Origin of the sequence: Chelatococcus daeguensis (genome assembly GCF_001887265.1) — a bacterium.
GTDB lineage: Bacteria > Pseudomonadota > Alphaproteobacteria > Rhizobiales > Beijerinckiaceae > Chelatococcus_A > Chelatococcus_A sambhunathii.
In genome coordinates this window covers 2,465,774-2,520,056 of the sequence record NZ_CP018095.1, presented here as the reverse complement: position 1 = coordinate 2,520,056, position 54,283 = coordinate 2,465,774, and the positions used below count along the sequence as shown (strand labels likewise).

The window sequence follows — 54,283 nt, the reverse complement described above, 5'->3', positions numbered from 1 at the left end:
ACGTTGGTTGAGTCGTTCCTTCAGACGCGGGAACATGGTGCAGACCCGCTCCAGATCCTCGTCGAAATGGGTGAAGTCCTTGATGGACGCGCCCATTTGCAGGTTCTCGAACACCGTCATGCGCGGGAAGATGCGCCGGCCTTCGGGCGATTGCGCGATGCCCAGACGGGCGATCTCGTGCGTCGGCATCTGCGTGATATCGCGCCCGCCATACGTGATCGTGCCCTGGCGGCAGCGTGGGTTGCCGAAGATCGTCATCATCAGCGTGGATTTGCCGGCACCGTTGGCGCCGATCATCGTCACGATCTCGCCCTCGTGCACGTCGAGGTCCACGCCCTTGAGGGCGATGATGTTGCCGTAGTAGGTCTTGACCCCGCGCACCGAAAGAAGGGGTGTGCGCCCGGCCGTGGCCTGAGCCGGCGCGGGCATCGTCGCTGCGTCGCTCATAGGCCGACCTCCGCCTCCACATGCTCCACTTCTTCGTCTTCGACGCCGAGATAGGCGGCGATGACACTCTGGTCGTTACGGACCTCCTCGGGCGTCCCGTCGGCGATCTTGGTGCCGTAGTCGAGCACCACGACATGGTCGGAGATGCCCATCACCACCGACATGTCGTGCTCGATGAGCAGGATCGAGGTGCCGTGGTCCTGCCGGATCGACAGAAGCAACTCGTTGAGCTCGTGGCTCTCACGCGGGTTGAGGCCGGCGGCCGGCTCGTCGAGGCACAGGAGGATCGGGTCCGTGCACATGGCGCGGGCGATCTCCAGGCGGCGCTGGGCGCCGTAGGGCAGATCGCCGGCGGGATCGTCCGCCCGGTCGATGAGGTTGATCTTCTCCAGCCAGAATTTCGCCTGCTCGACCGCCTGCCGCTCCGCATCGCGGAAGCCGGGCAGGCCGAGGAGGCCGAAGACGGTGAAACCGGAGGCGAGCATCAACGGGTTGTGTCGGGCGACGAGGAGGTTCTCCAGCACCGTCATGCCCGTGAACAGGCGGATGTTCTGGAAAGTGCGGGCGACCTTCGCCTTCCAGGAGATGGAATGGCCCGGCAGCCGCTCCAGCAGGAGCGTGGTGCCGTCGTCGTGGCGCAGCGAGAGCATGCCCTCGCTCGGCCGGTAGAAGCCGGTGATGCAGTTGAACACCGTCGTCTTGCCGGCGCCGTTGGGGCCGATGAGGGCGGTAATGTCGCCGCGGCCGACACTGAAGGAGAGGTCGTTGACGGCGACGAGGCCGCCGAAGCGCATCTTCAGATGCTCGACCTCGAGTACGGGATCGTCTTGCCAGCGCATCAGCCGTGCCCTTCCTTGACGAGCGAGCCCGCGATGGCCTTGCGCTCGGTGAGTACGATCGACGGCTCGCGGTGGCCGACGAGCCCGCGCGGGCGCCAGACCATCATCGCCACCATGGCGAGCCCGAAGATCAGCAGGCGGTATTCATTGGGATCGAAGCCCGCGCCGAAGACCTGCTTGAGGAAATCGAGATTGCGCAGCAGCTCGGGCGCGCCGACCATGAGTACGGCCGCGATGGCGACGCCCACCTGCGAGCCCATGCCGCCCAGGACGACGATCGACAAGATGATCGCCGATTCGAGGAAGTTGAAGCTCTCGGGCGACACGAATCCCTGGCGCACGGCGAAGAACGACCCGGCGAAGCCGCCGAACATGGCGCCGATGGCGAAAGCGGTGAGCTTGGTGTTGCGGGTGTTGATGCCGAGCGAGCGGCAGGCGATCTCGTCCTCGCGCAGTGCCTCCCAGGCCCGGCCCACCGGCAGGCGGCGCAGGCGGATGGTGACGAGGTTCGTGATCAGCGCCAGCACCAGGATGAGATAGTAGAGAAACACCATCCGGTGCATGGGGCTGAAGGGAATGCCAAAGAGAGAGGCAAAGCCGTCTTCGCTCGAGTCGAACGGCACGCCGAAGAAGGTGACGCGCGGGATCGAGGAAATGCCCGCCCCGCCGTTGGTCAGGTCCACCCAGTTGATGAGCACGAGGCGGATGATCTCTCCGAAGGCGAGGGTGACGATGGCGAGATAGTCGCCGCGCAGGCGCAATACCGGAAAGCCGAGGATGATGCCCCAGAAGGCGGCGAGGATGCCGGCCAGTGGCAGGCACAGCCAGAACGACCAGCCGAACGTCGTCGACAGGAGCGCATAGGAATAGGCGCCGACCGCATAGAAGGCGACATAGCCGAGGTCCAGCAGTCCCGCGAGGCCGACGACGATGTTGAGACCCCAGCCGAGCATCACATAGGTGAGGATGAGGATGCCGAGATCGATCCAGTAGCGTGCGCCGCCGAGCCCGCCGGAGGCGAGGGTGGCGAGCATCGGATAGGTGACGGCGACGCCGAGGAAGAGCGGCACGGCGATGCCGAACAGCTTCTGAAGAGCGGGGCTCGCTGGCGCCTTGGGCCGGGCAGGGGCGGCGGCGCGGCGCGCGGCGCGCAGGCAGAGCGCGAATCGCAGGGCGAAGATGAGCGCGCAGGCCGCCGCGACCATGCCCCAGCGCGGCTGCAGGTAGAGGGCGTTCGCCTGATCCTGCTCGGTCTTGAAAGCGAGGATCGGGATGGAGAGCCCGAGCGTCAGCAGCGCGGCGATGCCCGCTTCGCGCAAGGCGGCAGCGATCTGCGCGCCCGTTGCGGGGGCGGTTACTTCGGCGGCCGTGATGGCGGGGGCATGCGGTGTGTTGAGGGCCATTGTCCGCGCCTTTCTCAGACCTTCTCGACTTCAGGCCGCCCGAGAATGCCGGACGGCATGAAGACGAGGACGATGGCAAGCAGCGAGAAAGCCGCGACATCCTTGTATTCGATGGAGAAATAGGCCGACCACAAGGTCTCCACCAGGCCGATGATGAGCCCGCCGAGCACGGCGCCCGGCAGCGAGCCGATGCCGCCGAGGACGGCGGCGGTGAAGGCCTTCACCCCCGGCACGAAGCCGTCGGCGAAGCTCACGACGCCATAGTAGAGGAGGTACATGGTGCCGGCGACGGCAGCGAGCGCGGCGCCCATCACGAAGGTGAGCGAGATCGTCCGGTCCACATTGATGCCCACGAGGGCGGCCATGCGCCGATCCTGCTCGCAGGCACGCTGGGCGCGCCCGAGCGACGTCTTCTGCACCACGTACCAGAAGATGGCGAGCAGAACAGCCGTCGTGACCATGATGATGATCTGCTTGTAGGACAGGGCCACGGCATAACCGTCACGCTCGAAGAGCACGATCACGTCGCGCACCATGGGCGGGATCGGCTTGTTGCGCGCGCCCTGCGAAACCTGGACGAAATTGGACAGGAAGATCGACACGCCGATGGCGGAGATGAGCGGCGCGAGGCGGAAGGAGCCGCGCAGCGGGCGATAGGCCATGCGCTCCAGTGTCCAGCCCCAGAGGGATGTCAGCAGCATGGCGCCGATCATGACGATGATCAGAGCAATGGCGATGGAGCCGATGCCGAGCCAGGCCGTGACGAAGAGAAAGAGCATGAGCGCGATGAACGCGCTGAGCATGAAGACGTCGCCGTGGGCGAAATTAATCATGCCGATGATGCCGAAAACCATCGTGTAGCCGATGGCAATGAGGCCATAAATAGACCCCAGCGTCAGCCCGTTGATGAGCTGCTGTACGAAAACTTCCATAATCGACCGTTCCCCTGATGGGTGGGCCCTTGTTTTTCTTGTCGCCCGCCTCGTGTCGGCGAAAACACGGGGCGGAAAGAGACCACCGGAACAACACTGTGCTTAGCAACGGTGATCGGTCAAGACAATTGCCAAGACTGCCCCGGCGGGCAAAAAAGCAACGGATGCTCCGTCCGCGCCCCGACATGCGACAAAAAATTGCGCTGCGCCGGCTGCGCTACGCTGCTCCGGCCCGTGGTTGTCGGCGGACCCCTTCGTCGCCGCCCGCATAAGCCCGCCGGTTGGTGTCTGCGCATTTCCATGCTGGCTCGCCCCAATTGATCATATTCATATATTATTCATATAGTAAAAAATATTTATTGATCATCATTTTATAAATACACTGTATTCTACAAATCTATTGTGGCGATGGCTTTATCTGCATTTCTTCCTGCAAAGGGAGGGCGAGCCAACGTAGGTTTGGGACGATGAGTTCTGTGGACAACGATGTAGACGTATCCTGCGGTGCAGAGGCCCAGTCGCTGGCCGAGCGGGCCTACCGTGCCATCGAGGACATGGTTGTGCGGCTCGATCTGCCGCCCGGTTCCCGCCTGACCGAGAATGACCTGTCACAGCGGGTCGGCTTCGGCCGCACCCCCGTACGCGAGGCGCTGCAGCGCCTCCATTACGACGGGCTCGTGCGTGTCTTTCCCCGCAAGGGCATTGCCGTGTCCGAGATCAACCCGCTCGAGGTGCTCGTGGCGCTCGATGTCTGCGTCGGAATCGAGCGGCTGGTCGCCGCGGGCGCCGCCCGCCGCATCGCGTGCGGGGCGCAGGCGGTGACGGAGCGGCTGGCGGGCATGCAGAGCAAGCAGGTCCATGCCGCCGGCGGACCGTTAGCCGTGACGGAGCAACTGGCCTCGGCAATGGCACGGGCGGCCGGGACGGGCGACGTCGTCGGCTTTGTCGAGGCCGACAAGGCGATCGACAGGACGCTCGCAGAGCTGTCGGGAAATCCCTATGCCGCCCGGGCCCTCATGCCGCTGCAGGCGATGGCCCGCCGGGCTTGGCTGTTCTTTCGCCGCGCGAGCGACCTCGTGCCCGCGGCGCGTCGGCACGAGGACCTGCTTCGGGCCGTCGGCACGGGCGACGTGCAGGCGGCCGAAGCGGCTGCGGACGCGCTCGTCGCCCATCTGCGCGAGAGCATCAAGGACGCCGTCAGCCGCCTCTAGCGCGACATGCCTCTGCTCCTCGATCCGGCCGCCGGTTGCTTCGCCGTTCGTGCCGCGCCATATGAAAAGGCCGCAGGAGGCCTTGATGCACCGGGTTTTCATCGACGACGCATTCGGCGATGCGCATGACGACCATGCCGCAACGCCTACCGAGCAGGCGTTTCGCGAGGCCATGAGCCGCGTGCCCGGTGCCGTGCATGTTGTCACGACTGCCGGTGCCGCGGGACGCATGGGCTTCACGGCGACTTCCGTCGCGGCGGTCTCCGATGCGCCACCGACGGTGCTCGTGTGCCTCAACCGGGCCAGCCAGGTCCTGCCGGTCCTCGAGGCCAACGGGGTCTTCTGCGTCAATACGCTGGCCGGTGGCGAGGGGGCGCTCGCCGATGTCTTCGCCGGCCGCACCGGCCTGTTCGGCACTGCGCGATTCCGGTCGGGCGGCTGGACGACGCTGGACACGGGTGCTCCGACGCTCGTCACCGCGCGGGCGGCCGTGGACTGCCGCCTCGTCAAGGCGGTCGATGCCGCGACGCACCGCATCCTCATCGGCGAGGTTCAGGCGCTCGCCGTCGGCGCCGAGGGGGACAGCCTCGTCTACAAGGGGCGCCGCTACCACGCCCTGTAAAGGCCTCAGCCGCGCAGGAAGTCGCCGGCCACCTGGTTGAACGCGGCCTCCGCCTCGACGTTGGAAATGTGCGCAGCCTCGAGGATCACTAGCGAGGAGCCGGCGATGGCCTCGTGGATCTGGCGGCCGGCGGCGAGCGGCGTGGCCGGATCATGCGCGCCGACGACGACCAGCACGGGGTTCTTCGCCGCCCGGATCTCCCAGCGCTGGTCCATGTCGCGGATGGCGGCACAGCATCCGGCATAGCCGTGGGCGGGTGTCGTCACGATCATCTCGCGCATGGCGGCGATCGTCTGCGGCGCCCGCTCACGAAAGCCTGTCGTGAACCAGCGCTCGACCGTCGCGTCGGCAAGCGCCGCCATGCCGGCGCGCCGGGCGGTGCGGATGCGGCCGTTCCAGAGCTCGGGCGGTCCCATGTGCGCGGAGGTGTTGGCCAGGACCACCCGCTCGAGCCGTTCCGGCGCATGCGTCATGAGCCACATGCCGACCATGCCGCCCTTGGAGACGCCGCACCAATGGGCCTTCGCGATGCCGAAATGGTCGAGGATCGCCACGGCATCGCGGCCGAGTTCGGCTATGGAATAGGGCCTGTCCGGCGCGACCGAGGCGCCGTGCCCGCGCGAATCATAGCGCAGGATGCAGAAGTGCGATTGCCAGGCGCGCACCTGCGCGTCCCACATCGACATGTTGGATGACAGCGAGTTGGACAGCATGAGAACCGGGGCGTCCTTCGGCCCGTCCATGCGCACGTTGAACGGCTCGCCAGCGATGTCGATGATCGTCATGTATCGCGCTCCTCCCTTGACCGCGAGCATCTCGCGCAGGTTATGCCGTCGGCGCAAGGGGGCCGAGGGGGCAACTGCAGCCCGTCATGCGTCCGAGGGGCTGGTCGCGCCTGCGTTCTTGCGTAGATTGGAGCGGATCGAACCGGCCCGCTCGCACCAGGCGGCAAAGACGACGAGGGAGGCAACCCATGGCCATGACGATGACGGGCGAGAACATCCTGCCGGCGGACCGGGCCACGGTCTGGGAAAAGCTCAACGACCCGGAGGTGCTCAAGGCCTGCATTCCAGGCTGCGAGGAACTGGAGCGGACGGAGGATAACGGCTTCCGCGCAGTGGCGAAGGTGAAGGTCGGGCCGGTGAAGGCGACCTTCAAGGGCAAGGTCGTGCTCTCGGACATCGACGCGCCGAACGGCTATACCATCACCGGCGAAGGCGAGGGGGGCGTCGCCGGCTTCGCCAAGGGCGGGGCCAAGGTGCAGCTCGCCGACGTGCCGGAGGGCACGAAGCTGACCTATGACGTCGAGGCGCAGATCGGCGGCAAGCTCGCCCAGCTCGGCGGCCGGCTGATCAACGGCGTCGCCAAGAAATACGCCGACGAGTTCTTCGCCAATTTCGCCAAGGTGGTGGGAGCGGAGGAGGCGGCCTGACAGGCCGTGCGAGCGACGCGCGGCGGGAGGCGAGCTCCGCCCGCCGCATCCAGCGACATCTCACGATTTCCTGCGGCACCGCGACCCGATCTGGCCCCGGGGGCGTCCTGTCCGGGAATCGGAACCGGCAAACCCTTCGAACTGTGAATTGACCGACTGCCCGCTGGCACCGCGAAACCGGATGCCGGACAAGGGCGGATTATTTTTTAGTCATTCATCCGAGGGTTTTCAGAATGGGCCGAGTCTCGGCGTTTCACCCGCCCGTTGCCGGCAAGACACGGGCAGAGGATTTCAACCAGCAACGGCGCGCCGTCGGGACGAGCGCACAATGGGTGGCTGAACACGGCCGACCCCAGCGGCACGGCAGGCCGCCGCTGCCCCCGTCGCCCCGCGCGCCGGGGATCGCTCTTGTCGCTGCGATCCTGCTGGCCGTCGACTACGGGGCCAATGCGGAAGCGGTGCTCCGCACGCGGGGCGAGCAGATGCCCCATGGCGGTCCCCGGCCGAACCCGCAATCGCAGCGGGATGGTCGCGGCAGCGGCGCGACACAGGCGGCCGGGAACGCCACCGCCCTTTCGCCGGCGCCGGCGCGACCTGCGGGCGGGCCTCGATCCGGTCCTGCCCCTGCCGGCGGCGAGCCGCCGCATCCCGTCGTTCCCGGTCTGCGGCCGAGTCCGGCGTCCCGCCATCCGAGGGCTGCCGGGCCGGCGCGCACGGCCGCGACGGCCTCGATGAAATGCAAGGACGACCACAGCATGCAGATCCACGACGCGATACAGGCTCCGCCCAGCCGACGCGGCGTCGGCGAGGAGGTGATCCGGCGGGAGGGGCACGACCCGCACGAGGAGGTGAGCGTCACCGACCATATGCCGCTCGGCGTCGGCGGCGCGAGCATCCCCGCCAAGATGAGCCGGATCGATGTCTACCTCGACGACCAGATATCGGTGTTTCCGTTCTTCCATCGGGACGTGCCCGACGAGGTCAAGAAACTTCCTGATCTGAACAAGCTCTTCGATCAGCGGTTTTCCGAATACATCGGCGAGGTCGCGGCTTCCTTTTCCGAGGCGGTGTCCGACAAACTGTCGCAGATGGGCATCGCGGCAGGCGACGACGCGTCCATCCTCACCGTGCACGGCCGGGTGATGGCCAGCAAGGGCGGGCATTTCGAGATGCTCTATCCCCAGGGGCAGCAGGGCTATCTCCTGAAGATCACCCAAGGCGGCGAGGCGCGTTACTTTGCATTGTCGAACAAGCTGTGCGGCCTCGTCACCCCGGTTCCCGCGGATGAGGCCGGCCGTAACGCCTGGCTCGCTCAACATGCCGATCTGTTCTTCGAGGCGGATGTGCAGAACACGATGCTGCCGGCCGCTTCGTATTCCGCACGCCCTCACAAGGAGGGGCTCGATGCCAACAGTGCCGTGCAGGAAAGCGCCCTCGACATCGTCTCACATGCCATCCTGCCCCTGAAAGACGAGGCGTTCGGCGAGACCGATCTCGAAGCCGCCATTCATCTGGCACGCAGCGCCATCCTGCCCTACTACGAAGCGGGCCGGGAGCTGAGCGACGGCGAGATCAAAGAGGCGCTGAAGGCCGCCGGACTCGAGACTCTGGTCCTCGCCGGAGGGCGCGTCATCAAGGGGGGAGCGCAAACCCTCACCAAGGGCGTGCGAAAGGCCTTCGGCAAGGGCAAGTCGGCGCTGAAGGGGGCCGCCGACGCCGTCGGGGATGCTCTTGCCGGCCGCGCAAAGCCCAGCGGCCGCGGCGTCAAGGCGACGCATGCGGGCCTGCCGATGGGCGCCGGATCGGGCCGTTCGGGCCGGTTGAAACACGCTGCCAGCGAAGTCGTGAGGACATTCAGCCCCGGCGCGCAGGATCTGCGCTCGCCGTCCGTCACGAATGACCTGAAGGAGATCGGGGCTCTGGTGAGGGGCGACCGGCAGATTCAGAAGTTTCTGTCCTGCCCGAAGGAGGGCTGCGAAGCGGCGCTCGAACCCGTCATCGCCGCGCTGAAGGGGGCGGGCTACGAAACGCGCGTCCGCGGCATGTATCTGTGGAGCAACGCCAATATCGACGCCCCCAAGAATCACTTCCTTGTCCTCGCAAAAAAGCACGGCGTCGACTATGCGGTCGACGTAACCGCCGGGCAGTTCAGCGAGTTCGGCTTCTCGGGCGCCCTCATCAACACGGAGGAGGCCTGGGCGAAGACGCTCCATGACGCAGCCAGGCGCACGCTGATCAAGTACAGGGATTTCAAGACGCCGCAGGCCGCTCGGTCGGCCTTCCATCCGCTCAAGGCCGTCGGGCCCACCGATGCGCTCGAGGGTTCGGTCATCCTGTCCAGCCCGCGCTGGTACGGCGTCGCCAAGAAGACCGTCGAGATCTACAAGTTCATCGACAGGAAGAGCGGCATCTACAGGAAGGCGAAGGTGACGCGCTACCACGTCACGCGGCAGGGCAGGGGCTGATGCCTTGACGCTACCGTAAGCGGGGGATCGAAGGGCGCGACGCGGGGTCACCGCGTCCGCCGCTTTCTCCGACGGAGGTATCGCCACGTTCGATATTCTACGGCGCAAAGCGCAAAAAACGACCGCCAGCCGGTTCTCACTCAACCCTTGACCCCCGATTCCGGCCGGTTCAGACTGGATTTCGACCAGTTCCAGGGTAGGGGTCTCGATCCTGGTATCCCGTGTCCGATGTCGCCGTAAGCGACCATCGCAACGAGCCGCACGCACGTGCGCGCCTAAGGGGAGGGTTCCGAATGACCACCGTGACGATGACGGTGAACGGCAAGACCGTCAGCGCGGATGTCGAGCCGCGCACGCTGCTCGTACAGTTCCTGCGTGAAAACCTGAAGCTCACCGGCACCCATGTGGGCTGCGACACCAGCCAATGCGGCGCCTGCGTCGTGCATCTCGACGGTGTCGCCGTCAAGAGCTGCACGACGCTCGCGGTCAGCTGCGAGGGCGCGTCGGTCACGACGATCGAGGGCCTTGCCGCCGGCGGCAAGCTGCATCCCATGCAGGAGGCCTTCCGTGACAACCACGGCCTGCAGTGCGGTTTCTGCACGCCGGGCATGATCATGGCTGCCATCGACATCGTGAACCGGTGCGGGCACGACCTTGCCGAGCACACCATCCGCGAAGAGCTTGAGGGCAACATCTGCCGCTGCACCGGCTATCACAACATCGTCAAGGCCGTTGCCGCCGGGGCCGAGGCCATGCGGGCCTCATCGCTCGCGCAGGCCGCCGAATAGCGTGCCGCTCGGTCCGGCGGAGCAAGGCTCCGTCCGCCGCCGGAACAACGGATCGCGCGTCGAGCCGGCCGTCCGAGAGCCTGTGCCGCGCGCTGCAGTTTCTGGGAGGAAACGATGTCCGTGACGCATATCGGCGCTGCCGTGCGCCGCAAGGAAGACCAGCGCTTCATCACTGGCCGCGGCCAATACACCGACGACCTGTCGCGCCCGGGCCAGGCTTACGCCTATTTCCTGCGCTCGCCCCATGCCCATGCGAAGATCCGCTCGATCGACACCGCCAAGGCCGTGGCCATGCCGGGCGTCGTCGCCGTGCTGACGGGCGAGGATCTCGCCAAGGACAACGTCGGCGGGCTGATCTGCGGCTGGATGATCCATTCCAAGGACGGCACGCCGATGAAGGCGGGGCCGCATCCGGCGCTGGCGCAGGGCAAGGTGCGCTATGTCGGCGACCATGTGGCCGTCGTGATCGCCGAAAGCCTCGCCGAGGCCAAGGATGCGGCCGAGGCCGTCGAGGTCGACTACGAGGTGCTCCCCGCCGTCGTCGATCCCGCGGCGGCGCAGAAGGCGATGAAGGGCGCCGAGCCGGTGCACGAGGTGGCGCCGGACAACACGGTCTTCGCCTGGCATCTCGGCGACAAGGCGGCCACCGACGCCGCCTTCAAGCGGGCCAAGCACGTCACGACGATCGATCTCGTCAACAACCGGCTCATCCCCAATGCGCTCGAGCCGCGGGCGGCGATCGGCGACTACGATCCGGGCACGGACGCCTATACGCTCTACACCACGAGCCAGAACCCGCATGTGGCGCGGCTTGTGCTGTCGGCCTTCGTCGGCATTGCGCCCGAACACAAGCTGCGCGTCATCGCGCCGGACGTCGGCGGCGGCTTCGGCTCCAAGATCTTCATCTATGCCGAGGAGACCGTATGCGTCTGGGCGGCGAAGAAGGTCGGGCGGCCGGTGAAATGGACGGCCGAACGTACCGAGGCCTTCCTCGCCGACGCCCACGGGCGTGACCACGTTTCCCATGCCGAACTCGCGACGGACGACAAGGGCAAAATCCTCGGCCTTCGGGTGAAGACCACCGCCAATCTCGGCGCCTATCTCTCCACCTTCGCTTCCTCGGTGCCGACCTATCTCTATGCGCCGCTCCTGTCCGGGCAGTACGACATTCCGGCGATCTATTGCGAGGTCGATGGCGTCTACACCAATACCGCGCCGGTCGATGCCTATCGCGGAGCCGGGCGGCCGGAGGCAACCTTCGTCGTCGAGCGCCTCATGGAGGTGGCGGCGCGGCAACTCGGCATCGACCCGGCACAGTTCCGCAAGCGCAACTACATCAGGAAGTTCCCGCATCAGACGCCGGTCATCATGAACTACGACGTCGGCGACTATCACGCCTCGCTGCAGAAGGCGCTGGAACTCGCCGATTACAGGAACTTCGGCAAGCGCAAGCGCGAAAGCGCGCGGCGCGGCAAGCTGCGCGGCATCGGGTTCTCGTCCTACATCGAGGCCTGCGGCATCGCCCCCTCGCGGGCCGTGGGCTCGCTTGGCGCGGGCGTCGGCCTGTGGGAATCGGCGGAGGTGCGCGTCAATCCGACCGGCTCGGTCGAGGTGCTGACCGGCTCGCACAGCCACGGTCAGGGTCACGAGACGACCTTTGCGCAACTCGTGTCGGACCGGCTCGGCATTCCCATCGACCAGGTGACCGTGGTGCATGGCGATACTGACAAGGTGCAGTTCGGCATGGGCACCTATGGCTCGCGCTCGGGTGCCGTCGGCATGTCGGCCATCGCCAAGGCGCTCGACAAGGTCATCGCCAAGGGCAAGAAGGTCGCCGCCCACGTCCTCGAGGCGGCGGAAGGGGACATCGAGTTCAAGGACGGCCGGTTCGCCGTCGCCGGCACGGACAAGGCGCTCGGCTTTGGCGAAGTGGCGCTGCAGGCCTATATCGCCCATAAGTTCTCGGGCCAGGAGCTGGAGCCAGGGCTCAAGGAAGGAGCGTTCTACGACCCGACCAACTTCACCTTCCCGGCGGGGGTGCACATCTGCGAGGTCGAGGTCGACCCGCAGACCGGTGTCACCCGCATCGAGCGCTGGACCGCTGTGGACGATTTCGGTGTCGTCATCAATCCGATGATCGTCGAGGGCCAGGTGCACGGCGGTATCGCACAGGGTGTCGGCCAGGCGCTGCTCGAGGGCGCGCGCTACGACAAGGACGGGCAGCTGGTGACGGCGAGCTTCATGGACTACTGCATGCCGCGCGCCGACGACCTGCCGTCATTCAACGTGGGCATGACGTCGACGCCGTGCCCCTCCAACCCCCTTGGCATCAAGGGCTGCGGCGAGGCGGGGGCCATCGCCGCGCCGGCCGCTGTCGTCAATGCCATCACGGATGCGCTCGGCCATGAGGACATCGCCATGCCGGCGACGCCGCAGGCCGTCTGGCGCGCCTGCCGCAAGGCGCCGATGCGCATGGCGGCAGAATAGGGCTCAGGATCGGGACAGGCCCCGCCGCGCCCCGCGGCGGGGATATCGGAACGGGGAGAAATCCATGTACGCCTTCGACTACCACCGGCCGACGAGCCTGAGGCAGGCGGCTAACATGCTGGCGAAGAACGGAGATGCCAAGCTGCTCGCCGGCGGCCACACGCTCCTCCCGACCATGAAGCAGCGGCTCGCCGCGCCTTCGGCCCTCATCGACCTCAACGCCGTCGCCGAACTGTCGGGCATCGAGCTCAAAGGCCGCTCGCTCGTCATCGGCGCCATGACGCGGCACGCGGCCGTCGCTACGTCGCCCGTGGTGCGCGAGGCGCTGCCGGCACTCGCCGAACTCGCCGAGGGCATCGGCGACCCGCATGTGCGCAACCGCGGCACCATCGGCGGCTCCATTGCCAACAACGACCCGGCGGCGGACTATCCGGCGGCGTGCCTTGCGCTTGGAGCGACCATCGTCACCAACAAGCGCAAGATCCCGGCCGAGGAGTTCTTCACGGGCCTGTTCGAGACGGCGCTCGAAGAGGGGGAGATCGTGACGAAGATCTCCTTCCCCCTCGTCGGCAAGGCGGCCTACGAGAAGTTCCCCAATCCCGCCTCGCGCTATGCGCTCGTCGGCGTCTTCGTCGCCAAGCGCGGCGGCGACATCCGCGTCGCGGTGACGGGCGCGGGCGGCGACGGCGTCTTCCGCGTGCCGGCCATGGAGGAGGCACTGAAGAAGCGCTTCTCGCCGAAATCCCTCGAAGGCGTGACGGTGCCGGCCGACGGGCTCAACAGCGACATCCATGCGGATGCGGAATACCGCGCCCACCTCATCGGCGTCATGGCCCGCCGCGCGGTGGCGAAGGCGGCGAACCGGGGGTGACCGGGCGGGCAGAACCGTCGCCTTTCTGAAAGGACGCGCCCTCCTCTTGTCACGCCCGGCCTCGTGCCGGGCATCCACGCCTCGACGTGCTGCTCGACGTTCAGGACGTGGATGGCCGGGACAAGCCCGGCCATGACGGGTGGAGCGGGCGTGCGCCACGCCCGGCAATGATGGGTGGAGGTGTTGTGCGCCATGTCCGGCCGTTACACCGGCACGCCGCTTCCCAGCCGTCATGCCCGCGCTCGTCGCGGGCATCCACGCTGTGCCGCCGGCACCCGGTTGCAGGGCGTGGATGGCCGGGACAAGCCCGGCCATGACGGGCAGGGAAGGTGTGCGCCATGTCCGGCGGGAAGCCGCGTGGGCGATTACGGGCGCCTCCCGGCTTTCCTCCCATCGCGGCCGTGCGTAACCTGCGCTCCGATCATCTCATGACGAAGGACCGCATGACCCAGCCCCTTCCGCTTCCCACCTCCATCGACGAGACGGTCAAGCTCCTCAAATCGGCCGGCTATGTCAGCGACAGGCCGCTGGCGACGGTGCTGTTCTTGGCGCTGACGATGGAGCGACCGCTCTTCCTCGAGGGCGAGGCAGGGGTGGGCAAGACCGAGATCGCCAAAGTGCTGGCGACCTCGCTCGGCCGCCGCCTGGTGCGGCTGCAGTGCTACGAGGGGCTCGACGTCGCCTCCGCCGTCTACGAATGGAACTATGCGGCGCAGATGATGGCGATCCGCCTCGCCGAGGCGGCGGGCACCGTCGACCGCGAGCAGCTTGAGCACGACATCTTCTCCGAGCGCTACCTCTTGCGCCGGCCGCTGCTGCAGGCGCTCGAGGGCGACACCGCCGGCCCGCCGGTGCTTCTCATCGACGAACTCGATCGTGCGGACGAAGCCTTCGAGGCCTTCCTGCTCGAGGTGCTGGCGGATTCCCAGGTCACGGTACCTGAACTCGGTACCATCCGTGCGGAACGCCCACCCATCGTCATCATCACCTCCAACCGCACGCGCGAGATCCATGACGCCCTGAAGCGGCGCTGCCTCTACCACTGGGTGGACTATCCGACGGCGGTGCGCGAACTCGCCATCCTCAAGGCCAAGGTGCCGCAGGCGCCGGCGCGCCTGTCGAAGGAGGTGGTGGCCTTCGTGCAGGCGCTGCGGCGCGAGGAGGTGTTCAAGGTGCCGGGCGTCGCCGAGACACTGGACTGGGCCACGGCGCTCGTGGAGCTCGACGCCGTGGCGCTCGACCCGGCCATCGTCTCCGACACCCTCGGCGTGCTCCTGAAATATCAGGACGACATCCAGAAGCTGCAGGGCTCGAAGGTCAAGGAGATGCTCGATGCCGTGCACGCCGACCTGAGGGCGGCGGAGTAGCCGACGCTTCGGCAGAAAAGCGGCGATCACCTTCCCTTGAGACGAAGGGCGGGCAGCCGGCGGCGGCTCGTGCATCGCAGCACGAGAGCCTATATGGTACCGGGATGCAGGGGATCGATGCCGGCATGGACGGCAAGCTCACCGAGAACGTTGCCTATTTCGCCCGGGCGCTGCGCGCTGCCGGCCTGCCGGTCGGGCCGGGCAGCGTCGTCGATGCCGTGCAGGCCGTCGCCGCGGCGGGCATCGGCGGGCGCGAGGACTTTTACTGGATCCTGCATGCTGTCTTCGTGAAGAAGCACGAGCACAGCGCGCTTTTCGACCAGGCCTTCCGCCTCTTCTGGCGCCGGCGGGCGCTCGTCGAGAAGCTCATCGCCATGATGAGTCCCATCGCGCCGGGCAGTCCGACCGAGGACAAGCGGCCGCCGGGCGCGGCGCGTATCGCCGATGCCATGGCCCCGCCGCTCCGCCCGCCCGAAGAGGTGCGCGAGGAGGTCGAGTTCTCCGCCCGTCTCACCGTTTCCGATCGCGAGGTGCTGCGGACGAAGGACTTCGCCCAGATGAGCGCGTCCGAGATCGCCCGCGCCCGTCAGCTCATCGCCCGGCTGCGCCTGCCGGCCGACCGGGTGAAGACGCGCCGCTACGCCGCCGACCCGCACGGCAGCCGCATCGACGCGCGCCGGAGCCTGCGCCGCACCTTGCGGGCCGGCGGTGGCCTCATCGAGCTCGCCATGCGCGAGCGGGCCGAGAAGCACCCGCCGGTGGTGGCGCTGGTCGACATCTCGGGCTCGATGGCGGAGTACAGCCGCATCTTCCTGCATTTCCTGCATGCGCTCACCGAGAGTCGTCGGCGGGTGACGAGCTTCGTCTTCGGCACGCGGCTCACCAACATCACGCGCGAGCTCAAGGCGCGCGACCCGGACGAGGCGCTGGCGCGGGCCGGTGCGCTGGTGCGCGACTGGGAGGGCGGCACGCGCATCGCCACCTCGCTCGCAGCCTTCAACCGGCACTGGTCGCGGCGCGTGCTGGCGCAGGGAGCGGTCGTTCTCCTGTTCACCGATGGGCTGGAGCGCGATGTGGGCGACGACCTCTCCTTCGAGATGGACCGGCTGCACCGCTCCTGCCGCCGGCTTGTGTGGCTCAACCCGCTCCTGCGCTTCGACGGGTTCGAGGCGCGGGCGCGCGGCATCAGGGCCATGCTGCCGCATGTGGACGATTTCAGGACGCTGCATAATCTTGCCGCGATGGAAGAGCTGTGCGCGGCGCTCGCCGGGCCGGCGCGCCGGGCGGAGGATCCGCGGCGCTGGCTGGCGGCGGCCTGAGGCCGCCGGAAAGGGACGAACCGATGTTCGCGAACGAGGAAGACATCCTGAAACAGGCGGAGAAGTGGAAGCACGAGGGCCGCGAGGTCGCCATCGCCACGGTGGTCGAGACCTGGGGCTCGGCGCCACGGCCGGTCGGCAGCCATCTCGTCATCGACGGGGAGGGCAATTTCCTCGGCTCCGTCTCGGGGGGGTGCGTCGAGGGCGCGGTGGTGACGGAAGCGCTCGAGGTCATCGACGAGGGCAGCCCGCGCATGCTGGAGTTCGGCGTCGCCGACGAGACAGCCTGGAAGGTCGGGCTGTCCTGCGGCGGGCGTATCAGGGTCTATCTCGAGCCGCTCGATTGAGCGGCGGCGCAGCCGGGCAGCAGGGGAAGGGAACATGCCGCCGATCGAAACACTCATCGCCTTTGCCGCGGCGACCGCGGTCTTCGCCTATATGCCGGGGCCGGCGATGCTCTATGCCGCGGCGCAGACCTTCGCGCGCGGCCGGCGCGCCGGCTTCATGGCGGCGCTCGGCATCCATCTCGGCTGCTATGCGCATGTGCTGGCGACGGCGTTCGGCCTGTCGGCGCTGCTCGCGCTCGTGCCCGTCGCCTTCACGGTCATCAAGGTGCTCGGCGCCGCCTATCTCGTCTGGCTCGGCCTCAGGATGATCCTGCAGAAGGCAGACGCCGGGGCGTCGGAGGCGGCGGCTCCGAAATCGGCCCGCCGGGCCTTTGCCGAAAGCGTCATGGTGGAGGTGCTCAACCCCAAGGCGGCGCTGTTCTTCCTCGCCTTCCTGCCGCAGTTCGTCGATGCCGGGGCGGGGCTGCCGGTCTGGCAGCAGCTGCTCATCCTCGGCACGATCGTCAATTTCGCCTTCTCCTCGGCGGATATCGCGGTCGTGCTGACGGCCTCGGCGGTGATGCGGCGCCTCGGGCGGGGCGGCTGGAGCGAAAGGCTGACGCGGATCGCGGGCGGCTCGCTGCTGGTCGGGCTCGGCGTCAAGCTTGCGACGGACAAGAGTTGAGGGGCTGAAGGGCGGATGGCATGAAGCTCGACCTACTGGCGGCGATGAACGCGGAACGCGCCGCGCGGCGCGCCTGCGTGCTGGTGAGCGACCTCGACAGCGGCGAGCAGCGACTGGTGGTCGAGGCGGCGCTCGACGAGGATCCGCTGGCGCCGCTCCTCCGCGCGCAGCTGCGTTTGGGCAAGAGCGGCATGGTGGAGAGCGGAGGGCGCCGTCTGTTCCTGACGGTGCAGGCGCCGCCCGTCCGCCTCGTCATCACCGGCGCGGTGCACATCAGCCAGGCGATGGTGCCGATGGCGCGCCAGCTCGGGCTCGATGCGGTGATCATCGATCCACGCACCGCCTTCGCGACGCCGGAACGCTTCCCCAATGTCCGTCTCGTGCCGGAATGGCCTGACGAAGCCCTGCCCCGGATCGGGCTCGACCGCTACACGGCCTTCGTCGCCCTGACGCACGATCCGAAGATCGACGATCCGGGGCTGTCGGCTGCCCTGCGCAGCGACTGCTTCTACATCGGCGCGCTCGGTTCCCGGAAGACGCATGCCCGACGTGTCGAGCGGCTGACGGAGGCCGGGTTCACGCCCGTGGACATCGGGCGCATCCACGCCCCCATCGGCCTGTCCATCGGCGCCGTCAGCCCGGCGGAGATCGCGCTTGCCATCCTCGCCGAGGTGGTGGCGAGCCTGAGGCAGGGGGACGGGGCATGAGGTTCGGCTCGCTCCGGGTCGTCGACGCCATCGGCGGCATCGCCGCTCACAGCGTGCGCGCCGGCGCGGTCGTGATCCGCAAGGGGCATCGCCTGACACGGGAGGATGCGCAGCGCCTGAAGGCCGCCGGCGTTTCTTCGCTGACTGTCGCGATGATGGAGCCCGGGGACGTCAACGAGGATGAGGCGGCGCACAGGCTCGCCTGCGTGGTCGCGGGCGAGGGGGTGCGCGTCGAGCATCCCTTCACCGGCCGATCCAACCTCTTCGCCGAATGGCCGGGCGTCTTCGTCGTCGAGGCCGAGGGCGTCGATGCCGTCAATGCGGTCAGCGAGGAGGTGACGCTGGCGACGCTGCCCGCCTTCAAGCCCGTGGTGGCGGGCGAGATGCTGGCGACGGTCAAGATCATTCCCTATGCGATTTCCGGCAACCTCCTGGAGCGGGCCGAGGCTGCCGCGCGCCACAGCGCGCCGATCCTGAAGGTACTGCCCTACCGGCTGACTTCCGTGGGAGTCATCTCCACGCGCCTGCCAGGGCTCAAGGAGAGTGTCATTGACAAGACGCTGCGCGTCCTCGCCGGGCGGCTGGCGCCCACCGGGGCGGTCGTCGCATCGGACGAGCGCGTGGCGCATGACGAGGCGGCGCTGTGCGAGGCGGTGGCTGCCGTCGCGGAGCGGCCGGACATCGACATGGTCATCGTCTTCGGTGCCTCGGCCGTCGCCGACCGGCGGGACGTAGTGCCGGCGGCGATCACGGGCGCTGGCGGGATAGTCGATCATCTCGGGATGCCGGTCGATCCCGGCAATCTGCTGCTCGTCGGCCGGCTCGCCGGCAAACCCGTCCTCGGCGCGCCGGGCTGCGCCCGTTCACCGAAGGAGAACGGCTTCGACTGGGTGCTGCACCGGCTGCTCGCCGGTCTCTCCGTCACCTCCGCCGATATCATGCGGCTCGGCGTCGGCGGCCTGCTGATGGAGATCGTCTCGCGGCCGCAGCCGCGCGAGGGCGGCGAGCCGCAGCCCGAGGACAACGGCGCATGAGCGCGGTCGCGGCCATCGTGCTCGCGGCCGGCCGCTCCACCCGCATGGGCGCGGCGAACAAGCTGCTGTGCCCGGTCGATGGCGAGCCCATGGTGGCGCATGCCGTTGCCGCCGCGCTCGCCTCGCGCGCCCGTCCGGTCATCGTCGTGACGGGGCACGAGGCCGACGAGGTCGAGGCCGTGCTGCCGAAGGGCGTCACGGTCGTGCGCAACGCGGACCATGCGAGCGGCATCGCCTCTTCGCTGCGCTGCGGCCTCGCGGCGGTGCCGGATGAGGCGGGGGCGGCCGTCGTGCTCCTCGGCGATATGCCGCGCGTCGGCGCTGCCGCCATCGACACGCTGATTGCGCTCTTCGCGGAGGCGCCGCGGGTGGCCGCCGTGGCGCCGAGCTGGCAGGGGCAGCCGGGCAATCCGGTGCTGCTCGCGCGCCGGCTCTTCGCCGACGTGATGCAGCTCGTGGGCGATGAGGGCGCGCGCCGGCTGTTCGCCGGCCGCAGCGATGTCATGAATGTGGCGATGGATGATCCCGCCGTCGCCATCGACATCGACACGCCCGAGGCGCTGGCCGGATTGGCGGCCAACGAGGGCAGATAGCCGGACCTGTCACGCGAGTGTCATCGAAAAGAAGTGCATTGCGGTGCCTTACACCCGAGCGCTTCAATCGAGGACAACATGCGCCGACAGATGTTTCTCACGGCTCTCGCCGCCGCCCTGATGGCCGGCACGAGCGCGGCTGCCCTGGCCGAGCAGAGCTTCAACCGCATCGCCACCTTCCCGGTCGTCGCCAACCTGCCGGCGGATCGGGATGCGCAGAAGAAGAAGACGGTGGCCGAGATCATCGCCGCCTCCGAGGACGGCAACCTGCTCGTCTATACCGACTCGCCGCAGAACGCCGTCGGCTTCGTCGACATCACCGACCCGCGCCAGCCCAAGGCGGCCGGCTTCCTGCCCGTGGGCGGCGAGCCCACCTCGGTGACGGTCATCGGCGGCAAGGCCTTCGTCGCCGTCAACACGTCGAAGTCCTACAAGGAGCCGGACGGTGTCCTCGCCGTCGTCGACATCGCCGCGAAGAGCATCGAGGCGACCTGCGCCCTCGGCGGCCAGCCGGATTCGATCGCGGCGAGCCCGGACAAGGCCTTCCTCGCCATCGCCATCGAGAACGAGCGCGACGAGGAGGAGAACAAGGGTAAGCTGCCCCAACTGCCGGCCGGCAACCTCGCCATTCTCCCGGTGAAGGGTGGAGCGGTCGACTGCGCGGGCAAGAAGACGGTCGACCTCACCGGCCTTGCCGGGGTGGCGCCGGAGGATCCGGAGCCCGAGTTCGTCGCCGTCAACGGCCGCAATGAGGTGGTCGTCACCCTGCAGGAGAACAACCACATCGCCGTCGTCGATCTCGCCACGGCGAAGGTCGTCGGGCATTTGCCGGCCGGCACCGTGACTCTGGAGGCGATCGACACCAGGCGCGACAAGATCATATCCGCCACCGGCCGCCTCGAGAACGTGAAGCGCGAGCCCGACGCGGTGAAGTGGCTCGACGACGAGCGCTTCGTCACCGCCAACGAGGGCGATTACGAAGGCGGCTCGCGCGGCTTCACCATCTTCCGCAAGGACGGCACGGTGGAATACGACAGCGGCAACGCGCTCGAGCATCTCGCCATGCGCATCGGCCACTTCCCCGAGAAGCGCGCCGACAAGAAGGGCATCGAGCCCGAGGGCATCGAGGTCGCGCGCTACGGCGACGAGACGCTGATCTTCGTCGGCACGGAGCGGTCGTCCTTCGTCGCGGTCTATCGCGACGCCGGGCCGGGGCAGGCGCCGCAGTTCCTGCAGGTGCTGCCGTCGGGCATCGGCCCCGAAGGGCTGCTCGCCATCCCGCAGCGCAACCTCTTCGTCACGGCGAACGAGACCGACCTCGTCGAGGACGGCGGTCCGCGGGCGACGGTCATGATCTACGAGCGTAGCGAGGGGGCGCCGGTCTATCCGATGATCGCCTCCGCCGACGACGCGAAAGGCCTGCCCATCGCTTGGGGTGCACTGTCGGGCCTCGCGGCGGACGGCGCGCAGCCGGGCAGACTCTTCGCCGTGACAGACAGCGCCTATGCCGAGGCGCGCATCCTCGAGATCGATGCTGCGAAGAAGCCGGCGGTGATCACGCGCGCCATCACGGTGACGCGCGACGGGGCGCCGGCCAAGGGGCTAGACATCGAGGGGATCGCCTGGCGTCCGGCCGGCGGCTTCTGGCTCGCGTCCGAAGGCAACCCGGAGAAGAAGGACGTTCCCACGCACAGCAGCCTGGTGCGCGTCGATGCCGAGGGTGCGGTCGTCGAGGAGGTGGCGCTGCCCGAGACGCTTGCTGCGGCCGCCACACGGTTCGGCTTCGAGGGTGTCGCGGTCGTCGGCGAAGGCAACGAGGAGACGGTCTATGTCGCGGTGCAGCGCGAGTGGAAGGACGATCCCAAGGGCTTCGTGAAGATCCTCACCTACAAGCCGGCGACGAAGGCGTGGGGCGTCATGCGCTACCCGCTCGATGCCGCGCCGAAGGGCTGGATGGGCCTGTCGGAGCTCACCTATGTCGGCAACGACACCTTCGTCGTCATCGAGCGCGACAACCAGTTCGGCGACAAGGCCGTCAAGACGCTGCAGGCCTTCTCTGTCAAGGGGCTGACGCCGGCGGCGGTCGGCGAGAAGGATGCGCCCGTGGTCGAGAAGCGCAAGCTGCGCGATCTCGTGCCGGATCTCGCTTCGCCCAAGGGCTACGTGCTCGACAAGATCGAGAGCTTCGCGGTCGATGCGGCGGGCGACGCCTTCATCATCACCGACAACGACGGGGTGGACGACGCCTCGGGCGAGACGGTGTTCCTCAATCTCGGCCGCTTGACGAGCAACTGATCCCACGTACCGGAATCGGGAAAGGCGCGGGATATGTCCCGCGCCTTTCTGCATACACGTATCGCAGTCAGGCGGCGCGGCCGTCGACCGAGATGCGGCCGGCGCCGGCCGAGGCGATGGCAAGCAGACCGCCGGTGATCGCGACGTTCTTCCAGAAGTTGATCATCTGCTCGGGATCGACCCAGAACTGGTGGAAGAGAAGGGCGGAGAGCGCCGTGAACCCGGCCAGCGCGAGCGCGACGAGGCGCGTGTGCCAGCCGACGAGCAGCAGAAGGCCGCCGCCCAGTTCGACGAGGATGACGAGTGGGAGAAGAATGCCCGGCACGCCGGCCGATTCCATGTATCCCGCGGTGCCGGCGTAACCGGTGATCTTGTTGAACCCCGCCGGTATGAAGAGGACGGCAATCAGCACGCGTGCCAAAAGCAGTCCGAGCGCGTTCAACGATCCCATGTGCGGTTCCTTTCCGTTCGTCCGATTCTGTCGGAAAACGCGACGCCGACGGGAGCGACAATAGCTCATCTTGCGGGCGCTGAGCAGATGACCGGTGCAAGCCGCGGCTTGCGACGATGCAAGAGTGGACGGAGGCGTGCGGGCAAGGAAAAGGCGCGGGAGCCGAAGCCCCGCGCCTTCCCGAAGCACGTCTCGCAATCTGGGCGGATGGACTTCCTCAGAAGTCCATGCCGCCACTTCGGCCGATCCAGTCGGCCGAAGCACTTGCCTCAGCTTGGGCGGATGGACTTCCTCAGAAGTCCATGCCGCCCATGCCACCGCCCGGGATGGCGGGCGCGGCCGCTTCCTTCTTCGGCTTCTCGGCGACCATGGCTTCGGTCGTGATCAGCAGGGCGGCGACGGAGGCGGCATCCTGCAGGGCCGTGCGCACGACCTTGGCGGGGTCGATGATGCCCTTCTTGAACATGTCGCCGTATTCGCCAGCCTGGGCGTCGAAGCCGAAGGCGTAGTCGCCCTTCTCCAGCACCTTGCCGACAATGAGCGAGCCGTCCTCGCCGGCATTGATGGCGATCTGGCGGGCGGGGGCCTGGATGGCGCGGCGTACGATCTCGATGCCGGTGCGCTGGTCGTCGTTCGCCGGGGTCAGGCCGTCGAGCGCCTTGACGGAGCGCAGCAGCGCGACGCCGCCGCCGGGCAGGACGCCTTCCTCGACCGCGGCCTTCGTGGCGTGCATGGCGTCGTCGACGCGATCCTTCTTCTCCTTCACTTCGACCTCGGTGGCGCCGCCGACGCGGATGACGGCCACGCCGCCCGCGAGCTTGGCAAGACGCTCCTGCAGCTTCTCACGGTCGTAGTCCGAGGTGGTCTCCTCGATCTGCGCCTTGATCTGCTGCACGCGGGCCTCGATGTCGGCCTTGGAGCCGGCACCGTCGACGATGGTGGTGTTCTCCTTCTCGATCACCACCTTCTTGGCCCGGCCGAGCATGTTGAGGGTGACGTTCTCGAGCTTGATGCCGAGATCTTCGGATATGGCCGTGCCGCCGGTCAGGATGGCGATGTCCTGCAGCATGGCCTTGCGGCGATCACCGAAGCCCGGCGCCTTCACCGCCGCGACCTTGAGGCCGCCGCGCAGCTTGTTGACGACGAGCGTGGCGAGCGCCTCGCCCTCGACGTCCTCGGCGACGATCAGGAGCGGCTTGGTGGACTGGACGACGGCCTCGAGGACCGGGAGCAGTTCGTTGAGCGAGGAGAGCTTCTTCTCGTGAATGAGGATGTAGGGATCCTCCAGCTCCGCGCGCATCTTATCGGCGTTGGTGACGAAGTAGGGCGAGAGATAGCCGCGGTCGAACTGCATGCCCTCGACGACGTCGAGCTCGGTGGCAAGGCTCTTGGCCTCCTCGACCGTGATGACGCCCTCGTTGCCGACCTTCTGCATCGCCTCGGCAAGGAAGCGGCCAATCTCCGTGTCGCCGTTGGCCGAAATGGTGCCGACCTGGGCGATCTCGTCGTTGCTGGAGATCTTGCGAGCGTTCTTCTTGAGGTCGGCGACAATGGCCTCGACGGCCATGTCGATGCCGCGCTTGAGGTCCATCGGATTCATGCCGGCGGCGACCGACTTGGCGCCTTCCTTCACGATCGCCTGGGCGAGGACCGTGGCCGTCGTGGTGCCGTCACCGGCCAGATCGTTCGTCTTCGAGGCCACCTCGCGCACCATCTGCGCGCCCATGTTCTCGAACTTGTCCTCAAGCTCGATTTCCTTGGCGACCGTCACGCCGTCCTTCGTGATGCGCGGCGCGCCGAAAGACTTCTCGATCACCACGTTGCGGCCCTTCGGGCCCAGCGTCACTTTCACCGCATTGGCGAGAACGTCCACGCCGCGCAGCATCTTCTCGCGCGCGTCAGCCGAAAATTTTACGTCCTTGGCAGCCATAATCGTCACTCCCTGATAGACATGACTTCAGGCATCAGATGGGTTCATGCCAGAAGGGCCCCCTCAGGCGGCCTTCCTGCTCTGCGCGGTGCTCTCGATCACGCCCATGATGTCGCTCTCCTTCATGATGAGCAGATCCTGGCCGTCGATCTTCACCTCGGTGCCCGACCATTTGCCGAACAGCACGCGATCGCCGACCTTGACATCCGGGGCGACGATCTTGCCGTTGTCGTCACGCGCGCCGGGACCGACGGCGACGACCTCACCCTCCTGCGGCTTTTCCTTGGCCGTGTCGGGGATGATGATGCCGCCCTTGGTCTTCTCCTCGCTGTCGAGGCGACGGACGACCACGCGGTCGTGCAGCGGACGGAACTTCATCGCGAACCTCCTGAAATGGCTGATTCATTTTTCGATGTCGCCCGACGGCCCCGGATGGCAGCCGCCCGGCGCACCGGCGAGATAGGTGACGGGCGCGAAGCCCGCAAGGCCCTCGAAGCAAAATTTTGGCAGTCGCGCGCCGAGAGTGCCAGGGCATTGACGCCGGGGTTTGTCAGCAATCTGGCGTGACTGCTGCTAAGGCATTGGAAATAAACATATAATTCATAAATTATGCTTGAAAATGGATACCGCCATCGTTCACCATAGGCCCATTGCGACGAAGGAGGAGCTATGGTTTCGAGCGACTTCGTGAAGCAGGTGGCCGGCTACGGCCTGACCACCGCCACCATCCTCTACCGCATGCCGGATCATCCGCGCCTGCTGCAGACCTACATCTGGCAGGACTACGACATGGCGCCGCGCTTTCCGGAACTACACCGTTTCCTGGAATTCTGGCAGAGGAAGCTGGAGGGGCCGCTTCATTCGGTGACCGTTGCTCACAGCCGGCTTATCAAGCCGGCGGAGCTCAGGCTCGTGGACGGCATGGTGAGCCTGCACTGAGCGGCAAGGCGACTGCGCGGGCCGCATACCCGCTGGCCGTGCCCCCGTCCGGCGCCCCCTTGGCCGGGGGGCAGCAGTGAGATAGGAATGCGACCTCACAAACTGAGGCCCGGTCCTACCTCGTGTCGACGCTGCCCCGTACCTCCGCCGTCCTCCATGCACTCACGGTCGGCGAGGGCGAATACCTGACCGTCGACGAGATCCTGCAGACCTTGCGCCAGCAGGCCTTTGCCCTGCTCGTCGTGGTGCTGGGCCTGCCGAACTGCCTGCCGATGCCGCCGCCGATCCCGCTCATCTGCGGTTTCGTGCTCGCCTTCGTGGCGCTGCAGATGGCGCTTGGCCGGCAGGCGCCGTGGCTGCCGCGACAGCTGTTGCGCAAGTCCGTCGCGCGGGCCGACGTCTCGCGGGCCGTTGAACGGGCCATGCCCGTCCTGCGCCGGCTGGAGCGCATGTCGCGGCCGCGCCTGCAGTTCTTCGCCACGCAGCCCGGCATGCGGGCAATGGGCCTCGTCCTGCTCGTCGTGGCGCTGGGGCTGCTCGTCTCCGCGCCGTTCATCGGTCAGATACCGCTCGGCCTCGCGGCTTGCCTCATCGGTCTCGGCCTCGTGGAGCGCGACGGCATCGTTATCATTCTCGGCATGACCGCAGGCGCCTTCGGCATCGGCCTCAGCCTCGGCTTCATCGTCGCGATCGTCAGCGGCATCGCCGCACTCGTCGGCTACGCCTGACGTTCGGCAGGCGGGGGCGGCCGCGCTCTCAGGCGACGGCGTCGGTGCGGCTCTTGCCGGGCTCGATGCCGAGCAGCCGGTCGATCGCATCGGCCGGGACAGGTTTCGAGAACAGGTAGCCCTGCAGTTCGTGACAGCCGAGCGCCTGCAGGAAGCGGTGCTGCTCGCTTGTCTCCACGCCCTCTGCCGTCACGGTGAGGCCAAGCGCCCGGCCGAGATGGACGACGGAATGCACGAGGATGGCCGATTCCCCTGTCGTCTCCATGCTCTCGAGGAACGAGCGGTCGATCTTGATCTTGTCGAAGGCGAAGCGGCGTAGGTAGATCAAGCTCGAATAGCCGGTGCCGAAATCGTCGAGCGCGAGGCGCACGCCGCGGGCCCGCAGTTCCATCATGGCATCTTCGGCCGCGTCCGCATCGTCCATGACGACGCCTTCGGTGACCTCCAGCTCGACGCGCGTCGGATCGATGTCCGCCGTTTCGATGATGGTCATGACGCTGGAGACAAAGTCGCGCTGGCGGAACTGGATGGGCGAGACATTGACGGCGATGCGCAGGCCCGGCCAGCGCTTGGCGTCCTCGCAGGCCTTGCGCAGCACCCATTCGCCGAGCGGGATGATGAGGCCGCGCTCCTCCGCGATGGCGATGAACTGCTGCGGCGGGATCATGCCGTGCTGGGGATGCGGCCAGCGCACCAGCGCCTCGACCCCGACGATCTCCTCGCCGTTCGCCTTGTACTGGGGCTGGTAGTGCAGTTCGAGCTCGTCGGCGAGGATGGCCGCGCGCAGATCATCCTCCACCACCTTGCGCAGGCGCAGCGCCTCGTCCATCTGGCGCTCGAAGAAGCTGTAGCGGTTGCGGCCGCCGTTCTTGGCCTGGTAAAGCGCCGTGTCGGCGAGCCGCATCAGCGTCTCGCGTTCGGTCCCGTTGCGCGGACTCAACGCCACACCGATCGAGACGCCGATGGTGACGGAGCCACCGGGCACCTCGCAAGGCATGGTCAGGGCGTCGAGAATGCGCCGCGCCAGCGCTTCCGCGTCGCGCGGGTCCTTGACGTCCGTCTGGATGATGGCGAATTCGTCGCCGCCGAAGCGGGCGAGCGTGTCCGCGCCGCGCAGGAGGTTGGACAGGCGCCGCGCGACGATGCGGATGAGCATGTCTCCCGCCTCGTGGCCGTAGGTGTCGTTGACATCCTTGAACCGGTCGAGGTCAAGGAACATCACGGCGAGGCCCTCGTCGGAGCGCTTGATGCGGGCGAGCTCCTGGTCGAGACGCATGCCGAAGAGCAGACGGTTGGGCAGGCCGGAAAGGGAATCGTGGCCCGCCAGTCGCTGCACCTGCTCCTGACGCCGGTTGAGTTCGATCAGCTGGCCGCGCACATGCAGCAGGATGCCGGCGGCAAAGGCGAGTGTCAGCAGCGCGATGGCGCCGATGGCGGTGAGCGCCTGGCTGTTGATGAGGGCGCTCGGCAGCGACGATTGCCAGACGAGGAAGGCGGGGCCACGGTCCGTGGCGTCGTCGACGGCGATGGCGCCTCCCCGGTGCGGCCCGTTGCTGGCCGTGAGGCGCAGTTCCTGCAGGCCGAGCGGACCGGCGATCTCCGCCAGGGCCCGCGCATCGAGCTCGCTGGCACCGACAACGATATGCGGACTTTCGTTGCTGATCGTCGTCGCGGCCACCACATAGGCGCTCCAGCCGTCGTGCACGATGCGGGTCGCGCCGCTCGTCACTGCGGTGCCGGCATGGAGTGGTAGTTCGCTGATCTCCTTCTGCCGCACGTCGCGGGCGACGGCATCGAAGATCACTTGTCGCGCATCGAAGTCATGCTGGCCCGCCACCCGTCCGCCAACGCTGCCGAAGAGCACGGAATTGTCCGTGTCGAGCAGGAAGATCGCCCATTGCCGGGTGAGGCTCTTGTTCTCGGACGTGAGGATGGCCGCCGTGCCGACGGGATCGACCGGGGGGCGGCTCACCTTGGCCTCGGCCAGAGTCGTCGCGAAGGCGCGCAGGCGTTCGAGCGTGTGCTGGCGCAGATCGTTCAGCGCAAGGGTCACGCGAGCGCGTTCGTCCTGCATGGCCGCCTGGTCGAGCGTGCGGCTCATCCACCAGAACACGCTGCCCGAGAGCAGCAGGATCAAGAGGATCAGCGCCGCCATCGGCCACACGAGGCGCGTGGCGACGGTCGTGGGGGAAGGGAAGCCTTTCACGGGCAAGCGTGCGGATCCTCGCGCTCGAAGCGGGTGCCCCACCGTGCCGCACGTTCCTTTAAATCAAGTTTCCTTTTCTGTCGCCTGCGCGGTTTTCTCACTCCAGCAGCCCCAGCCCGCGAAAGCTCGCGTGGCCGTCGCGACCGACGATGATGTGGTCGTGCACCAGGACGCCGAGCGGCTCGGCAATCTCGCCGATGGTCCGCGTCATCTTGATGTCGGCGGACGAGGGCGTCGGATCGCCTGACGGGTGATTGTGCACGAGGATGATTGCCGTTGCCGAAAGTTCGAGCGCCCGCTTGACGACCTCGCGCGGATAGACCGGCGTATGGTCGACGGTGCCGGTCTGCTGCAGTTCGTCGGCGATCAGGCCGTTGCGCTTGTCGAGGAAGAGGACGCGGAAATGCTCCTTGTCCGCGAAGGCCATGGCCGTGCGGCAATAATCGATGACGGCGTTCCAAGAGGAGAGCAGGGGGCGCTTGGCAACGGCGCCGCGCGTGATGCGCCGGGCCGCGGCCTCGACGATCTTGAGGTCGGTGACGACGCTGTCGCCGATGCCTTCGACCTCGGCGAGGCGCGAGGGCGGCGCCGCGAGCACCTCGGCGAAGGACCCGAAGCGCCGGATCAGCTCCTTCGCCAGCGCCTTCACGTCCCGCCGCGGGATCGAGCGGAACAGCACGAGCTCGAGCAGTTCGTAGTCGGCGAGCGCGGCTTCTCCAGCCTCCCGGAAACGGCTGCGCAGCCGCTCGCGGTGGCCATGGTAGTGGGGCGTGTCCTCGGCGTCGCCGACGGTGGTCATGCAGGCGTCTTGTAGGGGGGCTGATGATAGCCCTTGGGGGAGAGCGTGAAGATCTCGACGCCGGTTTCGGTGACGCCGACGGTATGTTCGAACTGCGCCGAGAGCGAACGGTCGCGCGTGACCGCGGTCCACCCGTCGGACAGGACCTTCACGTGCGGACGACCGAGATTGATCATCGGCTCGATGGTGAAGATCATGCCCGGCTTCAGCGGCACGCCTTCGCCGCGCCGGCCGAAGTGCAGGATGCTCGGCTGCTCGTGGAAGGAGCGGCCGACGCCATGGCCGCAGAAGTCGCGCACCACGGAGCAGCGCTCGCCCTCGGCATATTCCTGGATGACCGCGCCGATGTCGCCCGTCGTCGCGCCGGGGCGCACGACGGCGATGCCGCGCATCATGGCCTCGTAGGTCACCTCCATGAGGCGCTGGGCGCGGCGAGGAACCTCGCCGACGGGGTACATGCGGCTCGAATCGCCGTACCACCCATCGACGATGAAGGTCACGTCGATGTTGACAATGTCGCCTTCGCGCAACGGCTTCTCGTCCGGCTGGCCGTGGCACACCACGTGGTTGATCGATGTGCAGCACGAATGGCGGTAGCCGCGATACATCAGCGTCGCCGACAGGGCCCCGTGGTCCATGGCGAACTGGAACACCATCCGGTCGATTTCGGCGGTCGTGACACCAGGGGCCACGTGGTCGGCCAGCATGTCGAGGCACTCGGCAACGAGGCGGCCGGCCTTGCGCATGCCCTCGAAACCCTCGGGGCCATAATAGACGATATTGTTGGCGCGGCGCGGCGCAAGTTCGCTGTCGAGATCTACCATGTCGCTTGTCCGGGGCGCCCCCGCGCCCGATCACTGCCCCAATCTATTGATCAAAGCCGCCGACGCAAGGGATGGCGCGAAAGGCGCGGGTGATGTCGGCGCTGGCGCCGGCGGGCGGTGACGTGTATGGCAAGAGCAAGACGAAACGGGCGGCGCCCTTCCCGAACACGCCGCGATCCCAGGACGATGACGATCAGCTCCTTCAACGATACCGAACCCTTCGGCCGCTTCGCGCCCAGGTCGCTGGCCCGGACGATGATCGAGATGACGCGCAGCCTGCCGGAAAGCTGGCTGGGCAGGCGCGCCGCCTATGGCCTCAGGCGGCTCGTGATCAACCGTCTCGACGGCGCGCCGGTCGATGTCGAGACGCTGGGGGCGCGCATGCGCCTCTACCCCTACGACAACGTCTGCGAAAAGAAGATCCTGTTCACGCCGCAGTTCTTCGACCGGCAAGAGCGGGCGCTGCTTGCCGAGCGCATCGGCGACGGCTTCGTCTTCATGGACGTGGGGGCGAATGTCGGCGCCTATGCGCTCTTCGTGGCGGCGCTCGCGGGCCCGCGTGCACGCATTCTCGCCGTCGAGCCGCAGCCCGACATCTTCGAGCGCCTGGTCTTCAACATCAGCCTCAATCCTTTCGGGACTATCAAGGCGGTGGCTTGCGCCGTCGCGGACCGGGCGGGCGAACTGACGCTCTTTCTCGACCACGAGAACCGCGGCGAGTCGAGCGTCAAGATCGTCGGCTCCGGCACCGCCAAGTCGGTGCGCGTACCGGCGACGACGCTGGCCGACCTCGCGCGCGAGGAGGGGTTCGAGCGCATCGATGCCATCAAGCTCGACGTCGAGGGAGCGGAGGATCTGATCCTCGAGCCATTCCTGCAGCATGCGTCGCCGTCGCTCTTTCCGCGGCTCGTCATCCTGGAGGATGGCAGCGGGCGCTGGCAGATCGACCTGCCTGCGCTGTTGCGCGAGAAGGGTTACAAGCTCCTCGTCAAGACGCGGATGAATTTCGTCTTCGAGCGGTCGTGAGCCGTCATTTCTTACCGCGCGTTTCCTGATCGAGCTTGAGGCACTCGTAGAGCTCGACATAGCTCGGCAGGTCGGCGCCACGTGTCTCCGAGAGGCATTCGTCGCGCTGGACCGCGGGGAAGCTCGCCCATTCCTTCTCCAGCGTGGCGTGGGTGCCGTTCTCCTGCGCCATACAGCCGTCGAAGGCCGCCTGGTCGAACTGCCGGCTCTGGCCGAGCGCGTCGGCGGTGGCGGCGTCGCGGCAGCTGCGCTCGACGTCGAGAGCCGGTGGCCCGTCCGCCGCGAGGCTCTGCTGCAGGCCGAGGACAAGAAGCGGAACGGCGAGAAAAGCAAGATGGGCGGGCAGCATCGTTGACCCCCAGCATGACGGCCGTCGAGGCGAGGGCGACGGTACGCGTGCCGCAGCATAGCGCAACAGAGGAACGGCCGTTAGTCCGGCGGATCAGACGAGGATGGGCAGCGGCGTCTCGGCGACGATGCCGGCCGGCGTCACGCGGCAGGCGAGCGCATAGGCCTCGACGCCGCGTGCGCGGGCCCGCGCAAAGGCGCGGGCATAGGCAGGGTCGAGATCGGCGGCGAGCGTGAAGGCCTCCGCCTCCATCTGGACGATGAACAGCATCGCGGCGCGCGCGCCGGTTTCCACCATGTCGCCGAGCTCCTCGAGATGCTTGGCGCCGCGGGCGGTGACGCAATCCGGGAATTCGGCGAGGCCGGGCCGGCGCATCAGATGGACGTTCTTGACTTCGACGTAGCAGGGCGGGCGCCCATCCGCCTCGAGCAGGATGTCGACGCGGCTCGTCCGGCCGTACCTGACCTCGCGCCGCAGGCGCTCGTAACCCGCGAGTTGCGGAATGAGCGCGGCCGCGATCGCCTCTGCGGCAAGGAGGTTGGGATGACCCGTGTTGATGCCGACGAGTTGCGGCCCGCGCCAGCCGAAGTCCACCTCGACCAGCTCCCAGGAGAGCGGCAGCTTGCGTGCCGGATTGGCCGAGCGCGAGAGGAAGACGCGGCTCCCGGGTGTCAGGAGGCCGAGCATGGCGCCGGGATTGGCGCAATGGACGGTGACGATGTCGTCTTCGCGAAGTGCGATATCGGCGAGAAAGCGCTTGTAGCGGCGCAGGAGGCGCCCTTCGGCGAGGGGGCTGTCAAACTGCATCGACTCCTCCGGCTGGACGGCCGGCAGGTAGCAGCGCCATGCCTCCGCGACAAGCCGGCGGGCAGCTTTGCTCTTGATCTTGCCCCGCCATGCCGCGAAAACCCCTTCCGACGGCGGCGGGTGATGCCATAAAGCCGGGCGAGGGAGACATGCATGGCGGCAGCAGCACAGGGCCCGGTGACGGCGGCGGTTCTCGTCATCGGTGACGAGATCCTGTCCGGACGCACCAAGGACAAGAACATCGGCTATATCGCCGACTATCTCACCGCCATCGGCATCGACCTGCGCGAGGTGCGCGTCGTACCCGACGTGGAGGAGGAGATCGTCGCCGCGGTCAACGCGCTCAGGGCCCGCTACGACTATCTCTTCACCACCGGCGGCATTGGGCCGACGCATGACGACATCACGGCGGACAGCGTCGCCAAGGCCTTCGGCGTCGGCATCGGCGAGGACCCGCGCGCCATCGCGATGCTCCTCGAACGCATCAGGCCGGAGGACCTCAACGAAGCGCGCCGGCGCATGGCGCGCATCCCGCACGGGGCCGAGCTCATCGCCAATCCCGTTTCCAAGGCGCCGGGCTTCCGCATCGGCAACGTCATCGTCATGGCGGGCGTGCCCGCCATCATGCAGGCGATGCTCGACGAGGTGGCGCCGACGTTGAGCACCGGGCGGCGCATGCTCTCGGCCACCATCCGTGCCGACGCGAAGGAGGGCGACATCGCCGCGCCGCTGAAGGCGATCGCCGACGCCCATCCCGACGTCTCCATCGGCAGCTATCCCTTCTCCGAAGATGGCCGCTTCAATACCAACATCGTCGTGCGCAGTCGCGATGCGGCGCGCCTCGAAGCCGTCCGCGCCGCCGTGGCCGAGATGGTCGCGCGGCTCCACGCGGCGTCCTGACGTTCGATACCAGAGGCAAGACCCATGTCGCCCACCTCCGAAAAGGCCTTTCCCGTCTCCTGGGACCAGTTCCACCGCGATGCGCGCGCGCTCGCCTGGCGCTTGCACGGCGCCGGGCCCTTCGAGGCTATCGTCTGCATCACGCGCGGCGGCCTCGTGCCTGCGGCGGTCGTGGCACGCGAACTCGAGATCCGCCTCATCGAGACGGTCTGCATCGCGAGCTACCACGACTACCAGAACCAGGGCGAGCTGATTGTCCTCAAGGAGATCGATCCGAAGATCCGTGCGCTCGGCGATGGCAGCGGTGCAGGAGTGCTCGTCGTGGACGACCTCGTCGACACGGGCAAGACGGCGCGCATGGTGCGGCAGATGCTGCCCAAGGCGCATTTCGCCACCGTCTATGCCAAGCCGCAGGGCCGGCCGGTGGTCGATACCTTCGTCACCGAGGTGTCGCAGGACACCTGGATCTACTTCCCCTGGGACATGGGCCTCACCTTCCAGCCGCCGATCCGCAACGGCGCGTCCGGCTGAGCCTCAGGCGAGCACCAGCGCCGCAAGGGCGGCGAGGACGAGCCACTGCAGCATCGAGGCGCGCCGGAAGAGCGCGAGCGCGCGGCGGATGTCGGCGGCCGTCGCCTCGGCGCGGCCGTTTCCCATGAAGGCGTCCTCGACGCGCGTCGTGCCGTAGATGCGCGGGCCGGCGAGCCTGAGGCCGAGCGCGCCCGCCATGGCGGCTTCCGGCCAGCCGGCATTGGGCGAGCGATGGCGGCGGGCGTCGCGGCGCACGGCGGCGATCGCCGCACGCGCATCGGCGCCGCGCGTCAGCGCCGCCGCGAGCACGAGAAAGAGAGCTGTCAGGCGCGAGGCCGGCAGGTTGACGAGATCATCGAGGCGGGCCGCGGCCCAGCCGAAGGCGGCATGCCTCTCGGTCTTGTGGCCGATCATGCTGTCGGCCGTGTTGACGGCCTTGTAGGCCGCAGCCCCGGGCAAACCCGCCACGGCCAGCCAGAAGACCGGCGCGACGACGCCATCCGAAAAGTTCTCGGCGAGGCTTTCGATGGCGGCGCGGGCGACGCCCGCCTCGTCGAGCGTTTCGGGGTTGCGGCCGACGATCATGGCCACTGCCCGGCGCCCGCCGTGGAGCCCCTCCGTTTCCAGTCCGACGGCGACGGCCGCGACATGCTCGTGAAGGCTGCGCTGTGCAACGAGGCTCGATGCGACAGCGGCGACCGCGACGAGTGCCAGCGGACCCAGGAGGCCCAGCAATGCCTCCTGCAGGAGGAGGGCGGGGATTGCCGCAGCAGCGACGATGACGAGAAGGGCGATAACGCCCCCGGCGCGCCGCGTGGTAAATGATTCGTTCTGCCTGTTGAGATGCCGGTCGAGCCATGCGATGAGCAGTCCCAGCCAGGTCACGGGATGGCCGGCGACACGGAAGAGGGCGCGCGGATAACCGGCAATCGCCTCAAGAGCGACGGTGAGCGCGGCGAGGGGAAGGGCAAACGTGAGATCCATGACGGAGCATGCCGATAGCATGGCTCAGCCCGGCAGCCGAGACGGCATTGTGCACGGTGGGGACCTCGGCGTGGCGCGCCGGCTGTTCCCGGCCGCGCCGCAGCCGTGGCTCGACCTGTCGACGGGCATCAATCCGCATCCGTTTCCATTGCCGTCGCTCGCGGCGGACTGCTGGACCCGCCTGCCGGAGGAAGGGGAGCGGCGGCAGCTGGAGGCGAAGGCGGTCGCGGCCTATGGTGTTGCGCCGCAGGCCCGTTGCGTTGCGGCGCCGGGCACACAGGCGCTCATCCAGCTGCTGCCGCGCCTGCGTCCGCGCGGCCGCGTCGCGGTTCTCGGCCCGACCTACGGCGAACACGTCACGGCGTGGCAGGCGGCGGGGCATGACGTGCGCGTCACCGCGAGCGTGGATGATCTTGCCGCCTCGGACGTGGCGGTGATCGTCAATCCCAACAACCCGGATGGGCACGCGTTGCCGCCGGCCGCGATCGTCGCCCTTGCCGGGCGCATGCGCCACTGGGACGGTCTCGTCATCGTCGACGAGGCTTTCGCCGATGTGATGCCGCAGGTGAGCTGTGCCGGGCTGCTCGACGCCGCCGCGCCGATCCTGCTGCTGCGCTCCTTCGGCAAGGCCTACGGCCTCGCCGGGGTGCGCCTCGGCTTTGCCATCACGGTCGACGAGGCGCTGGCCGGGCAGATCCGGCAGGAACTCGGCCCGTGGGCCGTTCCCGGCCCGACGCTGGCCGTCGGGCTTGCGGCGCTTGGCGACCGCGTCTGGATCGAGGCCATGCGGCACCGGCTCGCGAGCGATGCGGCTCGGCTCGACACGCTGCTGGCCGGCCCGGAGCTTGCGGTCGTCGGCGGCACGCCGCTCTTCCGGCTGGTCGAGACGAGCCGCGCCGGGGCGCTGTTCGAGCATCTGGGCGCACGCGGTATCTACGTCCGCCGCTTCGACCAGGCGCCGAACCGCCTACGCTTCGGCCTGCCGGGGGATGAAGCGGCCTGGACCCGCCTTGCCACCGCCCTTGCACAATTTCCGCAGCGAAGGGCCTCGAAGCGCGCGTGAGCCGGGTTGCGCCCGCTCCCGCCGAGCGGTAACCCTCGCCGCATGCGGACGTGGCGAAACTGGTAGACGCAAGGGACTTAAAATCCCTCGGGCATGCCCGTGCGGGTTCGATCCCCGCCGTCCGCACCAGACTGATCGCGCCCTCACACGGGCGTGACATCGCGCCTTCGTGACAGCCGGTCCGTCCCCGCCGGCCTATCCTTGCGCCGCACGATCCGACAGCGGCCGCGTCCCGCCTCGTGGGGCCGGCCGGAACCTGGGTGGGACGATGATGAGCCGCAGGAACATTCTGGGGGGAGGCGCACTGGCCGCGGGAGCGGCTGCGGTCGGACGCCTCTTCGGCGCCCGCGAGGAAGCGAAGGCCGCGGGGCGCTTTCCCGTCGAGAAGAGTGACGAGGAGTGGCGGGCGCAGCTCACGCCGGCGCAATATAACGTCCTGCGCAAGCATGGCACCGAGCGAGCCGGGACGAGCCCGCTCAACGGCGAGAAGCGCGCCGGCATCTATCATTGCGCCGGCTGCGGGCAGGCCGTGTTCTCCTCCTCGACGAAGTTCGAGAGCGGCACGGGCTGGCCGAGCTTCTATGCACCCATTGCAGGAGCGGTCGGCACGTCGGAGGACCGCAGCTTCTTCATGACCCGCACCGAGGTGCATTGCAGCCGTTGCGGTGGCCATCTCGGCCATGTCTTCGACGACGGGCCGCCGCCGACGGGCCTGCGCTATTGCATGAACGGTGTCGCCATGACCTTCACGCCGTCGTAGGCTCGATCATTTCCGACCGGTGGTGGCGACATGCGTTCCTTTGCTCTCGGTCCCCTCTTTCTTAGCCTGGCCCTCGTTTTCGGCGCCCCGGCAGCGGCTGTTGCGCAAGACGGGGAGGGCGGCGCGAGCGCCATCTTCGCCGGCGGCTGCTTCTGGTGCATGGAGCCGCCCTTCGACGCCGTGCCGGGCGTGACGGCGACGATCTCCGGCTATATCGGCGGGCGAACGCCGAACCCGACTTATAACGAAGTCTCCTCGGGCCGGACCGGCCACAAGGAGGCGGTGAGGGTGGTGTACGACCCTTCGCGCGTCACCTACGAGCAATTGCTCGCCATCTTCTGGCGCAACATCGATCCCCATGACGCGCGGGGCCAGTTCTGTGACAGGGGCGACCAGTATACCTCGGCGATCTTTGTCGCCTCGCCCGAGCAGCGCCAGGCGGCCGAGGCCTCGCTCAGGGCGGTGAGCGCGCGGCTCAACGGGCGCGTCGTCACCGAGATCCTGCCGGCCGCGACCTTCCATCCGGCCGAGGATTACCACCAGAACTATTACCGCAAGAACGCGGCAAAATATAAGTATTACCGCTTCGCCTGCGGCCGCGACCGGCGGCTCGAGGAGGTGTGGGGCCCGGCCTCCTGATCCCTTCAGGCCGCGCTCAACCGGGCGTCGCGCCGCTGCGGTGGCTCCCATCCGTAAAGCCAGGCGTAGCGCGCCAGCATCGCCTCGCCGCTCAGGCGCGACATGACGAGGTTGCGCATGAGCGAGAGCGGGGCCGGCATGTGGTAGACGCGCCCGTTCTCGCGTGCCGCCTGCTGCACGCGCACGGCCCGCGCCTGTCGGGCGGTCTCGTAGGCGCGCAAGGCGGCCGGTACATCGTCCGGCTTGCTGGCGAGGGCATCGGCGAGAACGGCCGCATCCTCGATGGCGAGCGCGCCGCCCTGGGCGAGAAAGGGCAGCACCGGGTGGGCTGCATCGCCGAGGAGTGTGACCGGTCCTCGGCCCCAGGGGCGCGGCGGCGGCAGGTCGAAGAGGGACCACACGCGCCAGTCGAGCGGCCGGGCTGCGATGGCGCTGAGCGTGGGCACGGCGCGGCCGAGGTGCTGCGCCACATCGGCCTCATGGGCCTTGCTGTTCCACTCGTTCACCGAGCCATTCGCCCGTGCGACGAGGACGATATTGACCAGGCGGCCGCGGCTGACCGGATAGTGAACGAGGTGCATGCCGCGGCCGAGCCACAGCCCCGTGACGTTGCCGGCCATCTCCTCCGGCACTTCGCCGGCCGGGATGGTGGCGCGCCAGGCGGCATAGCCGCGATAGACGGGCTTGCGTTTGTCCCCGAGCGCCGCGCGCACCGATGACCAGATGCCGTCGGCGCCGACGGCGAGGCCGGCCTCACGCTCCTCGCTCGCGCCGCCGGCGGTCTCGACGGCGAGGCGCGCCTTGTTCCCATCGACCGTGACCGCGGTGACCTTGCGGCCGACGGCCATGCGGATATTCGGCTCGCCGCGCGCGGCGTCGAGCAGCAGGGTGTGCAGGTCGGCTCGGTGGATCACCCAATAGGGCGCGCCGAAGCGCGCGCGCATCGCCTCGCCAAGGGGCATCGTCGCAAGCCGGCGGCCGGACGACAGCGAGCGGACGACCAACTCATCGGGCGTCACCGCATGGCGTGCGAGCGCCGGGGCGAGGCCAAGCGCAACGAGCACGCGGCTGGCATTGGGCGAGAGCTGGATGCCCGCACCAGCCTCCTCGAGCGTGGTGCGCCGCTCGAGCAGCGTGACGGCTCGGCCCTGGCGGGCGAGAAGGAGTGCCGCGGTCAGGCCGCCGATGCCGGCGCCGACGACGACGGCCGGTGGCGTGCTCTCAGGCATGATCGGGCTCCGCGGGCCTCAGGCGGCCGTTGCGGCTTCCGCGTGCCACAGGCAGTCGGCCGGCTCGCTTTCCTCGGCCTTGAGCGTTGCCTTGTAGCGGTAGAGCGTCGAGCAATAGGGGCAGACGATCTCGTTGTCGTCGCCCATATCGAGGAAGACGTGGGGATGGTCGAAGGGCGGCTTGGCCCCGATGCACATGAACTCGTGCACGCCGACGTGGATGACGGCGACGCCCGTATCATTGTGGAAGTGGGGGACGGATTTCGCGGCCATTGCCCTTGACCTCATCTTGGCGGATCAGCGATTTGCGGCGCACCATAGAGCATGGCGCGAAAAAGTGGAGACCGGTTTTTCGCCTGCGACCTGCGACAAATGAATAACCTGTCGCTTGCCCAGCGCTGGCCGACCCCCGCCCGCGGCATGCGTTCACCCGATGGAAACCCGTGGCCGCTATGGGTGGGGGCTGCAGAGCGAGAGAGACATGCATTTCTTCAGTTCCGACGGCGTCCGCCTCGCCTATGTCGACGTCCCCGCGCACGAGGGCGAGGGGCGCCCCGTCATCCTGGTGCACGGCTTCGCCTCGAACCATTCGGTCAACTGGGTGAACACGCTGTGGACGACGACGCTGGCGCGCGCCGGGCGGCGCGTCATCGCGCTCGACAACCGCGGCCACGGGCAGAGCGAGAAGCTCTACGAGCCGTCCGCCTATCATTCCGACGTCATGGCCGAGGACGTGCGGCGGCTGATGGACCATCTCGACCTCGCCGAGGCGGATGTCGTCGGCTATTCCATGGGCGCGCGCATCACGGCGCATCTCGCGCTGCGCCATCCGGGCCGCGTGCGCTCGGCCGTGCTCGGCGGACTCGGCATTCATCTCATCCAGGGCGTCGGCCTGCCGCTCGGCATCGCCGATGCGATGGAGGCGCCTTCGCTCGATGGGCTGAGGGATCCGATGCAGCGCCTGTTCCGCGCCTTCGCGGAGCAGACGAAGAGCGACCTCAAGGCGCTCGCAGCCTGCATCCGCGGTTCGCGCCAGACATTGACACGCGAGGAGGTGGGTAGGATCGCGGTGCCGGTGCTCGTCGCCGTCGGCACCAACGATCCCATCGCCGGCTCGCCGCATGAGCTTGCAGCGCTCCTGCCACATGGCCGGGCGCTCGACATTCCCGGTCGGGATCACAACCTTGCGGTGGGCGACAAGGTGCACAAGCAGGGCGTCGTCGCGTTCCTCGCCGAGCAGGACGAGGCGTGAGGGCAAGAAGCGGAATCTTCTGAATCGCTTGCCGGGGGAAGCTCAGGTGGCGATTCCGGCGCTTGAGAAACGGATTCAGCGGCCTCGCGTATTGAATCCGGAACTTGAGAAATTGAATCAGCTGATGGCCGTGTGGCTCGCAAGCCGATTCAGCGGACGATGCCAAGGTCCTGAGCGGGAATGGTTTTTGCAAGCAGCGGCAGAACCTTGTCGCGGATCAGGCTGGCGAGAGGCCAGCGGTCGGCCTCGTGCAAGGGGAGCCATGACAGTTCCGCGATTTCGGCAGCGGCGCGCGGCGTGCCTGCGAGATGCACGGCAAAGAGATGGGCGATGACATCGGTGTCCGGCTCGTTGGCGGCGGGCGCCGTGAAGACGCCGAGCGAGTGGAGGGTGCCGGGCTGCGGTGCGACGCTGAGTTCCTCGGCGAGCTCGCGCGCGAGGGCGGCCTCCGGCGCTTCGCCGGGTTCGATCTTGCCGCCGGGCTGGATGAAGATGTCGCTGCCGTGCTTGCGCACGAGGAGAAGGCGCCCCTTTTCGTCGCGCACGGCCGCCACGGCGATCCTGAGACACTTGCGGTTCGTCACCGTCCTCACCTCATCGTCCGGTGAACTGCGGGGATCGTTTGCCCAGGAAGGCGGCACAGCCTTCAGCATAGTCGGCGCTGGCGAAGCAGGCATCCGCCAGGGCCTGGAGGTCGTTCGGCGTGCCAGCGCCAGGCAGGCCCGCAGCCGTGGCGACGGCCGCCTTCGCGGCGCGGATGGTCAGCGGCGCATTCACGGCGATGGTCTCGGCAAGACCTGCGGCCGCGCGCTCGATGTCGCCGGCGGGCACCACCTTCTGGACGAGGCCGAGGGTGAGCGCCTCCGCCGCCTCGATGCGGCGGGCGGTGAAGATGAGGTCCTTGGCGGCGGCCGCGCCGATGGCGGCGACAATCATGCCCATGCCGGCCGGCGGATAACCGACGCCGAGCCGCGCGGCGGGAATGGCGAAGACGGCATCGTCGGCGGCAATGCGCAGGTCGCAGGCCAGCGCGATGCCGAGCCCGCCGCCGAGGCAGAAGCCGCGGATCAGGGCCAGCACCGGCTTCGGACAGGCGGCGACGGCCTCGAAGGCGGCGAGATTCGCCGCCTCGTAGGCGCGCCCGCCCTCCGGGCTCGCGCGGAGAGAGCCGAACTCGCCGATGTCGGCGCCGGCTGTGAAGGCGACGTCGCCCGCGCCGCGGATGATGACGACGCGCACGTCGTCGTCGGCACCGAGGGTCGTCATGACCTGCGGGAAGGCGCGCCAGGTGGCGAAATCGATGGCGTTGCGGCGCGCCTCGTTATCGATGGTCATTGTGGCGATGCCGGAGGCGACCGACAGGCGCAGGCTGTGGGAGGCGACGGGGGATGGCATCGGCAGGTCCTCGCTCACTGATCCTGGCTTGCATATCGGGCCGACTCGGCGGTTCGAACGATCATATAGGCTGACGCTCCTGCGGCGCGATCCGCGCGATATCGTCCGCGCGCTCGAGGCGGCGAACCGGTGACCTGCCGCTCGCGTCCTGCGACGATACAATCTGCCGCGCGACCCTTCCGCATGCCCCTTGGCGTGCCGACCATGGCGCCCTAACTTAAGCGCACCTTGCGGTGGGGCCGAGCTGTCCGGCCGTGGGCGCGCAACGACGAGGAGACGAGCATGGCCCCCGGTCAGACGAAGGCGAGCGAGCACAGGCGCCACGGTCTCGAGGCGGTCGATCCGGTGTGGACGCGGCTGCGCGAGGAGGCCGAGGCGGTGGTGGCACGCGAGCCGGAGCTTGCCGGCTTCGTCATCGCCACCATCCTCAACCACGAGACACTGGAATCGGCGATCATCCACCGTGTCGCCTCGCGGCTCGACCATGACGTGGTTTCGAGCGAGCTCATCAGCCAGGTCTTTACTGCCGCAATCGCAGATTCGCCGGAGATCGGCGAGGCCTTCCGGGCCGATATCGTCGCTGTCGCCGACCGTGACCCGGCCTGCACGCGGCTGATCGAGCCTGTGCTCTATTTCAAGGGCTTCCACGCCATCCAGACCTACCGGCTGGCCCACTGGCTGTGGCAGCAGGGACGGCGCGACTTCGCGCTTTACCTGCAGAGCCGATCGTCCGAGGTGTTCCAGACGGACATCAACCCCGCTGCCCGCATCGGCAAGGGCATCTTCCTCGACCATGCCACGGGGCTCGTCGTCGGCCAGACAGCCGTCGTCGAGGACAATGTGTCGATCCTGCAGGGCGTCACCCTAGGGGGCACGGGCAAGGAGCGCGGCGACCGCCATCCCAAGATTCGTCAGGGCGTCCTGATCGGCGCCGGCGCCAAGATCCTCGGCAATATCGAGGTAGGGCAGTGCGCCCGTGTGGCCGCCGGCTCGGTCGTTTTGCACGCGGTGCCGCGCAACACGACGGTCGCGGGCGTGCCGGCGCGGGTCGTCGGCACCGCCGGCTGTGCCGAGCCGGCGCGCAGCATGGACCAGATCCTCGCCGAGAAGTTGGGGGATTGAGGGCCTTCGCTCTTGCCCGTGGGCCTTGTTCCATGGCAAGCGGGGCCCTTCCGAAGACCCGAACACGAGAGGCGGCGCCATGGACAAGAACGAACTTGCCAAAGTCGAGCGGTTTCTGCGCCGCACCTTCGCCAATGCCGGCATTCGCGTCGTTGCGCGCCCGCGCAAGACCGACTCGGCGGAGGTCTATATCGGGGAAGAGTTCGTCGGTGTGCTCTTCCTCGACGACGAGGACGGCGACAAGTCCTACAGCTTCCAGATGGCGATCCTCGACGCCGATCTCGAGGACTGAGCCGGCAAGGCCACCAAGAAGGGCGCGCCCGGCGACCGGCGCGCCCTTTTTCGTTGTCGGGTCGTCATTGCGACTCGGGCGGCGGCGACATGATCGCGATGAGCCGTTCGGCGCTGGCGCCGAGCCGGGGCCAGTCGGCGAGGCGTTCGGAGTCGAAGCGGAGCATGACGTCGATGCCGGCAAGTCGCATCACCGTGGTACAGAGCGGAGCGACGATGCCCGTCGCGCCTGCGCGCGTGCAACGGGCGAAGAAACGCCGTCCGTCGGGCGGGGCGAGGTAAAGCTCCTCGCCCGCGTAGGGCGTGCCAGGGCGGAAGCGGCGCAGCACGAGGCCGCCGGGGCCGGGCCAGGTCTCGGGCGCGAGAAAACGCAAGTAGAGCTTCGCCGGCCGCTCGGCAGGGTCGAGCGCCGCGTCCGCCGGGACGAGGGTGACAGTCACGATTTCTGCATCGCTGGCGGCAGCGGTGCCCGGCCAGGGGATGGCGAGATCGAGCCGGGGTACTGTGCCGCCCGACCGGTCCATCGTCTCGCGCAGCCAGGATGCGGGCACGCTCAGCGCGTGACCGGCGAGTTCGTAGCCGATGCGGGCTGGAGCAGGTTTCTCCGGGGCAGCAGGACGAAGGAAGAAGATGCCGGCCAGCACGGCGGCGCCCGCGGCCGCCGCGGCGAGCGACAAGCACAGCAGGATCGAAAGCCGGCGGGCAACAACGGAGAAAAGCCTTTCTGCTGCAAGGACCATGGTTGACGTGATCTCCAGACCACCGGACGGCGGCTGCGGCCAAATTGCGCCATCTTGCCTAAAGCCGCGTTAACCAAGCCCGGCACCGCTGTCCTTCCCAACAGGAGAGGACGGGCTTGACGGGCGGCTTCCGGCGGGCCCTCCTTGCGCCATCGACTGTGGAGACCGTGATGCCCGTCTATGCCCTTGGCGATCTCAGCCCCGAATTGCCCGCCGCCGATCGTTTCTGGATCGCGCCCGATGCGCATGTGATCGGCCGCGTCCGGCTCGGTGACGAGGTCGGGGTGTGGTTCGGCGCCGTGCTGCGCGGCGACAACGAGCTGATCGACATCGGCGACCGCAGCAACATTCAGGAAGGCGCCATGCTGCACACGGACATGGGCTTTCCGCTCACCGTGGGGCCGGATTGCACCATCGGCCACCACGCCATCCTGCACGGCTGCCGCATCGGCGCTTCAACCCTCATCGGCATGGGCGCCACGGTGCTCAACGGCGCGCGCATCGGCAACAATTGCCTCGTCGGCGCCAACGCGCTCGTCACTGAGGGCAGGGAGTTTCCCGACGGCTCGCTCATCGTCGGCGCACCGGCCCGGGCCGTGCGCGCCCTCGACGAGAAGACCCTCGCCGGGCTCAGGCTGTCGGCCATGGGCTATGTCGGCAACTGGCGCCGGTTCGCGGCGGGGCTGAAGCGGCTCGACTGAGCGTGTTCAGCGTGCCTCGGCCGCATGCGCCGTGATGACCTCGAGAAAGGCCTCGGCATAGCGGGTGAGCTTCGACTCGCCGACGCCGGAGATGGCCGCGAGATCGGAGCGGGTGCGCGGCATGCGGGCCGCCATGTCCTGCAGCGTACGGTCGTGGAAGATGACGTAGGGCGGAACGTTCTGCTCCTTCGCCAATTCGAGGCGCCGCGCGCGCAGCTTCTCGAAGAGCTCGCGGTCCCCATCCGGCAGCGCCGTGACCGCCTGCCGACGCGCCGCCTTCCGGCCGCCAGGCTGCGGCTTCTTCAGCGCCCGCAGCATGATCGAGGATCGTTCGCGCAGGAAGCGCGCTCCCTTGGCGGAGATGGCGAGGCTGCCATGCCCGGCGACGTCGACGGTCACGAGGCCGTGGGCGACGAGCTGGCGGATGATGGAGCGCCACTGGTTGCGGTCGAACTCCCGGCCGATGCCGTAGGTGGAGAGCTTGTCGTGCCCGAGCCGCTCGATGCGCTCGTCCTCCTCGCCCAGGAGCACGGCGACGACATGGCCCTGGCCGAAGCGTTCGCCAGTGCGGTGGATGCATGAGAGCAGCTTCTGGGCGGCGATGGTGCCGTCGAAGGTCTCCGGCGGGTCGAGACAGACGTCGCAATTGCCGCAAGGCGGACAGTCGTCGCCAAAATAGCGCAACAAGACCTGGCGGCGGCACTGGCAAGATTCGGCGAAGCCGAGCAATGCGTCGAGCTTGCGGTGCTCCATGCGCTTGCGCTCCGCGGGGGCGTCGGATTCGTCGATGAAGCGGCGGCGCAGCGCCATGTCCTCGGCGCCGTAGAGCATGAGCGTCTCGGCGGGCAGCCCGTCGCGGCCGGCGCGGCCGGTCTCCTGGTAATAGGCCTCGATGCTGGCCGGCAGGTCGACATGCAGCACGAAACGCACGTCCGGCTTGTCGATACCCATGCCGAAGGCGATCGTGGCCACCATGACGAGGCCCTCGCCGTGCTGGAAGCGGCGCTGGTTGGCCTCGCGCGCTGCCATGTCCATACCGGCGTGATAGGCGAGGGCGGTGAAGCCGTGGGCGTTGAGCGTCGCCGCCACTTCCTCGGTCTTGCGCTTTGACAGGCAGTAGACGATGCCGCTCTCGCCCTTGCGTGCGGCGAGGAAGCGCAGCAGCTGCTGGGTCGTGCCCTGTTTCTCGGCGACGCCGTAGCGGATGTTGGGCCTGTCGAAGCCAGCGACGAAGCTGTTCCCGGCACCGATGGCGAGATGGGCAACGATCTCCTCGCGTGTCGGGGCGTCGGCCGTGGCCGTAAGAGCCATGCGCGGCACCTCCGGGAAGAGGTCGATCAGCACGTCGAGCGCGCGGTACTCGGGCCGGAAGTCGTGCCCCCATTGCGAGAGGCAATGGGCCTCGTCGATGGCGATGAGGGACAGGGGAACGGCCTTCAGCCGCTCGAGCGTCTCGGGCCTGAGCAGGGTCTCCGGCGCCATGTACAGGAGGTCGATCTTTCCGCGCCCCACCTCGTGCCAGAGCTCGTCCTTCTCCGCGCCCCAGATGCGCGAGTTGAGCGCAGCCGCCCGCACGCCCGCCTGGCGCAGCGTCGCGACCTGGTCTTCCATCAGCGCGATGAGGGGCGAGACGACGAGCCCGGTGCCGCGGCGTACCAGCGCCGGAATCTGGTAGCACAGCGACTTGCCGCCGCCGGTGGGCATCAGCACGAAGGCGTTCCGTCCGGCGATCACGTGGTCGATGATCGCCGCCTGGCGTCCGCGGAAGGCGCCATAGCCATAGACGGTCTTGAGGATATCGAGGGGCTGGGCTGACAAGGCGCGAGTCGCTGGAGGCGAGAGGGAGGTGCCTTGCTAGCCGATTTTCGCCGGCGGCGCACGTGGCCGCCGGCCGTCAGGCCGTGTCAGCGCGCCGCAGCGGTGGCCGTGCCGGCATCGGGCTGGCCAAGGGCGACCCAATGCATCGTGTCCTGCTGCGACTGGCGCTTGATGAAGCGGTAGCCGGTCGCCGTCCACGAGAGGATCGAATCGCGCTTGTTGTCGAGGATGAAGTCGCCGCGGGTGGTGCGCACGGTCAGCACCGCATGGCCGTCGCCGACCTCGTCCCGCACCACGGTGATCAGCAGGGCGCGGGCAGGGAAGCCCCGCTCGATGAGGAGCTTGCGCTTCATGAGCACATAATCCTCACAGTCGCCCTTGCCGTCGACCGGCAGGTCCCACGATTCCTCGACGCCCCAGTGTTCCATGTCTGTTACGGGTGTGATCGAACGGTTCACGTCGAGGTTGATGCGGACGATGTCGTGCCAGTCCGATCGGTCGAGGTCGATGATGCTGGGGCCGCCCGCGTCATCGGTGCATTCGCTCCAGTTCGTGCGGCAGAAGGCAAGCCAGCCGACCGGCGGGCGGGCCATCGTGCGCTCGATGGCAGAGGAAGCGTCGGGGAGATTGACTTCAAGCTGGCGGGCCTGGGAAACGGAAGCCGTCTTGCGCGTATCGGCCTCGGCCGTGGCAGCCAGCGAAACGAGACACAAGGCTGCAAGCGCCAGAATGACGGAGGTACGCGAACCCATCGACCGCCCCAACCCCTTTAAGACTTCGTTTACCTTTTCACAGGCGGGGGTGATGCCGCAAGGCAGCGCAGGCGTCAACGTCTCATCAAGGTTAACATTTGTTCATGGCTGTGGTTTTCGAGGCACGCAGCGCCGGCCTCGCAAGGCCGGCAGGGTCGTCAGCGCGGACTCGCCGTCATCTCGGAGCCCTGGTGGCCGAGGGAGGTCCAGCCGGCGAAATCCTGGCTCTCGCGCTTCACGAAGACATAGCCGGTGGCGAGCCAGGGCAGGACGGCGTCGCGCTTGTTGTCGAGGATCAGGTCGCCCCGGTCGGTGCGCACCATCAGCACGGCATGGCCCTCGCCGTTCTCGTCGATGACGACGGCAAGGCGCAGCGCCCGCCGGGGCAGGCCAGCCTCGGCGAGCAACCGGCGCTTCAGCAGCGCGTAGTCCTCGCAATCGCCCCTGCCGCTGTCGGGATAGTTCCAGCTTTCGACGACGCCCCACTGCTCCTCGTCGGTCTGCGGCACGATGGCGCCGTTGACCTTGCGATTGATGGCGGTCAGCAGCCGCCACCGGCGGGCATCGAGGTCGATCTGCGCCTCTTCCTGCCGGTCGACGGCGCAATCGGCCGGGTGCATGCTGCAGAATTGCAGCCAGCCGACCGGCGGGCGGGCGAGGCCGTGCTCGGCGGCTGCTGGCGTCGGCTCCGGCCGCTGCCCGTACGCCAGGGCACCGTCCGCCGCGACGGCGCCGGCGAGGATGAGGACCAATGCGACGATAGGATTTTTCATTGTCGCCTCCCAATTCGTCGGGAGACATCTTAGGGCAGCAAAATCCATCGACATTCAATAAAACAAACGTAATTTTACAGATATACGGGCCATTAACGCATGTTTTGTTAAGTAAATCGAGGATTAATTCAATTTCAGCGCATTTTATCGAGGCCGTCCACCCGACGGTGACAATAGGAGAGCGCCCTCTTCCAGCGTCCGGGCCGGGCTTATCCCGGCCATCCACGCCTCCCGGCTTGTGCGCGATTTCATGGCGTGGATGCCCGCGACGAGCGCGGGAATGACGGCGGAGGGCGGCTGGACGATTGCCTTCGCGGCACCCCGGCGGCGTACCATCAGAGCTCGATCGTCTCGTCGAAGTCTTGCTCGGGGAGCGGCACGAGGAATTCCACGGCGAAGCCGCCTTCGAAGTGGCGCATGACGCGGCCTTCGGTGCGGCCGAGCGTGACCATCGTCCCGACCGCCGGGGCGGCGGCAGATGAAACGGCGGCGCCGGACAGCGAAATGTCGATGATGCGCACCGTCTGGCGGTCGCCACCGGCGATTGCCATCGTCGTCAACTGCCGGTTGGGCACGATGCGCTCGTGGCGGCGATCCTCGGGCAGCCCAAGCGTGTCGCGGTGCACCAGCCACATCAGCTGGGTCGCGATCTTCTCGCGCTTGCGTGGTGTCGCGGTGAAGCGCACGGCAAAGCCGTTGTCGATATGGCGGGTCACCTCGCCTTCGAGGCGGCCGATCTGCTCGAGATAGATGATGACCCGGTCACCGATGGCGCCAGGTGTCGGAGCTACGAGGCTGACGCCGCCGGGCGACATGTCCAGCGTCTGGCACGGATACTCCTGCTTGTCCGGCAGCATGTAGCGGCCGACGAGCGTGACCGGCACCCGCTGATGGCGCCGTCGATCCTGCTTGTTGGCACGCAAGGCAATAGTTGTCGGTGAAATCGGCCGTGCCATCGTGTCGAAATACCAAGCTGCGGAGAATCAGCCAGCGGACGAGTACAATAGATACTTGATCCCCGACGATCCATGAAGCGCCGAAAGCGCGTGAACAGTCATGCGCTCTTGTCTTGCGCGAAGCTGTTGCCCTTCGGGACGACAGCGCTGCGGTCCGCCCTTCGGCCGGGGGGTCAGCCCCGCCCGCCGCGAAAGACCATCAGATGACCGCGGCGGTCCTGAACGGCGCCCGCCACGGCCGGGCGGTCGGTTCCTTCCGGCCAGAGGACCCGCGCCGAGGTGAAGGCGAGGGGAGGAAGAGGAGCGAGACCGAGCCAGTCGGGTGGGGCTGCAGGCGAGAGCGCGCCGAGCATGCGGGCATGGGTCTTGCCGCGATAGCGCAGCGGCAGGAGCATGAGTTCCAGGTCGAGCGGTTGCCCCGACGAGGCAGGCGCTGCCGGGTGCGGACGCGCCTCGGCACCGGCGACGACGCCTGCCTGGTTGTCGAGGACGAGGGCGATGGCGCGCCGGCTCTCATGGCGGCTGTCCTCGTGCCAGAGGGAGGTGAAGGCACGCCCCTTGAGATCCTCCCCGACGAGGCTGCACAGCCGCGCGCCGGCCAAGCGGAATAGGGGCTCGCCGCCGTCAATGTCCAGGATGAAGGTGTCGCCCAGGATGTGGCGGATCTCGCCAGGCGCGATCTCTCCCCGCTCGGGCGCTGCTCGCTCCCCGCGCAGGCGGTTCCAGTAGTCGTAGAGTGCGCGGCTCGTCACATGTTTCATTTTGACCCGCTGTCGTCCCGGCTCCGTGCGCGACCGTGCGGCGCACCGGCGGGAGGGGAGTGGCGAGCGGCGCGTGGTTGTGCCGTTTCCTCCCAGCCCGGCACGGTTGCCGACATCATGTTCTCGAGAATGCAGCACCCGTGCCAGGGATGGGGAGAGGTGCCCGACGTTTACCTTTCGTTAGGGTTAATCGTTCCTTGCCGTTGCCCCTTGTGGGCCAGCGCGTCATGCTCCGGACCATGCGGCAAGCGGTCTTCCGGCCCTGCCAGCAGGAGCGTCGAACGAGATGCCGGGTGATTGCCACGGCACGGGACAAGGATGGCACCGGGGGAGAGGCGAAAAGCCTCTCCCCCCTTGGCGCTCGCGTGGGCCCTCTGCGCGCCATGGCGGATTGACGCGGCGGGCAAACTGTTGCCTGTTGCCGCGGCGGCGGCCGCGGCGGGCGTCGTGGCCACCTTCGACGCTTGCCTTTCGGAGCCCATGTCGCACCAGCCTTCCTCCGGCCCCTCGCGCGAGCCGATGTTCAACGCCCCGGCGGTCGTCGTCGGGTCGATCGCCGTCATCGTCGCCATCCATATCCTGCGTTCCGTCATCGGCGAGGAGACGGATTTCCGCATTCTCGTGGACTTCGGCTTCATCCCGGCACGGCTCGTCGTCGGCCTCGGCTTCGAGAGCCTCGATGCCATCGTGGCCCGGGCGGCGGCGATGCCCGAGGGCGGCTACTGGCAGATGTTCGCACGCCTCGTCCTCGGCGATGGTGCCGCGCCGTGGGCCCTCGTCACCTATGCACTGCTCCATGGCTCGTGGGCGCATCTCGGGGCCAATTCCCTATGGCTGCTCGCCTTCGGCAGCGCCGTTGCGCGGCGCTTCGGCGCGGTGCGCTTCCTCGTCCTGTGCCTTGTCTGCGCCATTGCAGGGGCGCTGGCCCATCTCGCGAGCCGGCCGTTCGACGTCGTGCCGATGATCGGCGCCTCGGGTGCCATCTCGGGCGTGATGGCGGCGGCCGCGCGTTTCGTTTTCCGGCCGGACTGGGGCCACATGTTCGGCATCGACCTCAGCGCCCACCGCATGCCGGCCGAGAGCCTCGGCCAGCTCATGCGCAACCGCCGGGCCCTTGCTTTCATCGGCATCTGGTTCGTCGTCAATCTCGCCTTCGGCGTCGCCGCCCTGCCGCTCGGTCTGGCCGAGGGCGGCATCGCCTGGGAGGCGCATATCGGCGGCTTCGTCGCGGGCCTGCTGCTCTTTCCGCTCTTCGACCACGCTCATTCGCGCGAGCGCGCGGACTGAGCCGCGGTATCCCCCGGCCGCCTTGCGCTCGCCGAGGAGTGCCACCACTATGGCTCAAGTGGGTGAATCGCAGGCGTTGGGTGCCGTTGCGATCGCACGGGACCAGCGCCTCGATCTGGCATGGAGGAGCTGATGACCGTTGCCCAGATCCTGGCGGCCAAGGGCCGCAGCGTCGTGACCATTTCTCCGAACAAGACGCTCATGGAGGCAGCCCAGCTTCTCGCCGAGCGGCGCATCGGCGCCGTCGTCGTGGTGGACGAGGGCGGCAAGGTTCTCGGCATCCTCTCCGAGCGTGACATCGTCCGCGAGATCGCCAAGGCGGGAATTGACGCGCTGAAGGAAGCGGTGAGCCGGCACATGACCGAGAAGGTCGTGACCTGTACGAGCGCCTCGGCGATCACGGACATCATGGGGATCATGACCGAGGGCAAGTTCCGACACCTGCCGGTGGTGGAGGACGGCAAGCTGACGGGCCTCGTTTCCATCGGCGACGTGGTCAAGTATCGGGTGGCGGAGATCGAGGCCGAGCACAAGGCCATGCGCGAGTATATCGCCATGGCCTAGCAGGGCACGGGCCGTCAGCCCCGCTCGGCCAGCGGGACCTCCAGCATCTCGCGCAACTCGGCGAGGGCGCGCTCGGTGGCTTCCATGCCGAGCGCGATGGCTTCGTCGGCTCGATGGAAGTCGAACAGCCCCATGCGGCCGAGGCGTGGCGACACCATGACGTCCGGCGGGTCTCCGGCGAGGCGCGAGCGGGCGATGCGGTCCTGCGTGATGTTGAAGGCATCGACCATCACGGCACCGATGCCGGGTGCACCGTCGGAGCGCCGGCCGAACTGGCGCATGCGCATGGCGGCTCCACGGACGGGTGCGAAGAGGCCGCGGCTTGTCTGTGCCTCCTCCTCGTTGAGGTCTTCATCCGTGCCGTGCGCAGGAATGACGGCGCCGCGGCCGCGCGTGTCGCTGCCGTTGAGATTGACGCAGAGCACGATCTCCGCCCCGAGCGCCCGGGCCGCCGTCACCGGGATCGGATTGACAAGGGCGCCGTCCATCAGCCAGCGGCCGCCGAGGCGCACGGCATCGAAGATGCCGGGCAGAGCATAGGAGGCGCGCAGGGCCTCGGTGATGGAGCCGCGCGTCAGCCAGATCTCGTGGCCGCTGCCGAGCTCGGTGGCGATGGCGACGAAGCGGGGCGTAAGGGCCTCGATGCGAATGTCGCCGAGGTGGTGCGACAGCATGCGCCTGAGGCGCTGACCGGCAATGAGGCCGGAGCCGTTGAGGTGAAAATCCATCAGTCCCATCACGCGCCGCTTGGTCAGCGAGCGTGCGAAATCCTCGAGCTCGTCCAGCTTGCCGCAGGCAAAGCAGCCGCCGACCACGGCGCCGATGGACGTGCCGGCGATGACGTGCGGGACGAGGCCCTCACGCGCCAGGACGCGCATCACGCCGATGTGCGCCCAGCCGCGTGCCGCGCCGCCTCCGAGAGCGATGCCGAAAGGGCGCTGCGTCCGCGGCACGGCCAGGTTGGGCTCAACGGCCACGGCCGCCGTCAGCGATGCGAGGTCTTCGAACATCCGGTCGCCCTCCGCAGGAGCACAATGCAGCCTGGCAGGATGAAGTTGCCGTGGAATGAATGAAAGAGGCTTATGTCGTCCTTGTGTCGCCCTGGGCGCCTTCGGCTTTGGTCGCCCGGGCGCCTCGTTCCGTGTCACGCCGCGTCGTCGAAGACGAGGCGTCCGCGGCCGTCCGGCTCGGTGATGACGCGCCGGTAGAAGCAGGAGCGGCGCCCGGTGTGGCAGCAACCGCCGTCGCCGCCGACCTCGACCTTGAGGACGATGGCGTCCTGGTCGCAATCGACGCGCATTTCGACAACTGTCTGTATCTGGCCCGAGGTGTCGCCCTTGTGCCAGAGGCTGGCACGCGAGCGGGACCAGTACCAGGCTTCTCCGGTCTCGACGGTACGGGCGAGGGCCTCGGCATTCATGTGGGCGACCATGAGCACCTCGCCGGTTGCCGCGTCGGTCGTGACGCAGGTCAGGAGCCCGTTCGCGTCGAAGGCCGGCATCAGCCGGTCGCCCTCCTCGACGTCCGCCTTGCTGCCGCGCGCGGCGATGAAGTCACAGCGTTCGCACATGTCCTGTCTCTTGGTTCGAAGTCCCGGCCCGAGGCATCATCCTGCCGTCCGGTCGCGGCCGCAGCGCAGCAGCGTGAAGAAGCGCACCTGCTCGGCCGGATCGTCGCGGAAGACGCCGCCGAAGCGGGTGGTCACGGTCAGCGAGCCCTGTTTCTGCACGCCGCGCATGGACATGCACATGTGCTCGGCCTCGATCATCACCGCCGTGCCGCGCGGGGAAAGGTGCGTCTCGATGGTATCGGCGATCTGGGTCGTCAGCGTCTCCTGCGTCTGTAGGCGCCTGGCATAGGCATCGACCAAGCGGGCGAATTTCGACAGGCCGACGACACCGCCCGCGGGGTAATAGGCGATGTGCGCGCGGCCGACGAAGGGAACCATGTGGTGCTCGCAGTGGGAATGGAAGGGAATGTCCCGTACGAGGACCATCTCCTCGTAGCCGCCCACATCCGTGAAGGTGCTGCCGAGCAGATCGGCCGGGTTCTCGCGATAGCCGGCGTAGACCTCCTCGAAGGTGCGAACGACGCGCTCGGGCGTCCCGACGAGGCCCTCCCGATCCGGATCGTCGCCGGCCCAGCGGATGAGCGTGCGCACGGCGGCCTCCGCCTCGGCGCGGCTCGGGAGCGGTGCCGCCATCTTGTTGCAGTCGCTCCCGGCGGCGCCCGTGTTCGACGATTTCGCGGCAGTCTTCATCCGGCCTCTCCCGATCGGCAACGGGCCCCCGGACCCGAAATGCATCCCTTGCCGCGCATCGGCTGCACGTCGTCGCCGGCACCTGCCGCACTCCGCGCCGGCTTATGGTCGGCGGCGCGCTTTTGCATCCATGCTGCGGGCCTTATATAGGGGACCGGCACGGATGGAACCAAATCCGTCAGGTTGGAGCGGGTATGCTCTCGGATATCTACAACAGGCGCATTCTGGAACTGGCGGCGGACATTCCACGGCTCGGGCGGCTTGCCGCGCCGCACGGCAGCGCCACTGCCCATTCCAAGCTCTGCGGGTCGACGGTGACCGTCGACGTGATGCTGGACGGCGGGCGCGTCAGCGACTTCGCCCACGACGTGAAGGCCTGCGCCCTCGGCCAGGCGTCGTCATCCATCATGGCGCGCAACGTCATCGGGGCGGATGCGGCGGAATTGCGTGAATTGCGCGAGACGATGCGGCGCATGCTCAAGGACAACGGCCCGCCGCCGGGCGGGCGCTGGGCGGAACTTGCCGTGCTCGAGCCGGTGCGCGATTACAAGGCCCGGCACGCCTCGACGCTGCTGACCTTCGACGCGGTTGTCGAGGCGGTCGACAAGGCTCTTGCGGCAAAGGCCGAAGCGCCAGCGGCCGAGGCCTGAGCTGCCGGCGTGGCTAACTTACCAAGTGGTCTTGAAGGAATAGGCTGCCGTGACGCCGACGCTGAACTGGTTGCGCGAGCCGAAGGAACGCACCACCGGGCTCTTGCCCGCGTCGCCTGTCAGGTAGTCATAGCGACCGAAGACGGTGGTGTTCCACTCGTCGCTCCAGTCGTAGGACACCGCCGCGGCGGCACCGATGGAGCGCATGCCGCCGTCGGCCTTGAAAGGCCAGACCCGGCCGTTGAGCGCGGCCTCGTAGGGTGTCACGCTATAATACTTGTCCATGTAGTCGCCGTCAGCGAGGACGACGCGCGGGCCGCCGGAGATGGTGAGGCGATCGATCCGCTGTACCCAGTCGAGACCGACGCCGCCGACGAAGCCACTGCCGTTGAGGCCGTGGCGGATCTCGAAGCGGGCGCGCAGCTGCTCGGTCGGCCACAGTTCGATGAAGACGCCAGGCTCGATGGTCCAGTTGATCTTCGACAGGCCGAAGAGGCGCCGGTCGTCCTCGTAGTAGCGGCCGCCCCGATAGGCGGCGACGACGCCAAAGCTGACGAGCGGGTTGCCGTAGAAGGTGAGGCTCACCCCATCGTCCGGGGCCGCGAAGCGCTTGGGCTCCGTGGCGCGGCGGATGGTGAAGGACGGGAAGGCGACGAAGCTTGACTTGTCCGATCCCTCGTATTTGGGCGTTATCTGGGCATTACCCTTGATCGTGAGGATCCAGTCGTTGGGACCGACCGGTTCGCCGGCGAAGGTCGTCTCATAGGGACGGGACGACTGCGCGAGGGCGGTGGACGACAATGCGAATGCGCCGAGGGCCGAAGCGGCCAGAGTGGCGGCAAGAGCGACGCGGCTGCCAGACAATGTGCTACTCCTGAATGAATGCCGGCACTCTGGCGCAGCGCAGTTAACGTTTCGTGGCAAAAACGACGCGAAACGTAGCGCCTGCTCCAAGCGTAGCCATATGGAAGGC

General features: G+C 67.9%; 58 protein-coding genes and 1 tRNA gene (1 of these 59 only partly in view). 31 read left to right on the top strand and 28 right to left on the bottom strand.

Going from position 1 to position 54,283, the window contains the following annotated elements:
* The 4 genes in view from BOQ54_RS12010 to BOQ54_RS11995 are tightly spaced (at most 14 nt apart) and all read right to left on the bottom strand, a layout consistent with a single transcriptional unit that may run on beyond the window.
* Window positions 1-447, bottom strand: partial view of an ABC transporter ATP-binding protein gene (locus BOQ54_RS12010; RefSeq protein ID WP_055457333.1) — the 5' portion only. 324 nt of this gene lie to the left of the window's left edge; the window shows 447 of its 771 coding nt (coding positions 1-447); the start codon lies at window positions 445-447; the stop codon falls past the left edge of the window.
* Window positions 444-1,286: an ABC transporter ATP-binding protein gene (locus BOQ54_RS12005; protein ID WP_055457332.1), complete on the bottom strand. Its 843-nt coding sequence runs from the start codon at window positions 1,284-1,286 to the stop codon at window positions 444-446. Before BOQ54_RS12005 ends, BOQ54_RS12010 begins: the two co-directional genes overlap by 4 nt.
* Window positions 1,286-2,689, bottom strand: a complete 1,404-nt coding sequence (livM, locus tag BOQ54_RS12000) for a high-affinity branched-chain amino acid ABC transporter permease LivM (RefSeq protein ID WP_055457331.1) — start codon at window positions 2,687-2,689, stop codon at window positions 1,286-1,288. Before livM ends, BOQ54_RS12005 begins: the two co-directional genes overlap by 1 nt.
* A 14-nt stretch (window positions 2,690-2,703) precedes the next feature.
* The gene (locus BOQ54_RS11995) at window positions 2,704-3,621 is read right to left on the bottom strand and encodes an ABC transporter permease subunit (RefSeq protein WP_055457330.1); all 918 of its coding nucleotides are present in this window, start codon (window positions 3,619-3,621) and stop codon (window positions 2,704-2,706) included.
* 476 nt (window positions 3,622-4,097) lie between these two features.
* On the opposite strand from BOQ54_RS11995, the gene BOQ54_RS11990 reads away from it, so the two are divergent.
* The gene (locus BOQ54_RS11990) at window positions 4,098-4,832 is read left to right on the top strand and encodes a GntR family transcriptional regulator (RefSeq protein ID WP_055457329.1); all 735 of its coding nucleotides are present in this window, start codon (window positions 4,098-4,100) and stop codon (window positions 4,830-4,832) included.
* Between the two features lie 85 nt (window positions 4,833-4,917).
* Complete coding sequence (locus BOQ54_RS11985) at window positions 4,918-5,454, top strand: flavin reductase (protein WP_071923969.1); 537 nt, start codon at window positions 4,918-4,920, stop codon at window positions 5,452-5,454.
* A gap of 5 nt (window positions 5,455-5,459) precedes the next feature.
* Here the strand turns inward: BOQ54_RS11985 and pcaD are convergent, their stop codons facing one another.
* Window positions 5,460-6,239, bottom strand: coding sequence for a 3-oxoadipate enol-lactonase (gene pcaD, locus BOQ54_RS11980; RefSeq protein WP_055457328.1), 780 nt, complete (start codon window positions 6,237-6,239; stop codon window positions 5,460-5,462).
* 188 nt (window positions 6,240-6,427) lie between these two features.
* On the opposite strand from pcaD, the gene BOQ54_RS11975 reads away from it, so the two are divergent.
* The 13 genes from BOQ54_RS11975 to BOQ54_RS11920 all read left to right on the top strand — a co-directional run bounded on the left by BOQ54_RS11975 (window position 6,428) and on the right by BOQ54_RS11920 (window position 21,823).
* On the top strand, window positions 6,428-6,886 hold the full coding sequence (locus BOQ54_RS11975; protein ID WP_055457327.1) for an SRPBCC family protein: 459 nt from the start codon (window positions 6,428-6,430) through the stop codon (window positions 6,884-6,886).
* Window positions 6,887-7,641: 755 nt separating this feature from the next.
* The gene (locus BOQ54_RS11970; RefSeq protein WP_157672306.1) at window positions 7,642-9,351 is read left to right on the top strand and encodes a hypothetical protein; all 1,710 of its coding nucleotides are present in this window, start codon (window positions 7,642-7,644) and stop codon (window positions 9,349-9,351) included.
* A 293-nt stretch (window positions 9,352-9,644) separates the two neighbouring features.
* The gene (locus BOQ54_RS11965; RefSeq protein WP_055457325.1) at window positions 9,645-10,139 is read left to right on the top strand and encodes a (2Fe-2S)-binding protein; all 495 of its coding nucleotides are present in this window, start codon (window positions 9,645-9,647) and stop codon (window positions 10,137-10,139) included.
* Between the two features lie 114 nt (window positions 10,140-10,253).
* Window positions 10,254-12,626 carry a xanthine dehydrogenase family protein molybdopterin-binding subunit gene (locus tag BOQ54_RS11960; RefSeq protein ID WP_071923968.1) on the top strand — a complete coding sequence of 791 codons (2,373 nt, stop codon included), beginning with the start codon at window positions 10,254-10,256 and terminating at the stop codon, window positions 12,624-12,626.
* Between the two features lie 64 nt (window positions 12,627-12,690).
* Window positions 12,691-13,497 (top strand): FAD binding domain-containing protein, encoded by an 807-nt coding sequence (locus tag BOQ54_RS11955; RefSeq protein WP_063189115.1) that lies wholly within the window; start codon window positions 12,691-12,693, stop codon window positions 13,495-13,497.
* 443 nt (window positions 13,498-13,940) lie between these two features.
* Window positions 13,941-14,864 (top strand): AAA family ATPase, encoded by a 924-nt coding sequence (locus BOQ54_RS11950; protein WP_071924491.1) that lies wholly within the window; start codon window positions 13,941-13,943, stop codon window positions 14,862-14,864.
* Between the two features lie 104 nt (window positions 14,865-14,968).
* Entirely contained in the window at window positions 14,969-16,183 is a 1,215-nt protein-coding gene (locus tag BOQ54_RS11945) for a vWA domain-containing protein (protein ID WP_145979763.1), read from the top strand.
* A 23-nt stretch (window positions 16,184-16,206) separates the two neighbouring features.
* The gene (locus BOQ54_RS11940) at window positions 16,207-16,530 is read left to right on the top strand and encodes an XdhC family protein (protein WP_019400496.1); all 324 of its coding nucleotides are present in this window, start codon (window positions 16,207-16,209) and stop codon (window positions 16,528-16,530) included.
* Window positions 16,531-16,564: 34 nt separating this feature from the next.
* Window positions 16,565-17,194, top strand: a complete 630-nt coding sequence (locus BOQ54_RS11935) for a LysE family translocator (RefSeq protein WP_071923967.1) — start codon at window positions 16,565-16,567, stop codon at window positions 17,192-17,194.
* Between the two features lie 20 nt (window positions 17,195-17,214).
* Window positions 17,215-17,901, top strand: a complete 687-nt coding sequence (locus BOQ54_RS11930; protein ID WP_071923966.1) for an XdhC family protein — start codon at window positions 17,215-17,217, stop codon at window positions 17,899-17,901.
* On the top strand, window positions 17,898-18,935 hold the full coding sequence (locus tag BOQ54_RS20270; protein WP_145979762.1) for a molybdopterin-binding protein: 1,038 nt from the start codon (window positions 17,898-17,900) through the stop codon (window positions 18,933-18,935). The genes BOQ54_RS11930 and BOQ54_RS20270 overlap by 4 nt, the downstream gene beginning before the upstream one ends.
* On the top strand, window positions 18,932-19,528 hold the full coding sequence (locus BOQ54_RS20265) for a nucleotidyltransferase family protein (RefSeq protein WP_145979761.1): 597 nt from the start codon (window positions 18,932-18,934) through the stop codon (window positions 19,526-19,528). Before BOQ54_RS20270 ends, BOQ54_RS20265 begins: the two co-directional genes overlap by 4 nt.
* A 78-nt stretch (window positions 19,529-19,606) precedes the next feature.
* Window positions 19,607-21,823: an esterase-like activity of phytase family protein gene (locus BOQ54_RS11920; RefSeq protein ID WP_071923965.1), complete on the top strand. Its 2,217-nt coding sequence runs from the start codon at window positions 19,607-19,609 to the stop codon at window positions 21,821-21,823.
* 67 nt (window positions 21,824-21,890) lie between these two features.
* Here the strand turns inward: BOQ54_RS11920 and BOQ54_RS11915 are convergent, their stop codons facing one another.
* The 3 genes from BOQ54_RS11915 to groES form a co-directional block, all read right to left on the bottom strand.
* Complete coding sequence (locus BOQ54_RS11915; RefSeq protein ID WP_055457317.1) at window positions 21,891-22,274, bottom strand: DoxX family protein; 384 nt, start codon at window positions 22,272-22,274, stop codon at window positions 21,891-21,893.
* Window positions 22,275-22,566: 292 nt separating this feature from the next.
* Entirely contained in the window at window positions 22,567-24,204 is a 1,638-nt protein-coding gene (gene groL, locus BOQ54_RS11910; RefSeq protein WP_071923964.1) for a chaperonin GroEL, read from the bottom strand.
* A gap of 63 nt (window positions 24,205-24,267) precedes the next feature.
* Entirely contained in the window at window positions 24,268-24,582 is a 315-nt protein-coding gene (gene groES / locus BOQ54_RS11905; RefSeq protein WP_019401251.1) for a co-chaperone GroES, read from the bottom strand.
* 291 nt (window positions 24,583-24,873) lie between these two features.
* Here groES and BOQ54_RS11900 point away from each other — a divergent pair, with 291 nt between their 5' ends.
* Both BOQ54_RS11900 and BOQ54_RS11895 read left to right on the top strand, forming a co-directional pair.
* Window positions 24,874-25,143 carry an usg protein gene (locus tag BOQ54_RS11900; protein ID WP_055457315.1) on the top strand — a complete coding sequence of 90 codons (270 nt, stop codon included), beginning with the start codon at window positions 24,874-24,876 and terminating at the stop codon, window positions 25,141-25,143.
* Window positions 25,144-25,265: 122 nt separating this feature from the next.
* Entirely contained in the window at window positions 25,266-25,871 is a 606-nt protein-coding gene (locus tag BOQ54_RS11895) for an exopolysaccharide biosynthesis protein (protein ID WP_055457314.1), read from the top strand.
* 28 nt (window positions 25,872-25,899) lie between these two features.
* Here the strand turns inward: BOQ54_RS11895 and BOQ54_RS11890 are convergent, their stop codons facing one another.
* From BOQ54_RS11890 to map, 3 genes are all read right to left on the bottom strand, one after another.
* Window positions 25,900-28,077 carry a putative bifunctional diguanylate cyclase/phosphodiesterase gene (locus BOQ54_RS11890; RefSeq protein WP_245316342.1) on the bottom strand — a complete coding sequence of 726 codons (2,178 nt, stop codon included), beginning with the start codon at window positions 28,075-28,077 and terminating at the stop codon, window positions 25,900-25,902.
* 97 nt (window positions 28,078-28,174) lie between these two features.
* A complete protein-coding gene (radC, locus tag BOQ54_RS11885; protein ID WP_071923962.1) occupies window positions 28,175-28,876 on the bottom strand; it encodes a RadC family protein in 702 nt (233 codons plus the stop codon).
* A complete protein-coding gene (map, locus tag BOQ54_RS11880) occupies window positions 28,873-29,700 on the bottom strand; it encodes a type I methionyl aminopeptidase (RefSeq protein ID WP_055457311.1) in 828 nt (275 codons plus the stop codon). Before map ends, radC begins: the two co-directional genes overlap by 4 nt.
* Window positions 29,701-29,886: 186 nt before the next feature.
* Here map and BOQ54_RS11875 point away from each other — a divergent pair, with 186 nt between their 5' ends.
* Entirely contained in the window at window positions 29,887-30,726 is an 840-nt protein-coding gene (locus tag BOQ54_RS11875; protein WP_071923961.1) for an FkbM family methyltransferase, read from the top strand.
* A gap of 4 nt (window positions 30,727-30,730) precedes the next feature.
* Here BOQ54_RS11875 and BOQ54_RS11870 read toward each other — a convergent pair whose 3' ends face one another.
* Both BOQ54_RS11870 and sfsA read right to left on the bottom strand, forming a co-directional pair.
* Complete coding sequence (locus tag BOQ54_RS11870; protein WP_055457309.1) at window positions 30,731-31,075, bottom strand: hypothetical protein; 345 nt, start codon at window positions 31,073-31,075, stop codon at window positions 30,731-30,733.
* 93 nt (window positions 31,076-31,168) lie between these two features.
* On the bottom strand, window positions 31,169-31,882 hold the full coding sequence (sfsA, locus tag BOQ54_RS11865; RefSeq protein WP_063189093.1) for a DNA/RNA nuclease SfsA: 714 nt from the start codon (window positions 31,880-31,882) through the stop codon (window positions 31,169-31,171).
* A gap of 153 nt (window positions 31,883-32,035) precedes the next feature.
* On the opposite strand from sfsA, the gene BOQ54_RS11860 reads away from it, so the two are divergent.
* The gene (locus BOQ54_RS11860) at window positions 32,036-32,782 is read left to right on the top strand and encodes a competence/damage-inducible protein A (RefSeq protein WP_071923960.1); all 747 of its coding nucleotides are present in this window, start codon (window positions 32,036-32,038) and stop codon (window positions 32,780-32,782) included.
* A 24-nt stretch (window positions 32,783-32,806) separates the two neighbouring features.
* Window positions 32,807-33,313, top strand: coding sequence for a xanthine phosphoribosyltransferase (gene gpt / locus BOQ54_RS11855; protein ID WP_055457306.1), 507 nt, complete (start codon window positions 32,807-32,809; stop codon window positions 33,311-33,313).
* A 3-nt stretch (window positions 33,314-33,316) separates the two neighbouring features.
* Here the strand turns inward: gpt and cbiB are convergent, their stop codons facing one another.
* A complete protein-coding gene (gene cbiB / locus BOQ54_RS11850; RefSeq protein WP_055457305.1) occupies window positions 33,317-34,297 on the bottom strand; it encodes an adenosylcobinamide-phosphate synthase CbiB in 981 nt (326 codons plus the stop codon).
* A 19-nt stretch (window positions 34,298-34,316) separates the two neighbouring features.
* On the opposite strand from cbiB, the gene cobD reads away from it, so the two are divergent.
* The 4 genes from cobD to msrA all read left to right on the top strand — a co-directional run bounded on the left by cobD (window position 34,317) and on the right by msrA (window position 36,759).
* Entirely contained in the window at window positions 34,317-35,360 is a 1,044-nt protein-coding gene (gene cobD / locus BOQ54_RS11845; protein WP_432431509.1) for a threonine-phosphate decarboxylase CobD, read from the top strand.
* Between the two features lie 44 nt (window positions 35,361-35,404).
* Window positions 35,405-35,489 (top strand) — tRNA-Leu (locus BOQ54_RS11840).
* Window positions 35,490-35,628: 139 nt separating this feature from the next.
* Entirely contained in the window at window positions 35,629-36,120 is a 492-nt protein-coding gene (gene msrB, locus BOQ54_RS11835) for a peptide-methionine (R)-S-oxide reductase MsrB (RefSeq protein ID WP_071923958.1), read from the top strand.
* Window positions 36,121-36,150: 30 nt separating this feature from the next.
* Window positions 36,151-36,759, top strand: a complete 609-nt coding sequence (msrA, locus tag BOQ54_RS11830) for a peptide-methionine (S)-S-oxide reductase MsrA (protein ID WP_055457303.1) — start codon at window positions 36,151-36,153, stop codon at window positions 36,757-36,759.
* Between the two features lie 5 nt (window positions 36,760-36,764).
* On the opposite strand, the gene BOQ54_RS11825 is transcribed toward msrA, so the two are convergent.
* Both BOQ54_RS11825 and BOQ54_RS11820 read right to left on the bottom strand, forming a co-directional pair.
* Window positions 36,765-37,988, bottom strand: a complete 1,224-nt coding sequence (locus tag BOQ54_RS11825) for an FAD-dependent monooxygenase (RefSeq protein ID WP_055457302.1) — start codon at window positions 37,986-37,988, stop codon at window positions 36,765-36,767.
* Between the two features lie 18 nt (window positions 37,989-38,006).
* Complete coding sequence (locus tag BOQ54_RS11820) at window positions 38,007-38,261, bottom strand: zinc-finger domain-containing protein (RefSeq protein WP_055457301.1); 255 nt, start codon at window positions 38,259-38,261, stop codon at window positions 38,007-38,009.
* 208 nt (window positions 38,262-38,469) lie between these two features.
* Here BOQ54_RS11820 and BOQ54_RS11815 point away from each other — a divergent pair, with 208 nt between their 5' ends.
* Complete coding sequence (locus tag BOQ54_RS11815) at window positions 38,470-39,240, top strand: alpha/beta fold hydrolase (RefSeq protein WP_055457300.1); 771 nt, start codon at window positions 38,470-38,472, stop codon at window positions 39,238-39,240.
* A gap of 149 nt (window positions 39,241-39,389) precedes the next feature.
* Here the strand turns inward: BOQ54_RS11815 and BOQ54_RS11810 are convergent, their stop codons facing one another.
* On the bottom strand, window positions 39,390-39,824 hold the full coding sequence (locus BOQ54_RS11810) for an NUDIX hydrolase (protein WP_071924488.1): 435 nt from the start codon (window positions 39,822-39,824) through the stop codon (window positions 39,390-39,392).
* 10 nt (window positions 39,825-39,834) lie between these two features.
* A complete protein-coding gene (locus BOQ54_RS11805) occupies window positions 39,835-40,635 on the bottom strand; it encodes an enoyl-CoA hydratase (protein WP_071923957.1) in 801 nt (266 codons plus the stop codon).
* A gap of 282 nt (window positions 40,636-40,917) precedes the next feature.
* Between BOQ54_RS11805 and cysE the strand changes: the two genes are divergently transcribed.
* Together cysE and BOQ54_RS11795 are read left to right on the top strand one after the other, a co-directional pair.
* Window positions 40,918-41,757 carry a serine O-acetyltransferase gene (cysE, locus tag BOQ54_RS11800; protein WP_055457297.1) on the top strand — a complete coding sequence of 280 codons (840 nt, stop codon included), beginning with the start codon at window positions 40,918-40,920 and terminating at the stop codon, window positions 41,755-41,757.
* A 79-nt stretch (window positions 41,758-41,836) separates the two neighbouring features.
* Complete coding sequence (locus BOQ54_RS11795; protein ID WP_055457296.1) at window positions 41,837-42,049, top strand: DUF3126 family protein; 213 nt, start codon at window positions 41,837-41,839, stop codon at window positions 42,047-42,049.
* A gap of 64 nt (window positions 42,050-42,113) precedes the next feature.
* Here the strand turns inward: BOQ54_RS11795 and BOQ54_RS11790 are convergent, their stop codons facing one another.
* A complete protein-coding gene (locus BOQ54_RS11790; protein ID WP_145979760.1) occupies window positions 42,114-42,725 on the bottom strand; it encodes a hypothetical protein in 612 nt (203 codons plus the stop codon).
* Between the two features lie 233 nt (window positions 42,726-42,958).
* On the opposite strand from BOQ54_RS11790, the gene BOQ54_RS11785 reads away from it, so the two are divergent.
* Window positions 42,959-43,489, top strand: a complete 531-nt coding sequence (locus BOQ54_RS11785; protein ID WP_071924487.1) for a gamma carbonic anhydrase family protein — start codon at window positions 42,959-42,961, stop codon at window positions 43,487-43,489.
* 6 nt (window positions 43,490-43,495) lie between these two features.
* Here BOQ54_RS11785 and recQ read toward each other — a convergent pair whose 3' ends face one another.
* From recQ to BOQ54_RS11760, 5 genes are all read right to left on the bottom strand, one after another.
* Window positions 43,496-45,307, bottom strand: coding sequence for a DNA helicase RecQ (recQ, locus tag BOQ54_RS11780; RefSeq protein ID WP_055457294.1), 1,812 nt, complete (start codon window positions 45,305-45,307; stop codon window positions 43,496-43,498).
* 86 nt (window positions 45,308-45,393) lie between these two features.
* A complete protein-coding gene (locus BOQ54_RS11775; protein ID WP_055457293.1) occupies window positions 45,394-46,059 on the bottom strand; it encodes a transglutaminase-like cysteine peptidase in 666 nt (221 codons plus the stop codon).
* Between the two features lie 158 nt (window positions 46,060-46,217).
* Complete coding sequence (locus BOQ54_RS11770; protein WP_055457292.1) at window positions 46,218-46,832, bottom strand: transglutaminase-like cysteine peptidase; 615 nt, start codon at window positions 46,830-46,832, stop codon at window positions 46,218-46,220.
* Window positions 46,833-47,167: 335 nt separating this feature from the next.
* Window positions 47,168-47,788: a PilZ domain-containing protein gene (locus BOQ54_RS11765; protein WP_055457291.1), complete on the bottom strand. Its 621-nt coding sequence runs from the start codon at window positions 47,786-47,788 to the stop codon at window positions 47,168-47,170.
* Between the two features lie 173 nt (window positions 47,789-47,961).
* The gene (locus tag BOQ54_RS11760) at window positions 47,962-48,549 is read right to left on the bottom strand and encodes a PAS domain-containing protein (protein WP_055457290.1); all 588 of its coding nucleotides are present in this window, start codon (window positions 48,547-48,549) and stop codon (window positions 47,962-47,964) included.
* 480 nt (window positions 48,550-49,029) lie between these two features.
* On the opposite strand from BOQ54_RS11760, the gene BOQ54_RS11755 reads away from it, so the two are divergent.
* Together BOQ54_RS11755 and BOQ54_RS11750 are read left to right on the top strand one after the other, a co-directional pair.
* Window positions 49,030-49,836, top strand: coding sequence for a rhomboid family intramembrane serine protease (locus BOQ54_RS11755; protein ID WP_071924486.1), 807 nt, complete (start codon window positions 49,030-49,032; stop codon window positions 49,834-49,836).
* Between the two features lie 132 nt (window positions 49,837-49,968).
* Window positions 49,969-50,400, top strand: coding sequence for a CBS domain-containing protein (locus BOQ54_RS11750; protein WP_055457868.1), 432 nt, complete (start codon window positions 49,969-49,971; stop codon window positions 50,398-50,400).
* A gap of 14 nt (window positions 50,401-50,414) precedes the next feature.
* On the opposite strand, the gene BOQ54_RS11745 is transcribed toward BOQ54_RS11750, so the two are convergent.
* The 3 genes from BOQ54_RS11745 to folE form a co-directional block, all read right to left on the bottom strand.
* Window positions 50,415-51,410 carry a patatin-like phospholipase family protein gene (locus BOQ54_RS11745; protein WP_071923956.1) on the bottom strand — a complete coding sequence of 332 codons (996 nt, stop codon included), beginning with the start codon at window positions 51,408-51,410 and terminating at the stop codon, window positions 50,415-50,417.
* Between the two features lie 134 nt (window positions 51,411-51,544).
* On the bottom strand, window positions 51,545-51,970 hold the full coding sequence (hisI, locus tag BOQ54_RS11740) for a phosphoribosyl-AMP cyclohydrolase (protein WP_055457287.1): 426 nt from the start codon (window positions 51,968-51,970) through the stop codon (window positions 51,545-51,547).
* A gap of 36 nt (window positions 51,971-52,006) precedes the next feature.
* The gene (folE, locus tag BOQ54_RS11735) at window positions 52,007-52,603 is read right to left on the bottom strand and encodes a GTP cyclohydrolase I FolE (RefSeq protein ID WP_071924485.1); all 597 of its coding nucleotides are present in this window, start codon (window positions 52,601-52,603) and stop codon (window positions 52,007-52,009) included.
* Between the two features lie 251 nt (window positions 52,604-52,854).
* On the opposite strand from folE, the gene BOQ54_RS11730 reads away from it, so the two are divergent.
* Window positions 52,855-53,310, top strand: coding sequence for an iron-sulfur cluster assembly scaffold protein (locus BOQ54_RS11730; protein WP_063189075.1), 456 nt, complete (start codon window positions 52,855-52,857; stop codon window positions 53,308-53,310).
* An 18-nt stretch (window positions 53,311-53,328) separates the two neighbouring features.
* On the opposite strand, the gene BOQ54_RS11725 is transcribed toward BOQ54_RS11730, so the two are convergent.
* Window positions 53,329-54,174: a MipA/OmpV family protein gene (locus BOQ54_RS11725; RefSeq protein ID WP_055457285.1), complete on the bottom strand. Its 846-nt coding sequence runs from the start codon at window positions 54,172-54,174 to the stop codon at window positions 53,329-53,331.
* Window positions 54,175-54,283: the final 109 nt, after the last annotated feature.

Coding starts and splice junctions, on each gene's coding strand:
- BOQ54_RS12005 (WP_055457332.1), bottom strand. CDS start 1,286: ATGCGCTGGCAAGACGATCCCGTACTCGAGGTCGAGCATCTGAAGATG.
- livM (WP_055457331.1), bottom strand. CDS start 2,689: ATGGCCCTCAACACACCGCATGCCCCCGCCATCACGGCCGCCGAAGTA.
- BOQ54_RS11995 (WP_055457330.1), bottom strand. CDS start 3,621: ATGGAAGTTTTCGTACAGCAGCTCATCAACGGGCTGACGCTGGGGTCT.
- BOQ54_RS11985 (WP_071923969.1), top strand. CDS start 4,918: ATGCACCGGGTTTTCATCGACGACGCATTCGGCGATGCGCATGACGAC.
- pcaD (WP_055457328.1), bottom strand. CDS start 6,239: ATGACGATCATCGACATCGCTGGCGAGCCGTTCAACGTGCGCATGGAC.
- BOQ54_RS11975 (WP_055457327.1), top strand. CDS start 6,428: ATGGCCATGACGATGACGGGCGAGAACATCCTGCCGGCGGACCGGGCC.
- BOQ54_RS11970 (WP_157672306.1), top strand. CDS start 7,642: ATGCAGATCCACGACGCGATACAGGCTCCGCCCAGCCGACGCGGCGTC.
- BOQ54_RS11965 (WP_055457325.1), top strand. CDS start 9,645: ATGACCACCGTGACGATGACGGTGAACGGCAAGACCGTCAGCGCGGAT.
- BOQ54_RS11960 (WP_071923968.1), top strand. CDS start 10,254: ATGTCCGTGACGCATATCGGCGCTGCCGTGCGCCGCAAGGAAGACCAG.
- BOQ54_RS11955 (WP_063189115.1), top strand. CDS start 12,691: ATGTACGCCTTCGACTACCACCGGCCGACGAGCCTGAGGCAGGCGGCT.
- BOQ54_RS11950 (WP_071924491.1), top strand. CDS start 13,941: ATGACCCAGCCCCTTCCGCTTCCCACCTCCATCGACGAGACGGTCAAG.
- BOQ54_RS11945 (WP_145979763.1), top strand. CDS start 14,969: ATGCAGGGGATCGATGCCGGCATGGACGGCAAGCTCACCGAGAACGTT.
- BOQ54_RS11940 (WP_019400496.1), top strand. CDS start 16,207: ATGTTCGCGAACGAGGAAGACATCCTGAAACAGGCGGAGAAGTGGAAG.
- BOQ54_RS11935 (WP_071923967.1), top strand. CDS start 16,565: ATGCCGCCGATCGAAACACTCATCGCCTTTGCCGCGGCGACCGCGGTC.
- BOQ54_RS11930 (WP_071923966.1), top strand. CDS start 17,215: ATGAAGCTCGACCTACTGGCGGCGATGAACGCGGAACGCGCCGCGCGG.
- BOQ54_RS20270 (WP_145979762.1), top strand. CDS start 17,898: ATGAGGTTCGGCTCGCTCCGGGTCGTCGACGCCATCGGCGGCATCGCC.
- BOQ54_RS20265 (WP_145979761.1), top strand. CDS start 18,932: ATGAGCGCGGTCGCGGCCATCGTGCTCGCGGCCGGCCGCTCCACCCGC.
- BOQ54_RS11920 (WP_071923965.1), top strand. CDS start 19,607: ATGCGCCGACAGATGTTTCTCACGGCTCTCGCCGCCGCCCTGATGGCC.
- BOQ54_RS11915 (WP_055457317.1), bottom strand. CDS start 22,274: ATGGGATCGTTGAACGCGCTCGGACTGCTTTTGGCACGCGTGCTGATT.
- groL (WP_071923964.1), bottom strand. CDS start 24,204: ATGGCTGCCAAGGACGTAAAATTTTCGGCTGACGCGCGCGAGAAGATG.
- groES (WP_019401251.1), bottom strand. CDS start 24,582: ATGAAGTTCCGTCCGCTGCACGACCGCGTGGTCGTCCGTCGCCTCGAC.
- BOQ54_RS11900 (WP_055457315.1), top strand. CDS start 24,874: ATGGTTTCGAGCGACTTCGTGAAGCAGGTGGCCGGCTACGGCCTGACC.
- radC (WP_071923962.1), bottom strand. CDS start 28,876: ATGACCACCGTCGGCGACGCCGAGGACACGCCCCACTACCATGGCCAC.
- map (WP_055457311.1), bottom strand. CDS start 29,700: ATGGTAGATCTCGACAGCGAACTTGCGCCGCGCCGCGCCAACAATATC.
- BOQ54_RS11875 (WP_071923961.1), top strand. CDS start 29,887: ATGACGATCAGCTCCTTCAACGATACCGAACCCTTCGGCCGCTTCGCG.
- BOQ54_RS11870 (WP_055457309.1), bottom strand. CDS start 31,075: ATGCTGCCCGCCCATCTTGCTTTTCTCGCCGTTCCGCTTCTTGTCCTC.
- sfsA (WP_063189093.1), bottom strand. CDS start 31,882: ATGCAGTTTGACAGCCCCCTCGCCGAAGGGCGCCTCCTGCGCCGCTAC.
- BOQ54_RS11860 (WP_071923960.1), top strand. CDS start 32,036: ATGGCGGCAGCAGCACAGGGCCCGGTGACGGCGGCGGTTCTCGTCATC.
- gpt (WP_055457306.1), top strand. CDS start 32,807: ATGTCGCCCACCTCCGAAAAGGCCTTTCCCGTCTCCTGGGACCAGTTC.
- cbiB (WP_055457305.1), bottom strand. CDS start 34,297: ATGGATCTCACGTTTGCCCTTCCCCTCGCCGCGCTCACCGTCGCTCTT.
- cobD (WP_432431509.1), top strand. CDS start 34,317: ATGGCTCAGCCCGGCAGCCGAGACGGCATTGTGCACGGTGGGGACCTC.
- msrB (WP_071923958.1), top strand. CDS start 35,629: ATGATGAGCCGCAGGAACATTCTGGGGGGAGGCGCACTGGCCGCGGGA.
- msrA (WP_055457303.1), top strand. CDS start 36,151: ATGCGTTCCTTTGCTCTCGGTCCCCTCTTTCTTAGCCTGGCCCTCGTT.
- BOQ54_RS11825 (WP_055457302.1), bottom strand. CDS start 37,988: ATGCCTGAGAGCACGCCACCGGCCGTCGTCGTCGGCGCCGGCATCGGC.
- BOQ54_RS11820 (WP_055457301.1), bottom strand. CDS start 38,261: ATGGCCGCGAAATCCGTCCCCCACTTCCACAATGATACGGGCGTCGCC.
- BOQ54_RS11815 (WP_055457300.1), top strand. CDS start 38,470: ATGCATTTCTTCAGTTCCGACGGCGTCCGCCTCGCCTATGTCGACGTC.
- BOQ54_RS11805 (WP_071923957.1), bottom strand. CDS start 40,635: ATGCCATCCCCCGTCGCCTCCCACAGCCTGCGCCTGTCGGTCGCCTCC.
- cysE (WP_055457297.1), top strand. CDS start 40,918: ATGGCCCCCGGTCAGACGAAGGCGAGCGAGCACAGGCGCCACGGTCTC.
- BOQ54_RS11795 (WP_055457296.1), top strand. CDS start 41,837: ATGGACAAGAACGAACTTGCCAAAGTCGAGCGGTTTCTGCGCCGCACC.
- BOQ54_RS11785 (WP_071924487.1), top strand. CDS start 42,959: ATGCCCGTCTATGCCCTTGGCGATCTCAGCCCCGAATTGCCCGCCGCC.
- BOQ54_RS11775 (WP_055457293.1), bottom strand. CDS start 46,059: ATGGGTTCGCGTACCTCCGTCATTCTGGCGCTTGCAGCCTTGTGTCTC.
- BOQ54_RS11770 (WP_055457292.1), bottom strand. CDS start 46,832: ATGAAAAATCCTATCGTCGCATTGGTCCTCATCCTCGCCGGCGCCGTC.
- BOQ54_RS11765 (WP_055457291.1), bottom strand. CDS start 47,788: ATGGCACGGCCGATTTCACCGACAACTATTGCCTTGCGTGCCAACAAG.
- BOQ54_RS11760 (WP_055457290.1), bottom strand. CDS start 48,549: ATGAAACATGTGACGAGCCGCGCACTCTACGACTACTGGAACCGCCTG.
- BOQ54_RS11755 (WP_071924486.1), top strand. CDS start 49,030: ATGTCGCACCAGCCTTCCTCCGGCCCCTCGCGCGAGCCGATGTTCAAC.
- BOQ54_RS11750 (WP_055457868.1), top strand. CDS start 49,969: ATGACCGTTGCCCAGATCCTGGCGGCCAAGGGCCGCAGCGTCGTGACC.
- BOQ54_RS11745 (WP_071923956.1), bottom strand. CDS start 51,410: ATGTTCGAAGACCTCGCATCGCTGACGGCGGCCGTGGCCGTTGAGCCC.
- hisI (WP_055457287.1), bottom strand. CDS start 51,970: ATGTGCGAACGCTGTGACTTCATCGCCGCGCGCGGCAGCAAGGCGGAC.
- folE (WP_071924485.1), bottom strand. CDS start 52,603: ATGGCGGCACCGCTCCCGAGCCGCGCCGAGGCGGAGGCCGCCGTGCGC.
- BOQ54_RS11730 (WP_063189075.1), top strand. CDS start 52,855: ATGCTCTCGGATATCTACAACAGGCGCATTCTGGAACTGGCGGCGGAC.